Annotated in this window: 40 protein-coding genes and 2 pseudogenes; 28 read left to right on the top strand and 14 right to left on the bottom strand. The window is 46.1% G+C overall.

Translation table 11 applies throughout. The features are described from left to right. Positions 1-248: 248 nt before the first annotated feature. Both BHV83_RS02765 and BHV83_RS02760 read right to left on the bottom strand, forming a co-directional pair. Positions 249-569 carry a heavy metal-binding domain-containing protein gene (locus BHV83_RS02765; RefSeq protein ID WP_005640492.1) on the bottom strand — a complete coding sequence of 107 codons (321 nt, stop codon included), beginning with the start codon at positions 567-569 and terminating at the stop codon, positions 249-251. 94 nt (positions 570-663) lie between these two features. Then, entirely contained in the window at positions 664-2,925 is a 2,262-nt protein-coding gene (locus tag BHV83_RS02760) for a GH92 family glycosyl hydrolase (protein WP_286756109.1), read from the bottom strand. Between the two features lie 378 nt (positions 2,926-3,303). Between BHV83_RS02760 and BHV83_RS02755 the strand changes: the two genes are divergently transcribed. The 3 genes from BHV83_RS02755 to BHV83_RS02745 are packed head-to-tail and all read left to right on the top strand — an operon-like array spanning position 3,304 to position 4,614. Next, positions 3,304-3,699, top strand: coding sequence for a hypothetical protein (locus BHV83_RS02755; RefSeq protein ID WP_046452265.1), 396 nt, complete (start codon positions 3,304-3,306; stop codon positions 3,697-3,699). 13 nt (positions 3,700-3,712) lie between these two features. Beyond that, positions 3,713-3,991 (top strand): LysO family transporter, encoded by a 279-nt coding sequence (locus BHV83_RS02750; protein ID WP_005640500.1) that lies wholly within the window; start codon positions 3,713-3,715, stop codon positions 3,989-3,991. Continuing rightward, positions 3,988-4,614 carry a LysO family transporter gene (locus BHV83_RS02745; protein ID WP_286756104.1) on the top strand — a complete coding sequence of 209 codons (627 nt, stop codon included), beginning with the start codon at positions 3,988-3,990 and terminating at the stop codon, positions 4,612-4,614. Before BHV83_RS02750 ends, BHV83_RS02745 begins: the two co-directional genes overlap by 4 nt. A 535-nt stretch (positions 4,615-5,149) precedes the next feature. Here the strand turns inward: BHV83_RS02745 and BHV83_RS02740 are convergent. Beyond that, positions 5,150-8,401 (bottom strand): S41 family peptidase, encoded by a 3,252-nt coding sequence (locus BHV83_RS02740; protein ID WP_005640507.1) that lies wholly within the window; start codon positions 8,399-8,401, stop codon positions 5,150-5,152. A gap of 129 nt (positions 8,402-8,530) precedes the next feature. Here BHV83_RS02740 and BHV83_RS02735 point away from each other — a divergent pair, with 129 nt between their 5' ends. The 7 genes from BHV83_RS02735 (at position 8,531) to BHV83_RS02705 (ending at position 20,417) form a co-directional block, all read left to right on the top strand. Beyond that, positions 8,531-9,106 (top strand): RNA polymerase sigma factor, encoded by a 576-nt coding sequence (locus BHV83_RS02735; RefSeq protein ID WP_055284764.1) that lies wholly within the window; start codon positions 8,531-8,533, stop codon positions 9,104-9,106. 221 nt (positions 9,107-9,327) lie between these two features. Continuing rightward, positions 9,328-10,314 carry a FecR family protein gene (locus tag BHV83_RS02730; protein ID WP_055284762.1) on the top strand — a complete coding sequence of 329 codons (987 nt, stop codon included), beginning with the start codon at positions 9,328-9,330 and terminating at the stop codon, positions 10,312-10,314. 87 nt (positions 10,315-10,401) lie between these two features. Next, positions 10,402-13,743: a TonB-dependent receptor gene (locus BHV83_RS02725; RefSeq protein WP_122206216.1), complete on the top strand. Its 3,342-nt coding sequence runs from the start codon at positions 10,402-10,404 to the stop codon at positions 13,741-13,743. A gap of 23 nt (positions 13,744-13,766) precedes the next feature. Then, positions 13,767-15,569, top strand: a complete 1,803-nt coding sequence (locus tag BHV83_RS02720) for a RagB/SusD family nutrient uptake outer membrane protein (protein ID WP_005650780.1) — start codon at positions 13,767-13,769, stop codon at positions 15,567-15,569. A gap of 512 nt (positions 15,570-16,081) precedes the next feature. Further along, positions 16,082-16,492, top strand: coding sequence for a hypothetical protein (locus tag BHV83_RS02715; protein WP_005646652.1), 411 nt, complete (start codon positions 16,082-16,084; stop codon positions 16,490-16,492). Between the two features lie 47 nt (positions 16,493-16,539). After that, positions 16,540-19,779 carry a S41 family peptidase gene (locus BHV83_RS02710; protein WP_286756098.1) on the top strand — a complete coding sequence of 1,080 codons (3,240 nt, stop codon included), beginning with the start codon at positions 16,540-16,542 and terminating at the stop codon, positions 19,777-19,779. A gap of 113 nt (positions 19,780-19,892) precedes the next feature. After that, positions 19,893-20,417, top strand: a complete 525-nt coding sequence (locus BHV83_RS02705; protein WP_055284754.1) for a 3'-5' exonuclease — start codon at positions 19,893-19,895, stop codon at positions 20,415-20,417. Positions 20,418-20,438: 21 nt separating this feature from the next. Here BHV83_RS02705 and BHV83_RS02700 read toward each other — a convergent pair whose 3' ends face one another. The 5 genes from BHV83_RS02700 to BHV83_RS02680 all read right to left on the bottom strand — a co-directional run bounded on the left by BHV83_RS02700 (position 20,439) and on the right by BHV83_RS02680 (position 26,701). Then, positions 20,439-21,626 (bottom strand): dicarboxylate/amino acid:cation symporter, encoded by a 1,188-nt coding sequence (locus BHV83_RS02700; protein WP_005640528.1) that lies wholly within the window; start codon positions 21,624-21,626, stop codon positions 20,439-20,441. Beyond that, on the bottom strand, positions 21,595-23,061 hold the full coding sequence (locus BHV83_RS02695) for a Na+/H+ antiporter NhaC family protein (RefSeq protein ID WP_055284753.1): 1,467 nt from the start codon (positions 23,059-23,061) through the stop codon (positions 21,595-21,597). The genes BHV83_RS02700 and BHV83_RS02695 overlap by 32 nt, the downstream gene beginning before the upstream one ends. A 92-nt stretch (positions 23,062-23,153) precedes the next feature. Next, the gene (locus BHV83_RS02690; RefSeq protein WP_055284750.1) at positions 23,154-23,849 is read right to left on the bottom strand and encodes an SIR2 family NAD-dependent protein deacylase; all 696 of its coding nucleotides are present in this window, start codon (positions 23,847-23,849) and stop codon (positions 23,154-23,156) included. A 177-nt stretch (positions 23,850-24,026) separates the two neighbouring features. Further along, a complete protein-coding gene (locus BHV83_RS02685) occupies positions 24,027-25,496 on the bottom strand; it encodes a glycoside hydrolase family 125 protein (RefSeq protein ID WP_055284748.1) in 1,470 nt (489 codons plus the stop codon). 11 nt (positions 25,497-25,507) lie between these two features. Beyond that, positions 25,508-26,701, bottom strand: a complete 1,194-nt coding sequence (locus BHV83_RS02680) for a glycoside hydrolase family 76 protein (RefSeq protein ID WP_055284746.1) — start codon at positions 26,699-26,701, stop codon at positions 25,508-25,510. Between the two features lie 389 nt (positions 26,702-27,090). On the opposite strand from BHV83_RS02680, the gene bamJ (BHV83_RS02675) reads away from it, so the two are divergent. From bamJ (BHV83_RS02675) to folE, 14 genes are all read left to right on the top strand, one after another. Continuing rightward, complete coding sequence (gene bamJ / locus BHV83_RS02675) at positions 27,091-27,678, top strand: BamJ family beta-barrel-assembly machinery protein (protein ID WP_005640536.1); 588 nt, start codon at positions 27,091-27,093, stop codon at positions 27,676-27,678. Between the two features lie 14 nt (positions 27,679-27,692). After that, positions 27,693-28,418 carry a BamJ family beta-barrel-assembly machinery protein gene (gene bamJ, locus BHV83_RS02670; RefSeq protein WP_005640538.1) on the top strand — a complete coding sequence of 242 codons (726 nt, stop codon included), beginning with the start codon at positions 27,693-27,695 and terminating at the stop codon, positions 28,416-28,418. A gap of 170 nt (positions 28,419-28,588) precedes the next feature. Beyond that, on the top strand, positions 28,589-29,056 hold the full coding sequence (locus tag BHV83_RS02665) for an Lrp/AsnC family transcriptional regulator (RefSeq protein WP_005640540.1): 468 nt from the start codon (positions 28,589-28,591) through the stop codon (positions 29,054-29,056). A 96-nt stretch (positions 29,057-29,152) separates the two neighbouring features. Then, entirely contained in the window at positions 29,153-30,523 is a 1,371-nt protein-coding gene (locus tag BHV83_RS02660) for a S8 family peptidase (RefSeq protein ID WP_182387893.1), read from the top strand. Beyond that, positions 30,504-31,841: an exodeoxyribonuclease VII large subunit gene (gene xseA, locus BHV83_RS02655; protein WP_122206213.1), complete on the top strand. Its 1,338-nt coding sequence runs from the start codon at positions 30,504-30,506 to the stop codon at positions 31,839-31,841. The genes BHV83_RS02660 and xseA overlap by 20 nt, the downstream gene beginning before the upstream one ends. 37 nt (positions 31,842-31,878) lie before the next feature. After that, positions 31,879-32,067: an exodeoxyribonuclease VII small subunit gene (xseB, locus tag BHV83_RS02650; protein ID WP_005640546.1), complete on the top strand. Its 189-nt coding sequence runs from the start codon at positions 31,879-31,881 to the stop codon at positions 32,065-32,067. Then, positions 32,067-32,762, top strand: coding sequence for a 2-C-methyl-D-erythritol 4-phosphate cytidylyltransferase (locus BHV83_RS02645; RefSeq protein WP_122206220.1), 696 nt, complete (start codon positions 32,067-32,069; stop codon positions 32,760-32,762). The genes xseB and BHV83_RS02645 overlap by 1 nt, the downstream gene beginning before the upstream one ends. 10 nt (positions 32,763-32,772) lie before the next feature. Continuing rightward, positions 32,773-34,869 carry an ATP-dependent DNA helicase RecG gene (recG, locus tag BHV83_RS02640; RefSeq protein ID WP_005640548.1) on the top strand — a complete coding sequence of 699 codons (2,097 nt, stop codon included), beginning with the start codon at positions 32,773-32,775 and terminating at the stop codon, positions 34,867-34,869. Between the two features lie 211 nt (positions 34,870-35,080). After that, positions 35,081-36,325 (top strand): peptidoglycan DD-metalloendopeptidase family protein, encoded by a 1,245-nt coding sequence (locus BHV83_RS02635; protein ID WP_005650771.1) that lies wholly within the window; start codon positions 35,081-35,083, stop codon positions 36,323-36,325. A gap of 142 nt (positions 36,326-36,467) precedes the next feature. After that, a complete protein-coding gene (locus BHV83_RS02630; protein ID WP_005640556.1) occupies positions 36,468-37,025 on the top strand; it encodes a DUF1599 domain-containing protein in 558 nt (185 codons plus the stop codon). A gap of 3 nt (positions 37,026-37,028) precedes the next feature. Next, positions 37,029-38,309 carry a BT_3928 family protein gene (locus BHV83_RS02625; RefSeq protein ID WP_005640558.1) on the top strand — a complete coding sequence of 427 codons (1,281 nt, stop codon included), beginning with the start codon at positions 37,029-37,031 and terminating at the stop codon, positions 38,307-38,309. A 32-nt stretch (positions 38,310-38,341) separates the two neighbouring features. Next, positions 38,342-39,100 (top strand): triose-phosphate isomerase, encoded by a 759-nt coding sequence (gene tpiA, locus BHV83_RS02620; protein WP_005640560.1) that lies wholly within the window; start codon positions 38,342-38,344, stop codon positions 39,098-39,100. A 103-nt stretch (positions 39,101-39,203) separates the two neighbouring features. Then, positions 39,204-39,695: an SPOR domain-containing protein gene (locus BHV83_RS02615; RefSeq protein ID WP_005646685.1), complete on the top strand. Its 492-nt coding sequence runs from the start codon at positions 39,204-39,206 to the stop codon at positions 39,693-39,695. Position 39,696: 1 nt separating this feature from the next. After that, positions 39,697-40,290 carry a GTP cyclohydrolase I FolE gene (gene folE, locus BHV83_RS02610; RefSeq protein WP_005640563.1) on the top strand — a complete coding sequence of 198 codons (594 nt, stop codon included), beginning with the start codon at positions 39,697-39,699 and terminating at the stop codon, positions 40,288-40,290. A 668-nt stretch (positions 40,291-40,958) separates the two neighbouring features. On the opposite strand, the gene BHV83_RS02605 is transcribed toward folE, so the two are convergent. The 5 genes from BHV83_RS02605 to BHV83_RS02585 form a co-directional block, all read right to left on the bottom strand. After that, positions 40,959-42,167 carry a hypothetical protein gene (locus BHV83_RS02605; RefSeq protein WP_122206211.1) on the bottom strand — a complete coding sequence of 403 codons (1,209 nt, stop codon included), beginning with the start codon at positions 42,165-42,167 and terminating at the stop codon, positions 40,959-40,961. A 131-nt stretch (positions 42,168-42,298) separates the two neighbouring features. Continuing rightward, the gene (locus BHV83_RS02600; RefSeq protein ID WP_122206219.1) at positions 42,299-44,212 is read right to left on the bottom strand and encodes a DUF349 domain-containing protein; all 1,914 of its coding nucleotides are present in this window, start codon (positions 44,210-44,212) and stop codon (positions 42,299-42,301) included. A gap of 174 nt (positions 44,213-44,386) precedes the next feature. Beyond that, positions 44,387-45,622, bottom strand: coding sequence for a sodium ion-translocating decarboxylase subunit beta (locus BHV83_RS02595; RefSeq protein WP_005640579.1), 1,236 nt, complete (start codon positions 45,620-45,622; stop codon positions 44,387-44,389). Continuing rightward, on the bottom strand, positions 45,622-47,532 hold the full coding sequence (locus BHV83_RS02590; protein WP_122206210.1) for a biotin/lipoyl-containing protein: 1,911 nt from the start codon (positions 47,530-47,532) through the stop codon (positions 45,622-45,624). Before BHV83_RS02590 ends, BHV83_RS02595 begins: the two co-directional genes overlap by 1 nt. 22 nt (positions 47,533-47,554) lie before the next feature. Next, positions 47,555-47,836: an OadG family protein gene (locus tag BHV83_RS02585; protein WP_070103922.1), complete on the bottom strand. Its 282-nt coding sequence runs from the start codon at positions 47,834-47,836 to the stop codon at positions 47,555-47,557. A 182-nt stretch (positions 47,837-48,018) separates the two neighbouring features. Here BHV83_RS02585 and BHV83_RS02580 point away from each other — a divergent pair, with 182 nt between their 5' ends. Next, the gene (locus BHV83_RS02580) at positions 48,019-48,984 is read left to right on the top strand and encodes a tetratricopeptide repeat protein (RefSeq protein WP_122206209.1); all 966 of its coding nucleotides are present in this window, start codon (positions 48,019-48,021) and stop codon (positions 48,982-48,984) included. A gap of 799 nt (positions 48,985-49,783) precedes the next feature. Here the strand turns inward: BHV83_RS02580 and BHV83_RS02575 are convergent. Then, positions 49,784-50,824 (bottom strand): hypothetical protein, encoded by a 1,041-nt coding sequence (locus BHV83_RS02575; RefSeq protein WP_259324980.1) that lies wholly within the window; start codon positions 50,822-50,824, stop codon positions 49,784-49,786. A 208-nt stretch (positions 50,825-51,032) separates the two neighbouring features. On the opposite strand from BHV83_RS02575, the gene BHV83_RS02570 reads away from it, so the two are divergent. The 3 genes and pseudogenes from BHV83_RS02570 to BHV83_RS02560 all read left to right on the top strand — a co-directional run. Next, positions 51,033-51,260, top strand: a complete 228-nt coding sequence (locus BHV83_RS02570; protein WP_005650753.1) for an NVEALA domain-containing protein — start codon at positions 51,033-51,035, stop codon at positions 51,258-51,260. 1 nt (position 51,261) lies between these two features. Continuing rightward, positions 51,262-52,327: pseudogene (locus BHV83_RS02565) on the top strand (BF3164 family lipoprotein). Positions 52,328-52,334: 7 nt separating this feature from the next. Continuing rightward, positions 52,335-52,577 (top strand): annotated as a pseudogene (locus tag BHV83_RS02560) (hypothetical protein); the annotation flags it as partial.

Below are 52,577 nucleotides of genomic sequence, written 5' to 3'. Positions count from 1 at the left end.
TTTGAGTCGGCTTTTTTCGTTTCCGACAGCCCATAAGCCATGTGGATGCCAGGGTATTCCTTAAACAGTATTTCTGCCCTTTCCCTTTTGGTTTTCCGTCTTCTTCTGGTATGAAGTCATGTTCCCGTCCGGAATGATCCTTCTTTAGAGATCGTGTTTTGGGATGGCGAGTTTGATTGCAGAAAATATGGTTTAGTTTTTTTATGTGATTCTTTTTTCCAACTACAAAGAATATTTCATTTTCGGGATTATTGATAGCGTACAGCAGTCCCTGCGGCAGTAACCATTAGCATACTTCCACTTCCCCCAACTGTTTCGTAGTCCAGATCTATGGCGATTACAGCGTTTGCACCCAGTTGTGTCGCATGATCGCTCATTTCTTTTAAGGCGGTTTCTTTTGCTTCGCGTAATACGCTTTCGTAAGAACCTGCGCGTCCTCCGACAATATCCCGGATGCCTGCGAAGAAATCTTTGAATACATTTGCTCCGATGATTGTTTCACCGGATACGATTCCGAAGTACTGGGTAATTTCTTTTCCTTCAATCGTGTTAGTTGTTGTGAGTAACATAGCTTTTTAATTTAATTGTTTAGGGACAAATATAAGATAAAGGGCGAACCAGTGTACTGATCCGCCCTTTGTTTTTATGTTTCTTTATATGAATTTATTTAACCGGTTGATCGGTCATGATAAATTCCAGCTTGCCACCTTTTATGATGTCGGTGTGGCTGATGAACAGGGTGTCGAGGATTTTGCCGTTCAGTTTAACCTCTTTGATGTATTTGTTGGCTGCACTGTTGTTTTTTACCAAGATCTCGAAAATACCGCCTTTTACATGAATAAGCGCTTTGTCGATCATCGGACGGCCCAATGTATAGACCGGAATTCCCGGAGCGATCTGATAGAAGCCTAACGCACTCATTACATACCAGGCGGACATCTGTCCGCAGTCCTCATTTCCGATGATACCGTCCGGCGCGTTTGTGTAGAAATTTTGCATGATCTGATCCAGGCGCTCTTGCCCTTTCCAAGGAGAATCCGTCCAGTTATATAAATAAGCCATGTGATGGCTCGGCTCGTTGCCGTGCGCATATTGGCCAATCAGTCCGGTGATATCTCCGGGGGCTTCTTCACCATCAACTTGGGAAGAGGTGGTGAATAATGTGTCCAAGCGTGTCTCCAGCTCTTTTTTACCACCGATCGTGGAGATAAAGTTGTCCATATCATGAGGTGCAAAGAAACTCCATTGAAAGGCATTCCCTTCGGTATAATCGCTCTTCATATGGGAAGAATAACGGGGATTGAACGGTGTACGGAAAGAACCGTCACCCATCACCCCGCGCATCATCTTGGTCTCCGGGTCTAAGTAGCGTTTGTAGTATTCTGCCTTTGCCGCATACTCTTTTGCCAGTTCCGTATTTCCTGCTTTAGCGGCGATTTGGGAAATACACCAGTCATAGTAGGCCATCTCTAATCCCCAGGAAACAGATTCGGGAACCGAGTCGGCCGGGACAAAGCCGTATTTCTCCTTATAATAGGGGTGGCGGGTAATCAAATCCAACTCACGTGTTCCTTTGAACTTCTCTGCCAGATCGTTTCGGTAGACAGATGAACGGGCGCCTGCTTCGGCCCAAACGTTCAGATCACCTTCTGCCAGGTCTTTAGTCACTAAATCTGCCAGTACAGAGACTGCCGGATAACCTACCATGCAACCTGTATAGCTGGAAGCTAACGGCCATTTCGGAAGGATTCCTCCTTCTTTATATCCTTGCACGAGCACTTTTCCCCAATCGGCAGCCCGTTCTGGTTGGATAATCGTCATCAATGGATGCAAAGCGCGGAAAGTATCCCAAAGTGAGAAGACAGAATAGTTCACATAACCTGGTTCCGCCCGGTGCACCTTCTTGTCCATTCCTAAATAGCGCCCGTCCACATCCTGATAGGCATAAGGTGCGATCATCGTGTGGTAGAGAGCTGTGTAGAAGTTCACCATCACTTTCGGATCGGAGCTTTCGATCCGGATATCGTTTAAAGCTTTGTTCCAGATACGTGCAGATTCAGCCCGTGTAGCATCGAAATCCCATCCCGGCAGTTCGGCCAGCATGTTTCTCTCTGCACCGTCCGTATCGACAGGAGAGATCGCCACTTTTACATACAGTGGTTTGTTGCTCTCCGCGAATTTGTAATGGAATTTCAGATCGTCTGGTGTGTTGAGACGCAAGAACAGCGAATCTTTCCGTAAATTTCCGTCGATATACTGGTATAGTGTTTCGATCGGCTCCGAGAATGTGATCCGGTAAGAGACAGAATGGAAATGTGCCCATCCCTGCGTCTTGACAGTCCCCTCCACCGTCGAATCGTTTACAAAAAGATATTCGTTCCCTACTAACTTATGTCCCCAGTTCGGTTGCAGCACATGACCGAGATCGAGAAGGACACGGCGGTCCTTCGGATTATCGTATGTGTATTTATGGAATCCGACACGGTCCGTACTGGTTAACTCCACATTAATTCCGAAATTGTCGAGACGTACTGCATAATAGCCTGGCGTTGCTTTTTCCGTCTCTTTCTTGAAAATCGCAACCGGTTTGATCGAGTCACCACCGGAGAAAGGTAGGATCGCCACATCTCCCAAGTCGCCGATACCCGTACCTGATAAGTGTGTATGGCTGAAAGCATATATTTGGTTGTCATCATAATGGTATCCGCTACTGGCATCCCAGCCCATGATATGTGTGTCGGGGCTGACCTGTACAAGAGCAAACGGACGGGTAGCACCGGGAAAGGTATGCCCGTGAAAGCCTGTTCCGATAAATGGGTTCACATATTGAATTTCATCTCGTAGTTGTTCCTCGTCGGACGGTTGGTTACAGGCTGCCAGAAGTCCGACCACTGCAGCCTGAAGGAATAGGATTGTTTTCTTCATGTTATATTATCTGTGTTTTATCTCCTAAATGAATAAATCGTTATTTTTGACTTTACAAATATAAAGAAAAAGAACAATATACGTGTATGTCCTGCTTTTCTTCGGGAAAAAGTTCGTAAAATTTGTAACTGTCCCCGTCCTCACTCTTCTTTTGTGACAGAGATGAGAACGGATGAATTCATAAAACGTATTTTGACTTTAAAGGATAACCTGTTCCGGGTTGTATTCCAGATCACGGGAGACCACAATTTGTCGGAGGAGATCGTGTAGGACTCTGCTAAAGATGCATTATTCTATTTATTCTTATCCTGACTACTTCATTTATATTCGATAATGCTTATCTTTGAAGCGCTAAGTCTAATTTAATCCTATTTTATTATGAAGACGAATATGGGAAAAGTATTTACTACGCTTCTTTGTATGATGATGTGTTTATCACTTTATGCGCAGGAATTTACTCTCGGCATGGTTGTTGGTTCGTGGAATTTTTCGGCTCCCGATGCTCCTTACGGTTATCAGAAAGGGACTTGCCAGATCAAGAAAACTGGTGAAAACCTTTCCGCTGTTTTCACGATCAGCGATACGGAAATGACCGTGAAGGAAATCAAGAAAGAGAGCGATACCTATAAATGCAATTTCTATGTAGATGGAACCTATGTTTCACTCACTTTCATACAGGAAGGCAAGAATAAACTGACAGGGAAAGCAAATGCAGAAGGTATGGTAATCCCTGTTACATTCACTAAAATAGTTAAAGCTGTCCAAGCGCGATAATCTTTTTTTATCTATGTTTACTGTCATTGGTATTATGTTCGCGGGTATTGCCGCAGGCTATCTTTTGCGCAAAATCGAACTTTTGCAAAAGATCGGCAAACCTATTTCTTATACGATTCTTTTGCTTCTTTTCCTTTTGGGAATATCTGTCGGTGCGAATAAGGATATTGTCGATAATCTTGCCACGTTGGGTGGTCAGGCATTCCTGCTTGCCTTGGCTGGTACGGTAGGGAGTGTATTGGCTGGCTGGGGAGTCTATCGTCTGTTTTTTAAAGAAAGGAGTCGCGGATGAAAGGAAGTCTGATCGTTGTAGGATTTTTTGCGCTTGGTTGCTTGTTGGGATGGAGTGGCTGGCTGCCCGATGTTATCATTGAAAACGACATTACGGTATATGTCTTATACCTGCTAATGTTTCAGGTCGGGCTCAGTATCGGTAGTGATAAGAAGCTAAAGGATATTCTCGGCAGTATTCGTCCGAAACTGCTTTTGGTCCCTTTGGCTACGATTGCCGGGACACTGGTCTTTTCGGCTTTGGTCGGTCTGTTGCTTACGCAGTGGAGTGTATTTGATTGTCTGGCGGTAGGAAGCGGTTTTGCCTATTATTCTCTTTCGTCTATCTTGATTACCCAATTGAAGGAACCTTTTTTGGGTGTCCGACTCGCCACAGAATTAGGAACAATCGCTTTAATGGCAAATATCATGCGCGAGATTATGGCTCTTCTCGGTGCGCCTCTTTTTGTCAAATATTTCGGCCGGTTGTCTCCTATCTGTGCTGGAGGTGCCACGACTATGGATACGACCTTGCCTATCATCACTCGTTATTCGGGAAAAGACCTTGTTTTCATTTCAATTTTTCATGGGATTATCGTAGATTTTACGGTTCCGTTTTTTGTGTCGTTCTTCTGCTCGTTTTAGATATGGTTCCTTTTTTGTTGAAATACGTGACTTATTTTGCTTCAAACAGGCAGAAAAAGTGTTGAAGATTCCCGTTTACAGGTTTTTACACCCGGATGTGAACGGTCTTGACACCCGAGTGTGAATGATATCGAGACCCGGGTGTCAATGGGTTTATCTTATTATGTTATTGAAAATAAGTAATGTGAAGAAAAATGTCGGACAGGCGGTTAATGATAGTATGATAGATGAAATAGGCATCCATCATACCTACTATCATTGCTTGAGTTTATTGATATTCAATAGATAAAAGACAATTAGTGATAGTATGACAGTTAAATGTAACTATGTTTTATCCCTTCTGTTTATGTTCGTAGAGAAATAATGAAGTCATATTATCGGGTGAAGGCAGAACTGGTAATGCTTTCGTTTGGATAAACATTGAATCTTATAAGTACGGCAAAAAGTGAAGGATAAGTACGTGAATTGCGTACAAAAAAGAACGGCTCCCATTCCGTAGCAGTGGATGAGAGCCGCTTTGAGATCGCACATAATATTACTTTTGTACCTCTTTCAACATCTCTTTTACCGCCTCTTCCAGCTGGTGATCTTCGCCTCTTAGCTGTGATTCGGGGGAGTTGTAGACTTCGATGTCAGGTTCGAGTTGTTGGTTTTCGAGATAGCGGCCCTGCATATCTTGCATGCCGACTTGCGGGATACCGAAAACGATTGACGGGTCAATTTGGGTTTCCCACCATACGGCAGTCATCGTTCCCGGTACGGGAGCGCCGATCAGTTTGCCGATTTTCAACGTCTTATATGTCCAGGGAAAACCGTGGGCGTTCGAATAATTGTCTTCGCACATCAGTACGCATGACGGTTTCAGCCATCTGTTAAACGGATCGTTTCCGATGAACTGTCCGCGCGGAGTGAATTTAGCATACAGTTCTCCACTCAACAAAATTGCCAGGTCCTCATGAAGCCAACCGCCACCGTTATGGCGCGTATCGACAATCACGGCTTCCTTCTCGCGGCAACGACCTAACAGCTCGGAATAGGTATCGCGGAAACTTTCGCTGTTCATGCCTTTGACATGTACATATCCGATCTTTCCGTTCGACAGCTTGTCGACCATCTGGCGCTTCTGTTCCACCCAACGTTTGTAAAGCAAATCGGATTGTGTGCCGTAGGTGATCGGTTTGACTTGTTCTTCGAAACGTTCTTTGGTTGCCGGATCGTAAACGGACAGTAGTACCTGCTTGCCGGCTTTGCCGCTTAATAGCGGATAGTAATCTTCTCCACTCTTGATATTCGTGCCGTCTATCTTTTCGATGATGCAGCCTGGCTTGATCTTGGTGTCGGCTTTTGTCAACGGGCCTTTGGCGATGATTTCTTCAATCTTCAAACCGTCGCCTGTGTAATTGTTGTCATAGAAAGCGCCCAAGCTAGCTGTTGCTGGTGCGGAAGATGCAGAGCGGTAGCGTGCACCGGTATGTGAACCGTTTAGTTCGCCCAACATTTCAGAAAGCATTTCTGCGAAATCGTAGTTATTGTTGATATGTGGAAGAAATTTTTCGTATGCCTTTCCATATCCGGCCCAATTGATACCATGTATTTGGGGATCGTAGAACTTGTCTAATACTTGGCGCCAGGTGTGATGGAAGATATATTCGCGTTCTTTCGCCGGGCGATATGAAAATTCGGCTTTGAATGCGATCGGTTTCGTTTTGCTGTCCTTGATTTCGATCTTCTTCAACTGGCCTCCCGAAACGAGGAAAATGTTTTCGCCTTTCTTGTCGGGGAACATCGTTCCGCCACCGACACCTTTGATCAGTAGTTTGGTGGTGTTTTCCTTGAAATTGTGTTCCCATAGGTCGTAACCGTTTTCGAATGCGGCGCAATAATATAGCTTATCGCCTTTCTGCGTCAAGACGGCGTCACCTAAGAATGACGAGTTGACGGTCAAGCGCATGATACGGTCTTTACGATTGGCCAAGTCGAATTTAAGCGGTTCGACCGGCTTATCTGCTTTTTCGTCTTTCTTGTCATCGTCTTTATCCTTGTCTTTCTTGCTGTCCTTGTCTTTTTCGTCCTTATCTTTGTCCTCTTTTTCTTCGTCCAACAAAGCTTGTTCCTCTTTGGTGAGGCGGAACTTGTCGTATGCTTCGCCGTCGAAGAACATGATGTAAATATCATCTTCTGCTCCCCAACTGCCATGACTGCGATAACCGGCCCGGTCAGACGACCAGATCATCGCTTTTCCATCCAGTACCCATTTGGCGTTGTTGTCGGAGTAGCCGCTTTCGGTCAGGTTGGTCATTTCGCCGCTGCCGTCCGCTTTCACCAAAACGATGTCCGTATTGTTCCATCCTCCGATCGCGATATATTTAGCGAGGAACCATTTGCTGTCGGGTGACCATTGATAATATTGATCGCCGTCGGCATACGAATAATTATATTTACCATCCAGGACGGTGCGTACTTGTTTGTTTTTCAAATTAATCACGCGTAGAGTCGTACGGTTTTCCAAGAAAGCGACTTCCTTTCCGTCCGGAGAATACATCGGCTGGAAAGAGGTCTGCGAATTTACCACCAACGGTTCTTCCTTCAATTCCTGTGCGTATGTGAAATATTTGTCGTTCTTGCGTACCAAGCTGCTTTGATAAACGCCCCAGGTTTCGCCCCGTTCGGCCGAGTAAACCAATGAGCGTCCGTCTGGGCTGAAATCGAGATCGCGCTCCTGCTGCGGTGTGTTAGTGATTTGTTTGGTAGTTTCGTAGTCGACCGAGGTTACATATACATCGCCGCGCACGATAAAAGCGACTTCTTTGCCATTAGGGGAAACTGCGATATCGGTGGCTCCGCTTGCCTTGAGTTGATGGATCAGGTCGTTCTCCACCTTATCCGAGATGATCTGTACATCCACTTTCTTAGGCTGTGTACCCTCTTTGACCGTATAGATTTCGCCATCGTATCCGTAACAGAGGTTGCCGTTGTTGTCGGAAGTTAGGAAACGGACGGGATGCATGGTATGATTGGTTATCTGCCGGCTATTTCTGCCGGTCAGGTCGTTTTTGAATATATTGAAACTTCCTTTTTCTTCACTCAGATAGTAGAAGGAAGAACCGTCTGTCGCCCATACCGGATTACGGTCTTCTCCTTTAAAGGAAGTTATTTTTTGGAAGGAGTGTTCCCGATCGAGGGTGCACAACCAGATGTCCCGTGTGATGGAAGACTGGTGGTGTTTACGCCAAGGATCTTCATATCCCTTCTTGTCTTGGTATAAGAGTTTGTCACCCTTCTTGTTCAAAGCTAGGCTTTCCATGGCGAGGGAAGAATAGAGTTCGGGGCGCCCTCCATTGATACCGATCCGGTAGATTTGTGGAAATTGCCCGGAGGGGAATTGGCTGTCTTTCGCATCCTGCTGGATCGCGGCCGAATAGAGAATGTGCTTTGCATCACTGAACGTTTCCGGATATTCATTTGCGGAGTGAGTGGTCAACTGTTTCGGGCTACCTCCTTCCATATCCATGATGAAGATATCGAAGTTTCCGTTCCGGTCAGAAGCAAACGCGATCTTGCTGCCGTCAGGCGACCAGATCGGGCGCGTATCGTGAGCCGGATGGGTTGTTAACTGGGTAGCTTTGCCACCGTTTGCCGGAACGGTGTAGATATCGCCTTTGTAAGTAAAGGCGATCGTTTCACCGTTTGGAGAAATTGCCGGATAGCGCATCCATAGCGGATCATTTTCGGCCAGCACGTTTGCCGTAAACAGTAGTGCTGAAGTCAGGATAAATAATGATTTCATGCTTTGCGTTTTTATGGGTGTAAAGATACGGTATTATTATAAAAAAAGATAGAAATAAACTTAATAGTAGCTGTTTAGTAGTTTATTTCTATCTTTACGAACTCAAAGTGAGGGGTGAAAGAGGTGAATATGCATGAAACAGAGATACATAGAAATACTATAGAAAAACTTAAACGTGGTTCCTATGAGGCGTTCGATACATTATATGATATGTACGCGGATTCTTTGTACGGTTTCGCCTTGCTGCATACGAAATCATCTGTCCAGGCGGAAGATATCGTACAGGAGACGTTCCTCAAGCTGTGGAACATGCGTACCTCCTTGTCTGTTGAAGGCTCTTTCAAATCCATGTTGTTCACGATTGCCAAGAACCATGTGATCGATGTTTTCCGCCAACAGATCAACCGTCCGGATTTTGAAGATTACATACGCTTTTGTGAAGACGAACATCTTTTGGATAACACTTCCGTAGAAAAAATATATTACGATGACTTTATCGACAAGCTGGCGATAGCTAAGCAAAAACTGACCCCCGCGCAGCGGAACATTTTTGAAATGAGCCGTGAAGAGGGAATGAGCAATGCCGAAATAGCCGCTCTTTCGGATATTTCCGAGCAGACGGTAAAGAATCATTTGTCCGCAGCGTTAAAGATTCTGCGTGAGGAACTTCGGAAATATAATTATCTTTTCACCCTTTTCATATAAGAAAACTTGAGAAGCTTACTTCCCTTTCCCCAAGCGGCTCTTGGAGTTCCAGATAGTTTCAGCGCTTGGAACTAAAAGTTCGTACGGTGAAACAGAAAGTTTCGCTAAAGGAAACTTCGAGCGTATTATAGGGGAAGAAACAGGAATATGCTTTAGAACATATAAAAACGCCTGGTACTTTTTCGGTACTCCTTCGTGTAACTATAAACAAGCAACAAATTATGACCGATTTATTTGATAAATTATATTCTCAATTCTTAAGCGGAAAGACCAACCGGAAAGACTTCGAGGGCTTCAAGGAGTCCTTGAATCATCTTTCGGACCAGGAACTGGCCGAAAGGATGGAAGCGTTTTGGAATGAGAATACGGTTTATCCGCCTATGGAAGTCTGTCGTAAGCGGGAAATTCATCGGAGACTTCGTCTGCAGATACATCCTCCTAAAATCTCCATACGCTGGTCCCGTATCGTGGCGGCGGCGGCCGTGATTGCCGTCTTGTCCGTTACGGCGTGGAACTTTTCTCTTTTGCATGAATTGCAAAATGCGAACTCTTCTTTCTTGGCGGAAGTTCCGGCCGGAGATAAGGTGCAGTTGACCTTGCCGGATAAGAGTTCTGTCAAATTGAATTCGGAAAGCTCTTTGTCCTACGCCTATGTCAACGGAAAGCGTGTCGCCCGCTTGAAGGGCGAGGGGTACTTCCAGGTTTCCAAGGACAGGAAACATCCGTTTGTCGTGCAGGTCGGCAATTTGAATATCGAAGTGCTGGGGACTTGCTTCAATGTCTATTCGTATGAGGAGAATGACTTTGTAGAGACTTCCTTGATTGAAGGCTCCGTGCGCCTCTACGATTCCAAGTCGCCTTCTGAAAGTTTTATCCTGAAACCGTCGCAGAAAGCGATCTATTCGAAAAATAATGGAAAAATCAGTTTTCACAATACAGACAATGTAAAAGAAATCGCGTGGACGCAAAATCATCTGGTGTTCGAATCGGAGAAGTTGGGTTCGGTGTTCCAAAAGATCGAAAGATGGTATGGTGTGCATATTGACCTGCTATGTCCGGAGATTGCGAACGATCAGATTTCCGGTTCTTTTAAGGACGAACAACTTCCGTATGTCATGGAAGCTTTGAAATTTCAATATGGATTTAATTATAAGATCATAGGAAATAACGTTACGATTAATAAGCCTAATCAATCAAAAATAAAATAAGCCTATGGGATGAACAGGTGAAATCTAAGAAAAAGTGTTTTTAAAAATCAATTGTTTAATTTTAACTTAAGTCTATTTATCATAGTCATGAAGAAAGTATTTCGGAGTACAGCACTCCTGTTTTTGTGTACAACCATGTACGCACAGGACATTTCGCAAACAATGTCGATGAATTTGCAAAATGTCACATTGAAAGAATTTTTTAAGAATCTGGAGGCACAAACTTCTTTTTCAGTTGTTTACCGGGATATTATCCTGAGTGAAAATCCTGATGTAGTCGTTTCTGCTTCCAATCGCCCGTTAAAGGATATCCTGTCTCAGGTACTGGAAAAACACGGCCTTTCCTACAAAGTGAGCAATAAGACGATCGTTATCGTTAAGGCAGAAGCGCAGGCTCCCGTGAAACAGCGAAAAACCAAGAAAATATCTGGTGTGATTACCGATGAAACAGGTCTTCCGGTGGCTGGAGCGAATATCGTAGTCAAGGGAACGACTAATGGGACCATCTCAGATATGGATGGAAACTTCTCTTTAGAGGCTGCTCCGGGGGAAATGCTGGAAATATCCTATATCGGTTTTTTGCCTATGGAAGTAAAGATCGATAACAAGAATACGTTTGACATCCTGATGAAAGAGGATGCACAAGGTTTGGATGAAGTTGTCGTGGTCGGTTATGGTACGGTAAAGAAAAGAGACTTGACTGGAGCTGTCGCCTCTGTCAATGCTGCCAAGATTTCAGCTGTCCCGACCTCTACGGCATCGGAAGCCTTGCAGGGACGTATTCCGGGGGTTGTCGTTTCAAACGCCAACTGGTCGCCGGGCTCTACTCCGAACGTGATGATCCGTGGTAAACGTTCGATCACGGCAAGCAATGATCCGTTGTATGTGATTGATGGTGTTCCTGTTACTGGCGGTATTGGCGAAATCAGCCCGTCGGATATAGAGTCGATGGAAGTGTTGAAGGATGCGTCGGCAACAGCAATCTATGGTGCTCGTGGTGCGAACGGTGTTATCCTGATTACGACCAAGCAGGGGAAATCAGGCAAGACGCAGATCGATTATAACGGATATGTCGGGGCTCAGACAATTTTGAACCAGCTCGATTTCTGGGATGGTCCGGAATATGCCGAATATACGCGCGAGTCTTATCGCAATACGAGCAATAATTCGATCCGCTACAACTCGGATGTGGCTTCAAGGGAGCAGGATATGGTTTGCCCAGGATTTACACGCGACCCGTCGATCATGGAATCGGTCATGATGGGTTGGGGTGACGATGGTGTCTATTATCCGTCCCGTGTGCGTACGACCCGTTACATGGATCATGTAACCCGTACCGGTATGGTGACCGACCATCAATTGAGTATCCGAGGCGGTGGCGAACGGACGAACTTCCTGGCTTCCGCTACTTACAATAAGAATAACGGTATTTTCAAGGATGAGGATTATGAACGTTATTCGATCCGTTTGAATCTAAACCACGAAATCAACAAATATGTGAAGATCGGGGCACAGACGCAATATTCGCATGCCATTCAGCAACGTGGGGCCGGACTCGCCGGTGGTTGGCGTTTAAGCCCGTTGGCACAGTTATGGGATGAAAATGGCGAGATTATTCCGTTACCAGGGTCTTATAATGTCTACAATACGATGATGGACCTTGTTCCGGGTGCAGTGGACCGTCCTGTGAAAACAACCCGTTACCTGGGTAGCTATTCTCTGGATATCAAACTGCCGGTCGACGGACTGAAGTTCCGCTCGAACCTGGGTCTCGATGCCCGTACCGTACAGGACTACGAATTCTGGTCCGCTAAAACGAGTAATCGTGGCATGGGGACTTCTTATGCGAAGAATGCCGTTGACAAATACACGATGTTTACTTTGGAAAACATGCTTTTCTATGATAAGACGTTCAACGACAAACACACCTTGGGCGTGACTTTATTGCAGTCCATTCAAGAAGACAAAAGGGAAAGTGTGAACGTCGCAATGGAGAATCTGCCGGCCGATAACCTGAAATATTATGATCTGGGGTCGGGCTTGGTGACCAATACGATCGGCAGCTCGATGATCAAGTGGAATATGGCTTCTTTCATGGGACGTATCAATTATAACTATTTAGGACGTTACCTCCTGACGGTTTCTGCCCGTTATGACGGTTCGTCTCGTCTGGCTGACGGACACAAGTGGGTGCTTTTCCCTTCTGCCGCATTGGCATGGCGTATCAATGAAGAATCTTTCATGTCGAGTACATCCGGATGGTTGGATAACCTGAAATTAAGACTTGGTTTTGGTAAGACTGGTAATTCGGCCGTAGATCCTTACCAAACGAAAGGTACGTTGTCGTTGATTCGTTATCCGTTTGACAATGGTGGAACTCCAACGATCGGATATGCCCCGAATGCGATGGCGAACAGTCTGTTGACTTGGGAAACGACGGACCAGTGGAATTTGGGTATCGATTTCGGTGTGTTGAGAGGACGTATCAACGGGACGATTGACTTGTATATGCAGAATACACATGATTTGTTGCTGAAACGCCAGTTACCGGTTGTTTCCGGTTTTCCCGATGTGCTATCGAATGTGGGTAAAACGCGTAATAAGGGTATAGAAGTTTCTATCAACTCTATGAACATCAATTCGAAAGACTTCCAGTGGACAACTGATTTGATGCTGTCTTCCAACAAGGAAGAAATCGTTGAACTGTATAATGGCAAGAACGACGATATTGGTAGCAAATGGTTTATCGGCCAGCCGGTGAATGTTCATTATGACTACCGGAAAGTAGGTATCTGGCAGAACACGGAGTCAGATCTTGCCGAGATGGCAAAATTCGCCGCCAACGGTACAGAGTTTGCTCCGGGCGATATCAAGATACAGGATGTGAATGGCGACTATAAGATTACGGATGCCGATAAGCAGATTCTGGGAAACCCACGTCCGAAGTTGATTGCCAGTATGGTGAATACTTTCAACTATAAAGGTTTCGACCTGTCGGTCTTTTTATATGCGAGTTTCGGCGCTATGTTGTATAACGACATTTATGCACTGGAACATTGCGGACGTAACGGTGGTGTGAAAGTCGACTACTGGACACCGAATAACCCGACGAACGCTTATCCTCGTCCGAGTATCGATGAGGAGCGCCCGATTTACATCACATCCACTTATTATGAAAAAGCGGATTTCTTGCGTGTAAAGACAATGACATTGGGATATACCTTGCCGAAGACCTTGACCAATAAGTTCCTGGTGGAGAAACTGCGTGTTTATTTTACAGCCCAGAATCCGTTTATCTTTACCAATTATACGGGTATTGATCCGGAAGCAGCTAAAGTAAATTCGGCCGGTAATCCTGAAACTAACGGTAGTGGTTTCGGCACTCCGAGTGTCAGTTCCTGGATTTTTGGTATAAACTTGACTTTGTAATTTTAATCTTAATAAATCAAAGAATGAAAATGAAATCTGTATATTGCTATATGCTGGCAGGCCTGATGTTATCTGCTTCAAGTTGCAGTAGTTGGTTAAGCGAAGATGATGCACCGGTGATGTCGTACGATTATTATGAAACGGAAGCCGGTGTAAATGCAGCCATTACGGCAGCTTACGGTTTCCTTCGTTGGGGAGTTGGTGGTGAACGTTTCGATGTATTGACCGAATTAGGAACCGATTTGTTCACGGAAGGAGAAGATGGTAGTAATCGTGAATCGTATAATAAATATGCGACACAGTTGAATCCGGACGACGGTATTCTGTATGAAATGTGGGAAAATCACTACAAAGGGATTAGTGATGCCAATATCGCCATGCAGAAGATTCGGGATTCCCAAGACTTGTTGGAGAGTGTGAAAATACAAAGTTATGCCGAAATGCAATTTATCCGCGCCTATTTATATTTTGATTTGGTGCAGCAGTTTGGGCGTATTCCTTTGGTCACGGAAGGTAGTTTCGAGATTCGGACGGACTTCAAGCGTGCTCCGATCGCTGATGTTTATAATGTTATTATCAGTGATTTACGTAATGCCGCCGAAAATTTACCGGAGAAGGCTTCTGTTTTAGGACGTGCCACACGTTACTCAGCTGCCCATTTGTTGGCGAAGGTTTATCTGACTCGTGGTAGCGCAGTCAAAGATGCGCGTGGTCAGAAAGCGACAGATATGGATAGTACGCTTTATTATGCTGAGCAAGTGATCAACAGTGGAGCTTATGCTTTGCAAGAAAACTTCTCCTCTCTGTGGGATATCAAGAATCAGGGGAACTCCGAAGCTGTGTTTGCCGTGCAGTTCACAACCGAGCCGATGTTTAACGGAGATGGTAACAAGCAGCATCTCTATTGGCTGTCTTGGTATGAAGATCAGCCGGGTATGTTGAGAGATATTGAAAACGGTCGTCCGTACCGTCGTCACGTGGCGACAAAGAAAACGATGGACGATTTATTCGATCGTTTGCATGATTCACGTTTTTATAAGAGTTTCAAATGGGTCTACTATGCAAATAATGTAAGCACGCTGCCTGTTTGGGAGTCGCTTTCTTATGACGGAAACGTCTATTTTACGCCGGATCCTTCTAAAGGGCAAATAGAGGGCGAGTTGAAATTCCAGCATGGCGATACGGCGATTTATTATACGATGCAGGAAACAGGGCTTGCTTCTAATAGTGACGAGATGCGGAAATTGCGTGCTGACTATACTTATTCTTATTTCCCTCGCGAAATGCATTCGATCCGTTATTTTCCGTCACTGGTGAAATACCTTGATCCGAGCCGTCCTTCTGTGTCTGAAGAAAAGGGATCTCGCGAATGGGTGCGTATGCGTTTGGGAGAAACGTATTTGTTGGCAGCGGAAGCTGCCGGTCGTAAAGGTGATTTCGACAAGGCTGCTGAATATATCAATGTGATCCGCAAGCGTGCCGCTTGGGCCGAAGGTGAGCAAAAAGACCAGCAGATCTGGCTTTTCGAAGGTGGAGTGAACGATACGAAGAGTACGTATGATGCACTTAAAGTTTCTCCGGCTGATCTACAAGGTGATTTTATCGAATTTATTCTGAACGAACGCGGACGTGAATTACTGGGAGAAACCAATCGTTGGGAAGATTTGGTTCGTTGTGAACTGCTGTATGATTGGGTGAAGAAATACAATCCGGATGCAATCTACATTAAACCGTATCACAAACTTCGTCCTATCCCGCAGAAACACATCGACCGTCTGAATCCTGTTGGTGAGCTCAGTGAAGAACAGAATGAAGGTTACTATTGATGTCTGTCTTTAGAGATAAAGCGATATAAAAAGTAGGTATTAGTTAAAAGTGGCCGGCTACAATGGAATAGATGATATTCCGCCGTAGCCGGCTTTTTCTGTGTTTTTTCTAAAGAACCTTGAAAAAAGGAAGGAGGAATATCGGATTTTTGAATCTTCTGTTTATCTTTGTCGTGTACAGTAAGCAGGATAAAGCGTTATCGCTGGTACAACTTTGGTGGTGAACACGAAAGTTTATATATTATCTCTTGATTGAAACCTCGAAATTTCTAGATAACTAGTGGATAGTATGTGAATTTTGTTCGCGTTTTTTCTTGTCATGCAAGATGGGTGTTTATGCACTTGCGTATTCAAGATAAAAAACGTGGGTAATTATTGCATACAACTAGTTATAGGTTATTCGAGGTCCTTAATCGAGTGTATGTTACTAATTCCCACGTTTCTTTATAATAACCATCTAATTGGGGAATTGTTGGATATATGGGATTTTTTCAGGTCGAATTTAAGTAAATATGGAATTACCTTTATCTATTTCAAATCTTCAGGAGCAATGGTTGCTATCTTTTTTGAAAAAACTTGATCCTGCCAATATTACTGAGCTTTTTTGGCAATTGCGGCCTTATGTAGTCTTGCATCATGTGGAGTTTAAGGAGTCTTCGTTTTCTTTTTCATCAGTTGGTATTATTAATTTTGTAGATATTGTCGGTTTTGTCCGTAAGAATGATACTTTGGGTATTCTGTTGAGGAACGGCTGTTTCTATTTGTTTTCTGCAGTAAGTATGGACCGGCAGTGCATATTGGTTTGTGATCCTGAATTTTATAAGCAAACGGGAAGAAGGTTAGGAGGCTGGTCTCTTTTTGTCGCGAAACGGCAATTATTGTGGTGGAAAATAAAGGAATATCTGCATCGGAATATATTTTGATGCTTTACTTTTTTTACCTTTGTCGGTTGACTAAACGATAATTAGGTATGAAGAAGAAACTTATCTTTTCTTTATTGGTTTTGGCTGGTGTCCCTTCACTGTCGATGGCGGTGGACGAAGCGCGTCTGTTGCGTTTCCCGGCTACGAACGGTAATGAGATTGTTTTCTCGTATGCGGGCGACCTCTACAAGGTTCCGGCTACGGGTGGCGAAGCCAGGCGCCTGACTTCGCATGTGGGGTACGAAATGTTTCCTCGTTTTTCACCGGACGGCAAAACGATTGCATTCACCGGGCAATACGATGGTAATACAGAAGTGTATACCATGCCGGTGACGGGTGGAGAACCGCTGCGTGTGACTTATACGGCAACAAACAGCCGGGATGATTTGGGTGATCGTATGGGACCGAACAATATCGTGATGACCTGGACGCCTGATGGCAGTCGGATTGTGTATCGCAACCGCATCAGCGACGGCTTTAGCGGAAAGTTGTTCACGGTGGAAAAGGAGGGTGGCTTGTCTGAAGTCATACCTCTTCCTGAAGGCGGATTCTGCAGCTATTCTCCCGATGGCAAACAGTTGGCTTATAACCGTGTCATGCGGGAGTTCCGTACCTGGAAATACTATAAAGGCGGGATGGCGGATGATGTCTGGATCTATAGTTCCGATAAGAAGACAGTCGAAAACATTACGGACAATCCTGCACAGGACATTATCCCGATGTGGATCGGCGATGAAATCTTCTTTCTTTCCGACCGTGACCGAACAATGAACATCTTTGTTTATAATACGAAGACCAAACAGACGGACAAAGTCACTGACTTTACCGAATACGACGTAAAGTTTCCAAGCGCAAATGGCAATACGATCGTTTTCGAAAATGGCGGCTATATTTATAAGATGGATGCTGGGAGTAAGAAGCCCGAAAAAGTGAACATCACCTTGACTTCCGACAATATTTACGCCCGTAGCGAAATTAAGGATGGAGCTGACTATATTACCGAGGCCTGCCTGTCGCCCGACGGTGAACGTTTAGTGGTGACTGCCCGTGGCGAAGTGTTCAACTTGCCGGTTGAGAAGGGTGTGACAAAGAATATCACCCGTTCGCCAGGAGCACACGACCGCAATGCGCAATGGTCGCCCGACGGCAAATTCATCGTCTATATTTCGGATGCGACTGGAGAGACAGAACTCTATATGCAGGATGCCATTGGAGGCGAACACGTCCAGCTGACAAAGGATAATGACACTTATATCTGCGGTTTTGAACTAAGCCCGGATTCCAAAGCGGTTGTTTATACGGATCGTAAGAACCGTATGAATCTCTTGGACGTTGCTACAAAGAAGGTGACGACCTTGTTGCAGGACCCGATGGGCGAGCCGCGGGGAGTGACTTTTTCGCCGGATAGCAAGTGGCTGACTTATACCCGTACAGGGAACACTGAATATAGTATCGTTTATGTTTATAATCTGGCTGAAAAGAAAGAATACCCGGTGACAGACAAGTGGTATGATTCCTCTTCCCCGGTATTCAGTACGGACGGTAAATATCTGGTTTTTGCATCTGCCCGTGATTTTAATCCGACTTATGGATCGCTGGAATGGAACCATGTCTATAATAATATGTACGGGGTTTATTTGACGTTGTTGTCCAAAGATACTCCTTCGCCTTTCATTGAGAAGGATGCGGAAGTCTCTGTTGCCAAAGAGGAATCAAAGAAAAATACATCGGTTAAGAAGGAGGAGACAAGGAAAGACGAGCTTGCCACTTCTGCTGTCAAGATCGATTTCGATGGGATTACGGATCGTGTCGTCAAGTTGCCGGTGAGTCCTTCCTATTATGGGAATTTTTATTCAGACGGAAACAAGGTTTACTACTGGGGACGTGGCGGTACGAGAGTATTCGACTTGAAAGAGCAGAAGGAAGACGTGGTGGCCGATGGCGCTTCTATGGGGGTCGAACCCGGTAGCAAGAAAGTGCTCTTCTTCAAAGGTGATGCTCTTTATGTGACGGATATTCCTTCGGGAAAGGCAGACTTGGGTGATCCGGTGAACTTGTCGAATATGAAGATTGCGGTCGATTATCCGAAGGAATGGGCGCAGATTTTTGATGAGGCATGGCGGGCTTATCGCGATGGTTTCTATCTAGAGAATATGCATGGGGTAGATTGGAATGCGGTCAAAGCAAAATATCAGGTGCTTGTCCCATATGCCAAGACACGTCTGGATTTGAACTACATCATCGGTGAAATGATCGGCGAACTGAACTGTGGTCATGCATATGTGAATCCGGGTGAAGTAGAACGTCCCGACAGGATAAAGACGGGGCTGTTAGGCGCTGAGATTTCCCGTGATAAGAGTGGTTTCTTCCGTTTGGAAAAGATCTTGCCGGGCGCTTCCTGGAGCAAGTCGTTGCGTTCTCCGTTGACGGAGCCGGGCATTGAGGCGAAGGCTGGCGAGTTTATCGTGGCGATCGACGGTGTGCCGACAAACAGTGTGAAAGACATGTATTCGTTGTTGGTCGGCAAGGCTGGTGTCCCGACGGAGATTTTGTTGAACAGTAAACCGCAGCTGGAGGGAGCACGCAAAACCGTGATCAGTCCGTTGGAAGAAGAATATTCTTTGTATCATTATAACTGGGTACAGGATAATATTAAGAAAGTCGATAAAGCATCGAACGGCAAGATCGGCTATATTTATATCCCGGATATGGGACCAGAAGGACTGAATGAATTCTCCCGCTATTTCTATCCACAGCTCGACAAGGAAGGTTTGATTATTGACGACCGTGCCAATGGGGGGGGGAATGTTTCGCCGATGATCCTCGAACGCCTTTCCCGTGAACCGTATCGGTTGACGATGCGTCGTGGTTCAGCCCGTATCGGAACTGTTCCCGATGCCGTGCAAGTAGGTCCGAAAGTATGCTTGATCAATAAATATTCGGCTTCCGACGGCGACCTCTTCCCGTGGGGCTTCCGTGCGCTGGGATTGGGCAAACTGATCGGGACTCGTACGTGGGGTGGAATTGTCGGTATCAGTGGCTCGTTACCTTATATGGACGGGACGGACATCCGTGTACCTTTCTTCACAAGTTTCGATCCGAAAACCGGTAGCTGGATTATTGAGAATCATGGTGTCGATCCTGATATCCTGATCGATAATGATCCCGTCAAAGAATGGAACGGTGAAGACCAGCAACTCGACCGTGCCATTCAGGAGGTCATGAAAGAACTCCAGAACCGCAAACCGCTTCCGGGAGTGCCGACACCGAGAGACTTTAGTAAATAATTGACAATTAACAATGGACAATTGGCAATTAAAGAAAGGACAATGAATGCTTTTCTTGATTGTCAGTTGTCCGTTGGATTAATTGTCAATTGACAATTATCAATTAGAAAAGTATGGAACGCTTTGCCGCAATTGACTTTGAGATCGCTAATGGAAAGCGCAGTAGTATTTGCAGTATCGGGGTTGCTATTATTGAGGACAATAAGGTAATCGATTCTGTTTACATGCTGGTCCGTCCCTATCCGAACTTCTACACTCGGTTTACTACTGCCATTCATGGCATAACCATGCAGGATACAATCGACTCTCCCGACTTTGAGGAAGCCTGGGCCAGGATAGCCGGCAGATTGCAAGATATCCCACTGGTTGCCCATAACAGTTCTTTTGACGAAGGTTGCCTGCGGGCAGCTCACGAAGCCTATGACCTTGCCTATCCCAAATATCAGTTTTATTGCACCTGCCGTTTGTCGAGGCGCATGTATCCTTTCCTGGCTAACCACCAACTACAGACTGTTGCCGCTCATTGCGGATACGATCTGACCTATCATCACCATGCAATGGCTGATGCTTATGCCTGTGCTCATATCGCGGCAACCATGATGCGGGAAAAGGGAGTCGAAAGGCTGTGTGATTTATGACGAGGCAGATGTGTGAGAAGCCTACGGCTGACTTGTCCCAGTCTTTTGCTTGCCGGCGATCTTGTCTACCACAACTGCAATCGCCCCGTCGCCTGTCACGTTGCAAGCAGTCCCGAAACTGTCCATCGCGATGTAAAGGGCGATCATCAGCGCCTGTAATGTCTCGTTAAACCCTAACATGCTTTGCAGTAATCCGAGTGCTGCCATGATAGCGCCACCCGGTACACCGGGAGCTGCTATCATTGTGACCCCTAACATCATGATGAATCCGGCAAGAGAAGTGAAGGTGACGGGTTCGCCTGACATATACATGATTGCCATCGCGCAGGCGGTAATCTTCATCGTGCTACCTGCCAGATGGATAGTGGCACAAAGGGGAATGACAAAGATTGCGATGTTCTCCCGCACCCCGTTCTTGACCGCCTGAGCCAATGTTACAGGGATGGTGGCGGCTGAGGATTGTGTCCCCAGTGCGGTCGCGTAAGCCGGAAGCATATTTTTCAGTAGTCGCAACGGATTTTTTCCACTCATGCTGCCGGCAATCGTAAACTGGATAAGTAATAGCAACACATGCAGGACAAATATCACGATTATCACTTTCAAGAACATGGTAATCACGCCCATGACTTGCCCGCTCACCGTCATGTTCAGGAAAATGCCGAAGATGTGAAGTGGCAATAAAGGGATGATAACCGCCTCGATCAGTTTCGTAATGATTTTCTGGAAATCGGAAAAGGATTCGCGCAATGTTTCCCCATTAATATAAGACAAGCCAAGCCCGATGGTGAAGGATAGAAGCAAAGCTGTCATGACATCCATCAAAGGTGGCATGGCGACTATAAAATAGGGTTGCAACATGAAGTCTTCGGGATTTTCCATTGCTGTTAACTCCGTGTTGACCGGTAGGATATGTGGGAAGATTGCCGAACTGCTGAAATAGGTGAAGAAACCAGAGAAGATAGTTGAGCCATATGCGATCAGTGCGGTCAAGGCCAGCAATCTGCCGGCCCCTTTGCCTAATTCCCCGATGGCTGGTGTCACCAACCCTAGAATAATGAGTGGGATCGAAAACGACAGGAAGTTGCCGAACAAAGAATTAAATGTAACAAAGATGCGGGCGATCCCGCCAGGCAGGAACTGCCCGAATACAACGCCGGCTGCGATGGCAATGACAACCTTAGCCAGCAACGACACTTTTAGCTTTTTCATTTTTCCTTTTTATTTTGAACCCGATCGCAGCAATCGTGATGCTCATCAACGGGCTGATTAGATTAAAGAAACAATAAGGAAGGTAGATGAATGTCGCAACTCCGAGGATCGTTGCCTGTGTCATACCGCAAGTATTCCACGGGATTAGTACGGAAGTGACGGTGACCGAGTCTTCTACCGTACGGCTCAGCAGACGGCTTTCGTATCCTTTCTTTTCATAAATATCCTTGAACATATTTCCAGTCAAGATGATGGAAATATATTGGTCGGCCGTACAGATGTTGAGGAACAGTCCCGATGCGACAGTCGACGTTACCAGCCCGACTGTCCGTTTCATAAAGCGCAGAAATACGGAAGTGATGCTGCCCAACATTCCGCTTGCCGCCATCGCCCCGCCGAAGCACATGGCACAAAGGATCAGCCAAATCGTATTCATCATGCCTGACATGCCTCGCGTGGCAACCAGGCTATTCAGTTCCGGATTTCCGGTTTTTATGCTTGTACTGCCGTAAAATGTCATTAATAGGCCCTTAAAATTGGATTGGATGTTTCCTACTGGTAAACCGGAAATTTCCAGCAACAGGTGTGGCTGGAAAATCAGCGCGAACATGCCTGCCAATGCCGCCGAAATGAACAGCGTGATGATCGATGGAACTCTTTTCGCAATCAGGATGCCAGTGACGACCGGTACGATCAGCAGCCACGGTGTGATATGGAACGTATTGTTCAGGGCGATCGAGTACTGTTCGATCTGGTCTGTTGCCGTCGCTTCGTGTGAAAGACCGGCTACCGTGAAGATAACGAGCGTGATCAACATAGAGGGAACTGTTGTGATCATCATGTAGCGGATATGTTTGAAAAGAGGTGTGTCCGTTACCGATGAGGCAAGGATGGTCGTATCGGAAAGTGGAGATATCTTGTCCCCGAAATAGGCCCCCGAAATGATCGCCCCGGCAATCCATCCGTCGGAGAAGCCTTGTGCCTGTCCGATACCTAAGAGGGCGATCCCGATGGTGGCAATGGTAGTCCATGAACTTCCCGTCATGACTGAGACGACTGCACAAATGATACAGGTCGATGCCAGGAAGAAACTAGGATGAATGATCTGCATCCCGTAATAAATCAAAGTGGGGACGACACCACTTATCATCCAGCTGCCCGACAACGCTCCAATGATCAGTAAGATGATCAGAGCTGTCGCAACGCCAGTGATATTGTTGATCATCGCTAGCTCCAGCACCTTCCAGCGTACTTTGCTGTAGGTCATGGCGATCAGGCAGCAGATGGCGGTAGCGGTAAGTAACACGATCTGGCTGCCGCCACTAAGGGCATCGCTACCGAATATGCGTATTGTCACAAATAAAAGGGTTACCAATACAAGTATGGGAACCAAGGAAAGTAAGGGCGAAGGAATCTTCGTCGGATTATGCTCCATTCTCAATAATACTTAATTCTATGTGTTTACTTTGCAAATTTAATAGAAAAGCTCTGAAGTGTTTCTATTATGTAAGTGATTTTAAGAACGTATTAATGATTTTGCAGTAATAACTCCTTCAATTCTTTCACCCCTTCCGATGCTCCTTTCCGTATGAAGCGGATATCGTTACGATAGGCTTTTACCTCTTTCGGGTCGATGAGGTAGATTGGCTGGCCGTGGCGTACGTAGTTCAGTAGTCCAGCCGCCGGGTATACGTTGAGCGAAGTCCCGATCACCACAAAGATGTCACAATCTTCCACTAGTCGGATTGCAGGGTCGATCATTGGAACCGCCTCGCCGAACCAGACGATGAAGGGGCGGAGTTGTACTCCATGAGGATCCTTGTCCCCGATATGCAGGTCTGGATTTTCGGGCGAAATATCGTATGTCGTATTCAGGTCGCGAACGGAGCAAGCTTTCAGCAGTTCGCCGTGCAGATGGATCACATGGCTGCTTCCCGCCCGTTCGTGCAGGTTGTCGATGTTTTGTGTAATGATATGGACGTCGAATTCTTGTTCCAAGTCGGCAAGTCCGATATGTCCGGCATTAGGTTTCGTGTTCAGTAATTCCCGACGTCGTTGGTTATAAAAGTTGAGTACCAGTTCCGGATCGGCAGCAAAACTTTCTGGGGTTGCCACATCTTCCACCCGATATTTTTCCCATAGTCCGTCCGAGTCACGGAAAGTCGAAATACCACTTTCGGCGCTCATCCCGGCACCGGTCAGTACGACTAATTTCTTTTTCATAAGGCTGTTGTTTTATATTTTTTACAAATATAGAAAAGAAAAATTATTCCGGTTTCCCAACATTCTCTGATTTTAAGTAGCGGAGTGGTGTATTAGGATGTTTTTATATATAGTTCGGGCATGAATTTTATGTAATCCATGCCCGGATCAGTTCTGTTCGTAAGCGATATTTATCTGTTATCCTAAATTGTTCAGAATATCGACTTTGCCTTCATTCACCAAACGGTAGATCATTTCACCGAACAACGTGTTGACCCAGGCGAACCAGGAACGGGTAAACTTGCTCGGATCATCCTTATAGAACGATTCGTGCATAAATCCTGTATCTGCATCCGTGTCGCGCAGCATCTTGACGCATTTGCGGATTTCCTCGTTGTCATGTGTTGTATTGCAGCGCATGATGATACTCATCGGCCAGATATATCCGAAACCGATATGCGGGCCGCCGATACCTTCGCCTGCCTTGCCTTGGAAAAAATAAGGATTTGCATTGCTGAGTACCAGCTTGCGGGTGTTCAGGTAGACTGGATCGTCCATGTCCACACAGCCTAGATACGGTAGCGCGAGCAAGCTCGGAACATTGGCATCATCCATAAATACATGGTTGTAGAAACCATCTACCTCGAATGCATATACTTTGCCATATTCAGGATGGTTGACAATACCGTATTTCTCGACAGCAGCCGCTACCTCATCCGCCAATGAATCGCAACGACGGGCAAAATCGTTATCATTTTTGATCTCGCGCATCATCTCGGCTAACTGGCGGAGTGACGTGATGGCGAACAAGTTTGACGGGATCAGGAATCCGAACAGAGTCGCATCATCTGACGGGCGGAACGATGAAACGATCAGGCCGACTGGATTGACCGGACTGCCCCAACCGTCGTTTAGTAAGGTATCGCCTTGGCGGTCTGTCTTGCGTCTGAATTGATACGGACCGAGGTTGTCCTTACGCTGTTGTTCGATAAAAGTTTTGTAAATGCTCTTCATCGCTTTGTCCCAATCGGCATCGAAAGGGGAAGTTTCACCTGTTTTCTTCCAAAAATGGTAGGCGAGGCGGATCGGATAGCAAAGTGAGTCGATTTCCCATTTGCGCTCATGCAATTCCTTTTTCATATCAGTAAAGTCGCTTTCCCATTCACTGCCGGTCGGTCCTTCGTTGAAGCCGTTAGCATACGGGTCGATGTTGATACACCAGGTCTGGCGGTTGATGACGCCGGCAAGCATGGTTTTCACTTTCGGGTCGTCGTTGGCGAACTGGATATGCGGGAATACCTGTGCCGATGAGTCACGGAGCCACATGGCGTGGATATCACCGGTCAGGACGAAGGTGTCGGGCTTACCATTCACCATCTTGTGTTCGCAAGTCGTATCCAATGTATTTGGAAAACAGTTTTCGAACATCCAGGCGAGCTTCGGGTCTTTCAGCTTGGCCTTTGTGGTGGCGATCGCTTTCTCTACGGCTTCGGATGTGAATTGCCGTTTGCTCGGTACCGGACGTTTACAGACATATTGGGTGGTGGAAGCAGCCCCGGCTAATTTGTCGTCGGCTTTTTCAGCCATATGGGCAAATGAGTGCTGGCCAACCATAAGGCTTGCCAACGAAAGGCCGCCTGTTTTCAGAAAGTTTCTGCGTGTTGTCATCTGTTTGTTATTTATTTGATGTTATTGATTTCGGAAAAAAGTTCGACCATGCAGGCGTTATCTAACAGCCATTTATGCTCTTTGGTCTTGATACCGGTCCAATCGTTGTCGAGGAATCCGTTTACGTCGCGGGTATGATCCCATGCATAACGTGCGTTGTCCGCCATCGTCCGGATATATTCGGGATTATGGTCTACCTCATAGAGGGCAGTCAAGCCACGCAGCAGGATCACGTTGAACCAAGGGCTGGCGGTGTAGAAGCGGGTTTCCGTACCATCTACGGCTTTGCGCACTTCGGTAAAACGTTGGTAGGCGCCTCGGGCGGTTTCCTGTGCGTCTTTCAGATAGGCTTTGTCGCCTGATTGCTGGTAGAGCAGGACGCCGGCTTGTATCATCTGTCCGCTGTTGTAGGTATATTTTGCCTTGTCCACGCTTCCGTCCAAGCGGACATTATCCCAATAAACGAAATCTTCCGGATCGCGGAGGCTATTCTTGGTCCAGTCGTATGTCTTCTTGGCCTGTTCGAGATAGGTATTATCTTTCGTCAGGTTATATAGTTTCATGCAGAGGACGGCTGCGGGTGCATTGGAGCATGTGTTCTTGGACGTTTTCTTTTGCTCGCACCAGTAAATGCCGCCGCCCAGTACATCGTCCCATCCGCTGTATATATAATTGTATAGTGTCTGTGCCTTTTCCAGATATTTCTTATTTTTCGTCAGTGCGTACAAGTCGCAGAAATCGATCGCCAGCCAGTCGTTGTCATCATAAAAACGGTCGCTTTCCCCGTTAAACATCGGATAGCTCTGATAACAGAACGGTTCGCGTATATTATCCCAATATTGTTCCAGCCCCGGCAGAATCCTTTCTTCCAGCACTTTCAGATATTTCTTGTCTCCTGTTGTCTTATAAAGTGCAATCCCTCCTGACAGCATCCCGGAGTAGGGCCAGAGGAACGATACCTCCTGATTGCGTTTCTGCTCGGCCCCTTCCGCCAGATATGTGACCTGATTGTCGGGATTGGCCGGATACGTTTCTTGCAACAATCCGTATTTTTCGACGTTATATTTGTCCAGGATGTGGGTGAACATGGAATCGGCGATAGCGAGGTCGCGACCGGTAGAAACAGTCTCTGTTGTGTATTGGCAGGAGGTCGCTCCCAATAGGCATCCGCAAAGGGATAAAATCGAAAATAATTTTTTAATCATGGTCTAATAGAATAAGTTATTTTTTTTGCAAAGATACTATTCTTTTGAAAAAACGAAACTCTGATGGTATGCAAATACCGCTGAGGTTTGTTTTTGTGTACAGCTTTCGTCTTTATGATCAAAATTACACTACCATTCCTTCTTTCTTTTCTGAGTTAATAGGGTATCTTTCGAAAATTATTTGCTATGGTGATATTTTTTAATATTTTAATTGATAGTAAATCTCTCTTTTGGACTGTTGAAATGACTGAATGTGGGTTCGGATAGTCCCGATGTGAGACTATCATGTCTAAGATGAGTTATCGTTACATAAAAAAGTCTTCTTGTTTGGTGTTTATGTGGTTAAAAGCATTACATTTGTGGTTCATAATTAGTTGAAAAGAAAAAGAATGGATAAGATTAGTTACGCACTTGGCTTAAGTATCGGGAATAATTTCCAGAACTCGGGCATTAATAATCTTCAGGTTGAGGATTTTGTAAAAGGGTTGAAGGATGTGCTGAATGAAGCACAACCGGAAATCAGTTACGATGAAGCAAAGCAGGTTATCAACGACTACTTCATGAATCTTCAGAAAGAAAGACTGGAGCTTAATAAGAAGGCCGGAGAGGAATTCTTGAATATCAATAAGGGAAAAGCCGGAGTCGTTACGTTACCCAGTGGTTTGCAGTATCAAGTGTTGAAGCAAGGTGAAGGAGCCAAGCCGACTGCTTCCGACAAAGTAAAATGCCATTATCATGGAACATTGATCAACGGAACGGTATTTGACAGTTCTGTACAGCGTGGCGAGCCCGCTGTGTTCGGAGTGTCGCAAGTGATTCCGGGATGGGTGGAGGCGCTGCAGTTGATGCCGGTAGGTTCTAAATGGCGTCTTTTTATTCCTTCCAATCTGGCCTACGGCGAGCATGGTGCGGGCGATGCGATTGAACCGAACAGCGCATTGGTTTTTGACGTTGAATTGTTGGACATAGTAAAATAACATAATAGAGAAAAATGAAAAAGATTAGTGTATTGGTTGCTACAGTGATTGTAGCTATGGGTATTACATCATGTGGTGATTCACACAAAAGCGCATCTCTGAAGACTGCCGCAGATAGCGTGAGCTATGCCATCGGTATCAGCACAGGTGCAGGTTACAAAGAAAATTTGAAGACTTTGCCGGGCGATCCTGCTAACGTTGATGATCTGATTGCCGGCTTTATCCAGGCTATCAAGGGCGATTCTTCCGCTATGAAGATGACTCCGCAGGCTGCTCAGGCTTATGTTCAGACTTACTTCATGGAAGCCTCTGCAAGAGATGCCAAGAAGACGAAAGAAGAAGGCGAAAAGTTCTTGGCTGAAAACAAAACGAAGAAAGACGTTATCACGACTGAAAGTGGTTTGCAGTATCAGGTAGTTACGGAAGGTAAAGGTGCAAAGCCGACTGCCGACGATAAGGTGAAAGTTCACTACACTGGTACTTTATTGGACGGAACTAAATTCGACAGCACGATGGATCGTGGCGGTGAACCGGCAGAGTTCCCGGTTGGCGGCGTAATCAAGGGCTGGACGGAAGTGCTGCAGTTGATGCCGGTAGGTTCCAAATATATCGTTTGGGTTCCTTCTGAGTTGGCTTATGGCGAACGTGGCGCAGGACAGGATATCAAACCGAACAGTACACTGAAATTCGAAATCGAGCTGCTGGATATCGTAAAAGACAGCACTGCTGACAAAAAATAATAAACTGTCGTTTTATACCGTAATTGGCGGGCGAAATATGTTAAATAGCATTTTTCGCCCGCTTTTATTATTTATTTCATACTTTTTTCTTTCACAATGATATAGTATTGAAATTAATTATATACTTTTGATACATTAAATCTAAAAAAGGAAAGTAAAGTAAGCAAGCAATGGAGAAGATAGACAAACTGGACCGGCAGATATTGAACATTATTTCAAAGAATGCCAGGATTCCTTTTAAGGATGTGGCCGAAGAATGCGGTGTTTCGCGTGCTGCCATTCATCAACGGGTACAACGCATGATTGATATGAATGTGATCGTTGGGTCAGGCTATCATATTAATCCGAAGATTTTGGGTTATAACACATGTACTTATATCGGTGTAAAACTGGAACGAGGTTCGATGTACAAAGACGTGGTTCCCGAATTCGAGAAGATACCGGAAGTGGTTGAATGTCATTTTACGACCGGACCGTATACGATGCTGATCAAGTTATATGCACGCGACAATGAACATTTGATGGAGTTGCTGAACGCGCAGATACAGGAAATACCAGGTGTGACCGCTACGGAAACGCTTATCTCGTTGCGCCAGAGTGTAAAGCGTGAAATCCCTATTTGTGATATTTCCGAATAAGAGAAGATAGAATATATGAGCCCGGCCTCGAATGAGTTGCCGGGCTTTTTTATATGCCATACAATTTATATTTTTGCAGAAAAAGATAAAGCAACAATGTCAAAATATTTGTCCATACTGTTTCTTTGTTGTCTTCCAATCTGGTTATGGGCGGGGGAGAATTATCGTTTTCGTGTCTATTTGAAAGACAAAGGGGATGACGGCTTCCGGGTGGAGGAGCCCGAAGCCTATCTTTCCAGGCAAGCGATCGAGCGGAGGGCAAAAAATGATATCGCTGTGACGGATGCTGATTTTCCCATATCCCGGTCATATATTGCAATGCTGTCTGAGACAGGTGCGACCCCTGTTGTGCAAAGCAAATGGTTTGCGACTGTCGTGGTGGAAAGTCCCGATAGTACGGTGGCTGAACAGTTGCAACAGCTGGCAATTGTTGATTCCGTCAAGTGGATTTGGAAAGGGAACCTGCGGGTTCCGGCCGAGGAAAAGCGGGAAGATCGTTTTGTGTCGGAGGATGAACCGCTACATAATGAATATGGCTATTCCTATAAACAGATCAAGATGCTGAATGGTACTAAATTGCATGAAGCAGGTTTTCGGGGTGAAGGAATGCGGGTGGCCGTAATCGATGCCGGTTTTATGAATGCGGATCGGGTGTCGGCTTTCGATTCGCTCAGGTTATTAGGAACGCACAATGTCGTATTTCCTGGTAAAAGTGTGTTTGTCGGGGACGATCACGGGACAAAGGTCCTTTCCTGTCTCGCCGCCGATATTCCGGGTGTGATGGTCGGGACTGCCCCGAAAGCCTCTTACCTGTTGCTTAAGAGTGAGGACAGCGATTCCGAATATCCCGTCGAGGAAGACTATTGGACTGCCGCTGTTGAATATGCGGATAGTGCCGGTGTGGACGTGATCTCTTCGTCGCTTGGGTATTTTGCTTTTGATACGGATGAACTGTCGTACGACCAGGATGCCTTGGATGGCAGGACCGCTATGATCAGCCGGGCGGCTAACTTGGCTGCCGATAAAGGGATACTCGTCTTTTGCAGTGCCGGTAATGAAGGAAGCGGCGATTGGGAAAAGATCACGTTCCCATCAGACGCAGGCGGGATCTTTACGGTCGGTGCGATAGATGAAGATAAAAAGAAAAGCGGTTTCAGTTCCGTTGGCTTTACTGCCGACGGGCGTGTGAAACCGGATGCCGTAGCATTAGGTACGAGTAGCTGCGTAATTGGGCCGGACGGCAATGTCAGGTATGCGAATGGGACCTCTTTTGCCACGCCTATCCTTGCCGGGATGGGAGTTTGCCTTTGGCAATCATTGCCCTGGTTGAATAACAGGGAGATGATCGAACTGCTGCATCGCTCGTCCAGTCAATATAAACATCCGGATACGGAGTTAGGATACGGTATTCCCGATTTCTATAAAGCATATAAGAAGGAAAGGAAAAATGGGGTACGGTCAAAATAATCAGAATCAGGAGCGGCAGGCGTTTTCTTTGCTGGAGCTGAATAACCGGGTGAAAGGGGTTGTCCTGAATGCATTCCCGGAGACGTGCTGGGTGCGTGCCGAGATGAGTGACGTGCGTACGAATGCAGCATCTGGGCATTGTTATCTGGAGTTTATCGAAAAGAACGCGATAACCGGCCAGCTGGTAGCAAAGGCACGCGGTTCCATCTGGGCGAAAACATTCCGGATGCTGAAACCTTATTTTGAGATGGAAACCGGGCAGATATTTGCCTCCGGGTTGAAAGTATTGGTGAAAGTGTCGATCGAGTTTCACGAACTTTACGGGTATAGCCTGACCGTGCTGGATATCGATCCGGCCTATACGTTGGGAGACATGATCCGGAAACGGATGGAAATCATCCGGCAATTGAAGGAAGAGGGCGTTTTCACACTGAATAAGGAATTGCCGTTGCCAACGTTGCCGAAGCGGATCGCTGTCATCACTTCGCTAACGGCTGCCGGATACGAAGACTTCTTGAACCAGTTGGCAAACAACAAGGCCGGCTATCCTTTCTATCCGAAACTGTTTCCGGCTCTTATGCAGGGCGAACGGACGGAAGAGTCCGTGATTGCGGCATTGGACCGGGTGTACCGCCATGCCGACTGTTTCGATGTGGTCGTGATTATCCGGGGCGGTGGTGCTACTTCGGACCTGAATAGTTTTGATTCCTATCTCTTGGCGGCAAATTGTGCACAATTCCCGCTTCCTATTATAACCGGTATCGGGCATGAACGCGATGACACGATCTTGGATATGGTAGCTCATACACGGATGAAGACACCGACGGCCGTAGCCGAGTTCCTGATCGGGCAGATGGACAAAGCTGCCGGGGAGGTGGAAGAGTTACAACAGGACGTTTGTTCGTTGGCAACTGAGATCCTGTCCAGGCAAAAGAACTTCCTGCAATCATTAGGAAGTCGTCTGCCTGTCCTGGCAATAAACCGGATCGAGCGGAATCGTTCGCTTCTCCAACGGATAGGCATGCAATTGCCAACGGATGCCCATGCATTTCTAAACCAGTGGGCATCGAAGCTGGAAGCGATGCAGGTGCGTTTGGCAAACCGTGCGGAGAGTAGTTTGGCAGAGCGGAGCCGTTTTGTCCAGTTGACCGAACAATTTATCAAGATGGCTTCTCCCGACTATGTATTGAAGCGGGGTTACAGTTTGACGCTGAAGGACGGCAAGATCATCAAACAGGCTGACGGACTGGTTGTCGGCGACGAATTGATAACCCGTTTTGCAGACGGTGAAGTACGTTCGAAAGTACTGAAGAAATAAATCAAAATCATAAATCATAAATCAAAAATCCCCCATCATGGCAGAAACATATAATGAAGCAGTAGAGAAACTCCGTAAGATCGTTGCCGATATAGAGAATGGCGATCTGGACGTTGATATTCTTTCTGAAAAGGTAAAGGAAGCGACCCGATTGATCAAATTGTGTAAGGAGAAACTTTACAAGGCAGACGAGGAGGTCAAGAAAGTTTTGGAGGAACTGGAATGATGAAGAGATATGTCTTGATAGTCGCCGGAGGTCGCGGGCTGCGTATGGGAAGCGACTTGCCGAAGCAGTTTATCCCGATGGAAGGAAAGCCAGTCCTGATGCATACGTTGGAGGCTTTTCACCGCTGGGATGCGTCTGCCGGTCTGATCCTGGTACTTCCAGAAGATCACCAACCTTATTGGAAGATGCTTTGCCGGGAGATCGGTTGTAAAGTCCCGCACCGGATTGCAAACGGAGGCGAAACGCGTTTCCATTCTGTTCGCAATGGATTGAATTTCCTTTCGGATGAGATTGGAAATGCAGCCGGAAGGGATGAAAAGATACTGGTGGCTGTGCATGACGGGGTACGACCTTTTGCCGCACCTGAAGTTGTCGAGCAATGTTTTGCCGAGGCCGAAGTGTCGGGAGCTGCTATCCCGGTCGTGCCTGTGGTCGATTCTCTCCGCGAGTTTTCCGGTGAGTCGAGCCGTCCGGTCGACCGTTCGTGTTATCAGGCGGTGCAAACCCCGCAGGTTTTCGATTATGATTTGCTTTTGAAAGCGTATGAACAGCCCTACTCTGAATTGTTTACCGACGATGCTTCGGTTGTGGAGGCTTTCGGACATACGGTCAAGACTGTTCCGGGAAACCGGGAGAATATAAAGATTACGACTCCGTTCGATCTGTTGGTGGCAAAGGCGCTGCTTGCAAAATAAATATTTGTATATGCTCGATCTCGACAAACGTTCCATCATGTATCTGCCGGGCGTCGGCCCGAAAAAGGCGGAGATATTGCAGAAGGAAGCCGGTATTTCTTCGTATGAAGATATGCTGTTCTACTTTCCGTACAAATACATTGACCGTAGTCGTTTCTACAAGGTGGCAGAAGTGACTGGAGATATGCCTTATATACAGATGAAAGGGCGTATCTTGTTTTTCGACACGGTAGGTGAAGGGCGTACAAGGCGGTTGATCGGGAAATTCACGGATGGGACGGGCACAATCGACTTGGTCTGGTTTAAAGGGATTAACTATGTTTTGGACAAGATCAAGACTGGCGTTGATTATATCGTATTTGGCAAACCGACCGAGTTCGGGCATATCTATAATATTCCCCATCCGGATATAGACCCTCTGGATCAAGCGGATAAGGTTGCCAACGGGCTGACACCATTCTATAATACGTCCGAGAAGATGAAAAAGTCGTTCCTTAATTCGCGGGCGATTCAGAATTTGCAGTACACTTTGTTGAGCGGTTTGAACTGGACGTTGCCTGAAACTCTTCCTCCGGATGTCTTGAACCGTATCCGGATGATGTCGTTTCCGGAAGCGATACGGAATGTGCATTTTCCCGAATCGGTCGATAAATTGCGGAAAGCGCAATTGCGCCTTAAGTTTGACGAACTGTTTTTCATCCAGTTGAATATTCTCCGCACTTCCAACCTGCGCAAACTGAAGTTGAGAGGGATTGTCTTTCCTTCCGTTGGAGATTATTTCAATACGTTCTATAAAGAATATCTACCTTTCGAACTGACGAATGCGCAGAAACGTGTTGTCCGTGAGATTCGTGCCGATATGGGAAGCGGGCGTCAGATGAACCGCCTTTTGCAGGGAGATGTGGGAAGCGGGAAGACTTTGGTCGCTTTGCTCTCCATGCTGTTGGCGGTCGATAACCATTGCCAGGCTTGTATGATGGCGCCGACGGAGATTTTGGCAACCCAGCATTATGCGACAGTCATGGGGTTTCTGAAAGATATGGATATAAAAGTAGCCCTGCTGACCGGCTCGACGAAAAAGAAGGAGCGGAATAAGATATTGCCGGCTATCGCGAGCGGTGAGATCCAACTCGTGATCGGGACACATGCTTTGATTGAAGAAACAGTTGTCTTTTCCTCTCTCGGTCTGGCGATTATAGACGAACAGCACCGCTTCGGAGTGGAACAGCGTTCTCGGTTGTGGACGAAAAATGCGGTTGTCCCTCATGTCCTGGTGATGACTGCGACACCTATTCCCCGTACGCTTGCCATGACTTTATACGGTGATCTGGATGTCTCGGTGATCGATGAGTTGCCACCTGGACGCAAACCGATCCAGACCGTGCACCGCTATGATAACAAGAAAGCGCAACTTTACGACTTTCTCCGTAAGGAAATCGGACAGGGCCGGCAGGTCTATGTCGTTTATCCTTTGATCGAAGGCAGTGAGAAGTTGGATTATAAGAACTTGGAAGAGGGGTTCGAGACATTCAAAGAAGTTTTCCCTGAATATAAGGTATGTATGGTTCACGGAAAGATGAAAGCGGCCGACAAAGAGGCGGAAATGCAGAAGTTTATTTCCGGCGAGGCGCAGATATTGATGGCGACGACCGTGATAGAGGTTGGCGTGAACGTGCCGAACGCTTCCGTGATGGTCATCGAAAGTGCCGAACGTTTCGGTCTTTCCCAGTTGCATCAGCTTCGTGGACGGGTGGGACGTGGAGCGGAGCAGTCATATTGTGTGCTTGTCTCTTCCTATAAACTGAGCAACGAGACACGCAAGCGCTTGGAAATAATGGTGAGCAGCAATAACGGATTTGAGATTGCCGAGGCCGATTTGCGTCTGCGGGGCCATGGTGATCTGGAAGGGACGCGTCAGAGCGGAGAAGGGATAGACCTTAAGATCGCGAACTTGGCAGCCGATGGACAAATCCTTCAGTATGCGCGTGATATAGCTCAGGATGTTTTGAACGAAGACCCCGATTTGTTATCCGAACCTAACCGGATATTGAACGAACGCCTGAAAACTCTCTTCGCAAAGAAGGTAAACTGGGGAATGATTAGCTAATATGTTGTGAAACATATTTTGTTTTAATTGTGTGTAAATCAAAGGGTAAAAAGTTCGCTTTTGCTTTTCTTTGGTTTCATTGCGGAAATTTTTCGTTATTGAATTTTGCCGGCTTATCCAAAATTACGAACTTTGACGAGATAACGGTGGAATAAACCATTCTATATCATGATTTTTCATCGTGAAATTACTGTCGAAAGTGATAAGAATAATGAAGATACGAGCATTACTGTTTATTTGTTGTACCACTATTCTGGTATCAGCTGTTGAAGCTAAGATAAAAGAAGATGAAGGAGCTCCGAAGCAAATCGTTCATATTGAAAAGATGGATAAGCGTGTTTCCGAATTGATGGCAGACCGTGTTAATATCCGGAAGAATATGGAACTGAAGGAACTTGCGACCCTCAGCGAGATCGAAATGGAAGAAAAGGAGAACTTGATGTTTCCCGCTGATGAATTGTACGGGTCCAATTGGGAGAACCGTTGGGTTGATCCGTTTCGGGGAGCTGCGAAGGTCAATTTTCCGGATTCGTTTGCGATAGACTGTTCCTCCTTTGTCTATCCTATCGCCATTGATTCTATGGCAAGGATCACCTCTAAATATGGTCCCCGTCGTCGTCGTATGCATAAAGGAATAGATTTGAAGGTGTTGAAGGGCGATACGATCCGTGCCGCTTTTAACGGTAAGGTTCGTATCAAGGCTTTCGAACGTCGCGGATATGGCTATTACGTGGTGCTTCGTCATCCGAATGGATTGGAAACGATCTATGGACATTTGTCTAAGATTTTGGTTGAAGAAAACCAGATCGTACGTGCAGGCGAGACGATCGGATTAGGCGGTAACACGGGACGATCTACCGGTTCTCATCTCCACTTTGAAACCCGCTTTTTAGGACAAGCCATTAATCCGGCTGAAATCATTGACTTCGAAAATGGCGTCCCTCATCAGGATACTTATGTTTTCCATAACGTAAAAATCAACGGGCGCAGAAGCAATATCTATACTTCTTCTTCCGATCGGCTGGTTTATCATCGTGTGAAATCGGGTGATACGTTGGGCAAGATTGCCCGAATATATGGAACCAGCGTGAATGAATTGTGTCGTCTGAACGGTCTGAAAAGCACGTCTGTCTTGCGGATCGGACAGTCTATTCGTTGCAGTGCCGGCGCGGTCACCTCTGCTAAAGCCGGAACGTCGAAACCGGCTGCTTCTGCTAGCGTAAAGCAAACCGTGAAGACTACGGTCGCGGCAGATGCTGCAGCTGTCGCTTCTATCAACCAGACTTCTGATGCCGGGCGGCAAGAGGCTACTCCGGTTTACCATCGTGTGAAATCAGGCGATACGTTGGGGGCTATTGCCGCTAAATATGGTACGACAGTCTCTAAGCTTTGTGAATTGAATGGCATTACGAAAACGACGATTCTGAAATTGGGCCGTTCGCTTCGCTGTTCTTGATTAAGAGTTGGCTGATATGATATAAAGGGCTATTCGTTATGTGCATACGGATGGCTCTTTTTATTTCCGGCTAAAGTAGCCTCTCTTTTGGTCAGATATGGATTTATCCGTATCTTTGTACGGATGTAAATGCTAAGAAAGTATGGCTGATACGAAGGAACAATTCGAAAAAGTAATATCCCAATGCCGGGAACTGTTTGAAAAGAAGTTGAAAGATTACGGTCCCTCGTGGCGAATCATGCGTCCGCAGTCGCTGACCGACCAGATATTTATTAAGGCAAACCGGATTCGCAGCCTTGAGATAAAAGGAGTGAGCATGGTGGATGAAGGTATCCGTCCTGAGTTTGTCGCAATCGTGAACTATGGGGTTATCGGCTTGATACAATTGGCAAAAGGATTTGCCGATACGACGGATATAAGCAATGAAGAAGCGCTGGCCTTGTATGATAAATACATCACGGCAACCAAAGAGCTGATGTATGCCAAGAACCATGATTACGGTGAGGCATGGCGCGGCATGCGTATCAGTTCCTATACGGATCTGATCCTGATGAAACTTTATCGTACGAAGCAGATCGAGAGCCACGGAGGCAAGACGATCGTGTCCGAAGGCATCGATGCCAACTATATGGACATGATCAACTATGCGTTATTCGGCCTAATCAAGCTGGAGTACGGAGAAGAAACAGTTGAAAATTGAAAGTTGGAAGTGAAGAATAAGAATGCCGTTTTAAAGATATTGGCAGAATTGTGCCGCTTGCTGATCGGAGTTGTATTTATCTTCTCCGGTTTTGTCAAGGCGGTCGATCCGATGGGAGGGGCGATCAAGATCGGTGAATACCTGGCTTCCTTCGGACTGGATATGTTGCAGCCTTTTACGGTATTGTTGTCTTTCAACCTTTCGGCAATCGAGTTTGCGCTCGGTGTCTGTATGCTGCTGGGAGTGTACCGGCGGTATGTCTCTTTTCTTATCTTGATATTTATGGCGTTTATGACGCCGTTGACTTTGTATCTGGCCCTTTTCGATCCCGTATCGGATTGCGGTTGTTTTGGGGATGCGCTGGTGATCTCCAATTGGGAAACGTTCTTTAAGAATATCGTACTCTCTCTTGCCGCTATTGTTACGTTTATTTATAACCAGCGCTTGTTCCAGTGCTTTACTTTCCGGGCATATTGGTTTGTCGCTTTGTATGCTTACCTGTTCGGTGTCGGTTTCGCTTATTATAATTACAATCATCTGCCTGTAATCGATTTCCGTCCGTATAAGATCGGTGCGAATATACCGAAGTTGATGGAAATGCCCGAAGAGGCTCCGCAGGATGAATACAAGTACACGTTTGTGTATGAAAAAGACGGCGTGAAGAAAGAGTTTTCGCTTGAAGACTATCCGGCAAACGACAGTAGCTGGACATTTGTGGATTCGAAGACGGAATTGGTCAAGAAGGGCTATCAGCCTCCTGTTGCCGCTTTCAATATTTACAATGGAAAGGGAGATGATGTGACGGAAGAGATCATCGGAAACCCCGGTCCAGTTTTGCTGCTTGTCGCTCCGAAGCTGGAAGAAGCGGACGACGAGCAGATGGATGAGATCAACGGCGTGTATGACTATGCGCTCGAACATGATATCCCGTTCTATTGCGTGACAGGTTCTTCGCCGGAAGCGATCGATACCTGGAGCGACAATACAGGGGCCGAATATCCTTTCCGGATGGCGGACGAGGTGCTGCTTAAGACGATTATCCGTTCCAACCCCGGTCTGGTGCTGCTGAAAGGCGGTACGATACTGGGCAAATGGCACTACAACGATATTCCGGCTGAGGAAGAGGTCAAGGCGGTTATGGATCGCTGCTTGGACGAGAGCAATATAAAAAGTAAAGAAGATGGGACCCTTGCAACCAACCTATTGACTTTTACCGTACCTTTGCTGCTTGTTTGGATGTATGACCTGCTGCGTTTCAGACGCAAACGGAAAGAAAAGAAATAACTATTTGTATTACATATTTAATTAATTAAGTCATGAGAAAGAATATTGTTGCAGGAAACTGGAAGATGAACACTACCCTTCCTGAAGGTCTTGCTTTGGCAAAAGGCTTGGATGAAGCTCTTAAAGGTAAAACTCCTAACTGTGATGTGATCATCGGTACTCCGTTCACTCACTTGGCAAGCGTTGCTGCTGCTATCGACACGAACAAGATCGGTGTTGCTGCTGAAAACTGCGCAGACAAGGAGAAAGGCGCTTACACTGGCGAAGTTTCTGCTGCTATGGTTGCTTCTACAGGTGCAAAATATGTGATCCTGGGCCACTCCGAAAGACGTGCTTACTATCACGAAACTCCGGAAATCCTGAAAACAAAGGTTGAATTGGCTTTGGCTAACGGTCTGACTCCGATCTTCTGTATCGGTGAAGTGCTGGAAGAAAGAGAAGCCGGCAAGCATTTCGAAGTGGTAGATGCTCAGATCAAGGGCTCTTTGTTCGACCTGTCTGCTGAAGACTTCGCTAAGATCGTTCTGGCTTATGAACCGGTTTGGGCTATCGGTACAGGTAAAACCGCTACATCCGACCAGGCAGAAGAAATTCACGCTCATATCCGTGCTACTCTGGCTGCTAAATATGGTCAGGAAATCGCCGATAACTGCACGATCCTTTACGGTGGCAGCTGTAACGCAAGCAACGCTAAGGAACTGTTTGCTAAACCGAACGTAGACGGTGGCCTGATCGGTGGCGCTTCTTTGGCTGTCGATAAGTTCATGCCTATCATCGAAGCGTTTAATTAATTGATAATTGGCAATTGGCAATTGACAATTATTCCGGGGAATTCACCGGGGAGTATATTGTCAATTGTAATTGTCAATTGTCAATTGTCAACTGTCAATTGATATGAAATATATCTTGTCTTTATGTATATTGCTTGGTGCATCTGCTTTGTCCGCTCAGACGGATGGCGGTGGACAGGTGGAAGACATCATTGACGCCTTGCAGGAAAGAGTTCCCGGAAAGGGGACTGTTACGGTGCGCGGGTCGGATGCCCTCCGTAACATGCTCGGCAAACGTCTGCATGGCGAGGGGGTCGAAAAGACTGATAGCACGGCCTTTCTGAAAATACAAGGCTATCGTACACAAGTGTTCTCCGGTAATAACCAGCGTAAATCCAAAGATGAGGCTTTCCGGAAAGAAAAAGAAATTAAGGAACTTTTCCCTGATGTCCCGACTTATGTGACGTACAATGCTCCGTTCTGGCGTCTGCGTATCGGTGATTTCCGTTCGCATGAAGAGGCTTATCACATGCAACGTCTTCTGATGGATGCATTCCCGGCCTATAGGAAAGAGATGTATATCGTTAGGGAAGAAGTCAAAATCCCATTGAATTGAAATGAGTGAAGAAGTAAACGAGAAGACTTTGCTGGCCCGCGAAGAGCTGGCCGGCCATTATAAAAGTATTATCAATCTGCTTGGTGAAGATGTAGACCGCGAAGGTCTGTTGAAAACGCCCGAACGTGTAGCCAAAGCCATGCAGTTCCTGACCAAAGGATATCATGAAGATCCGGCAGCCGTGCTTCGTGGCGCCATGTTCAAGGAAGAGGACTACAAGCAGATGGTGATTGTAAAGGATATCGATTTCTTTTCTCTTTGTGAGCATCACATGTTGCCCTTCTTCGGGAAGGCCCATGTCGCTTATATCCCTAAAAAATATATTACGGGGTTGAGCAAGATTCCCCGTGTTGTGGATATCTTCGCCCGCCGTCTTCAGATTCAGGAGCGATTGACCATGCAGATCAAAGACTGTATTCAGGAAACGCTCGATCCGTTAGGCGTGATGGTCGTGATCGAGGCACAACATATGTGCATGCAGATGCGTGGTGTCGAGAAGCAAAACTCCCTGACTACAACCTCCGACTTCACCGGATTCTTTCAACAGGCCAAAACGCGTGAAGAATTTATGAATCTGATCAAACATAACCGGTAACGACGTCGAAGATCAGAGGATAGGTCGGCATGAGTGTCGGTGTTCTTCTGCATTTCTTTATTTTGTCATGTTTGGGGGGTAAACAGACTTTTCGCCATGATTCGCGAATTGCCTTCACCTGTATGCGCAATGGTCTGATTGTTATTATATCGGTGGGTGAAGCCGAGTAGCAAAAGTGCCTTCACTGCTTATGTTTGCTTTCATCGGAGAGCAAGCCGGATTTGGTGCATCCCATTTAAGTGACAGTAGCCGTGTTTCTGTTGCAAAACAGCCTAATCATTTACCTTTTGCCCTTGGTCGAATATGTTTTCGCCCTTGGTCAAAAGCCTTTTCGACACTTGTCAAAAGCCTTTTCGACTAAGGGCAAAAAGCAAAGGAATGGTAGCTTTTGATGTAATTGATTGTTTGTTTGCTTATTAGTTAGGGTTGTTCTACTTTTATCTTTCACTTAAATATTGTGGATGTAGTGCAGGGAGACATGACTAACTTGAACCAAGACGAGACACTGGGTGAAGCCGAATCTTGTTTTCTCCATAAACTTATTTTTATCCTCCGATTACCCTGTGAAGAACGAACGCTATAAACAAAACAAGCCCCTGAGGACGGTAATTGCCTTCGGGGGCTTCGTCGTATATTAAATACAGGATTGAGGAGGGGGGATGTTAGAATCAGAAAACCAGTATGTAGGCCCTGTATTTGGTTTCTTTTGTGACCGGGCAGAGAGAAATATATCCTTCTTTTATTTTCCCGTCTTTCATTTCAAGCGGATAAGCCTTCTTCATAAAGCAATGTTGCTCGTAGGCTTCTCCCGGTTTGCTTGTGTAAGTGATGCGCATGTCACCCCGGGCGTTGGGAACCAGGTATTTTTGGCTGATGCGCAAAGCTACCATCCCCATTGTGTAGCGCATGTTCACTTCTATGCAGGGATGTATGGCGAATTCGCCGTTTGCTTTTTTGCGGTAGACCAACATGTCCACGCCCAAGTAACCGGTATAGATGTTTCCGTATATCTGCCGGATCGCCTCTCCGACAGTTTCTTTCAGTTGCTGGAATTTGTCTCCGAAGTTTTCAACAAAGAAGCTTTCCAGATATGTCTGTTCGCCCAATACATTTCCGGAATAAGCTCCTTTCTTTTCAGCTCCGAATACGGAAAGCCCTTCATAGCGTATGTTCCCGTTTCCGTCTGAATAAAACTCCATCGCGAAATCCTGGTATTTGTCCAGTGCACATTCTATGCTGACACATCCCTGTTTGTTCAGTGCCCCTTCGATCCAGGTACGGTCTTTTGTAGTCAGTTTGCGTTCCGGTAGCCAAAGCAGTCCCCTGCCGGAAGATGAATAGGGAGTCTTCAGTATGAAGGGAGCATTCTGGAGGATCAGGTATTTTTCCACTTCTCTTACTTTTTTGCAGAATTTAGGCGATACCGGTATATCCATATCAGGTAGGAGTTCTCGTATTTTGTCCAGACATTCGGCAGCAGTCTGGCGGCTTGTCAATCGGGTATATTCTTCTTTCCATCCCGGGATCGTAAGGTTAAGGTTACCGCTTTTCCGCAGTTTTTCAAAAAGAGAATGGCTATGTGGAGAAAGTCCCCAGGGGGTTGCTTGCATTTCGGGCAGGCTGTCCTTCTGTTTTTCGATCTCCTTACGTGAGATTAGCTTGGCAAACGGCCTGAACTCCTTCGGTTGTAAGGAGAAGAAACGAGGTGAAACGATCTCTTCGGTAAAAACAAAATCCTCCGCGTCTGCATACCAGACGGGAAGATAAGATAACTCCCTGGTCATTCTCTGCACGTTTGCAGGTGGAGTGTAATTTTCAGAGCCTTGTAGTATGGCGGTTTCGTGTCCTGGGTTAAAAAAATGTATTTTGGATTTCATACTATATGTATATAAATAGGGATATAAATGAGGCACGGATTACACAGACTGCACGGATTAATTATTTTTCTTTCCGTGTGAATCCGTGTAATCCGTGCCTAATTTATATCAGTTTACGGGATTTTTCCGTTTTATTCGAGGTTCTCGTCGATGGCATCTATCTTTTTAATGATGAGTGCCATTTCGTCTTTTAGCTTGTCGATCTTGCGTTCCATTTCTTTGAGCAAGCCGCCGCCGCCTTTGGAAGAGATGCTTAGGAACCCGATGTTGTTTTCGTAAGTTTGAAGTTCGTTCTTCATCCGTTCGTACATGCGCATCAGTTTTTCCCGTTCTCCGTAAAGTTTCCCTTTTCCCCGTTCGCCGTTGCTCATATCGCTGAGACTATTGCGGAAAGTCTGCATCTTGCGGTCGTTCTGGTCGACTTTAAGACGGTCGAACTGTTTGTCGACAGCTTCGTGATATTCCTTGTAAATCTTGTCTTTTTCTTTAAAAGGGACATGGCCGATAGCGTTCCATTCTGTCATATATCCTTTCAAGGTAGCAAGTGCTTCGTCATGGTCGGCTTCGTCGATTGTGTTGATCTTTTCGATCAAAGCCTTTTTAGCAGCTAAATTCGTTTGCTCCACGCTCTTTTGGGAAGATACATTCTTGTTCTTCTGTTCGAAGAAATAGTCGCAAGCCGTGATGAAGCGCTTCCAGACGGTATCGGAATGTTTGCGGGCTACCGATCCGATCGTCTTCCATTCTTTTTGCAAGGCGATCATCTTTTCGGTTGTGCTCTTCCAGTCCGTACTGTCTTTCAATGCTTCGGCTTTTTCACACAAGGCTTTTTTCAGTGCGAGATTCTTTTCCATCTCGTCCTTTATATTCTTGTAGAATTCGCTTTTGCGGTTGAAATAAACGTCGCAGGCTGCGCGGAAACGTTCGAATATCTTCACGTTCGATTTCTTCGGGGCGAAGCCGATCGTTTTCCATTTGTCCTGCAAGGCAATTACTTCCTTATTTTTTTCTTCCCAATCTTTGAATGATTTCAAAGCCGGGAAATCGATGTTTTCTATCTGTTCGCAAATGGCTGTTTTGGCTTCCAGGTTTTCCTGTTCCTTCGCTTTCAATCCTTCGAAATGCTCCTGATGGCGTTTGTTGATGATTGTGGAAGCGGCTTTGAAGCGGGACCAGAGATCTTCGCGCAGTTCTTTCGCTACCGGACCGATTTCGCGCCATTGCTGGTGTAGTTTCTGAAGCTGATGGAAAGCGGATATGACATCCGGTTCCGTTTGCAGTTTCTCGACGGTTTCGCAAAGAGCCGTTTTCATTTCCAGATTCTTCTTGAAATCGTAGTCGCGGAACTGGTTGTTTATTTTGATGATATCATAGAACATCTCGCTGTATGTTTGGTAGTTCTTCCACAGTTCGCTGACGTGTTCCTGCGGAACGGCTTTCACTTCTTTCCATCTTTGCTGGATGTCCTTGAAATCATTATATAATTTGTTGAAATCTTCCTGGCTTTCGGTCAATGCTTTCAGCTGGTCGATCAGTTGGAGTTTCAAGGCATAATTGGCCGCTTTAACCCGTTCTTCCTCGGCAAGGATGGCAGCCCGTTTTTCTTTGTAGACGTTGAGCAGTTCTTTGATCTTGCTTTCGGTTTCGTCTTCGGGAGCGACAAAATCCTTTTCTTCACCACCGGCTGTGAGGAATGCTTTCTTCAATTCGTCCACTTCGCTCCGGTGGATTTTGTAATAAGCCTGTTTGAGTGCTTCCACCTCGTTGCGTGTCGCGTCTGCCGCCGCTCCTACCAAACCGGTCAGTTTCTCCAGAATTTCTTCTTTCGACAATTTTCCCGTAGTCGCAACGGTTTCTTCACCTGCCGCAACTTCGTCTGTTTTGACTTCTGCTTCAGATGTTTCTTCTGCTGCAACTTCAGCGTCCGTTGTTTCGTTTGTTACAACTTCCTCCGCCGTGTTTTCCGGTGTTGTTTCCGGAGCCTTAGTTTCTTCCAATTTGCCGTTTTCTTCAGTTGGCAAATTAGCTTCGTGAGTGTCCTTCATATTCAATCGCATTTAGGAAAAGGATAAATGTATCCTATATCAAGTCACAAATTAAAGTAAATATTTTGGGATTACAGCATTTGGAAGCAAATAATTTGCAGGTAGATGTTAAATTAGGCACGGATTGGAGCAAATTCCATGAAATCCGTGCCTAAATATAATCCATGTTTGAAATTATCCTAAGAACGAGATCAATACGCCTGCGGCTACGGCAGAACCGATAACGCCGGAGATGTTGCTGGCCATGCAATATTGAAGCACATGGTTCTTGGGGTCGTATTTCAATGCTATCTCATTTGCCACGCGGGATGCCATCGGTACGGCGCTCAGTCCGGTTGCTCCGATCAGCGGGTTGATTTTCTTCTTTGTGAAGAGGTTGAACAGTTTGACGAAGAAGATGCCGCCCGCTATGGAAAGGGCGAATGCAAGGAAGCCTCCGATTACGATACCGATTGTCGTGAAGTTCAGGAACGCCTCGGCTGTCATGGTCGCGCCGACCGATAATCCTAAAAAGATGGTCGCTGCATTCATGATGCTGTTCGATGCTGCATCGAACAGGCGGAATGTATTGGTTCCGATCTCTTTGACCAGGTTACCGAACATCAGCATACCGATTAATGGCACTGCACTCGGCACGAACAGGGCCACTACCGTCGTCACTACGATTGGGAAGATGATCTTCAAGACACGCAAATTTTTGATTTCCGTAGTGGACGGGTATTTCTTTTCCTGTTCCTTCATATTGATGGATAGCTCTTTCTTTGAACAAAGTAGCTTGACTACCAGTGGGATGATAACCGGAACCAGCGCCATATAGGAATAAGCGGCAATCGCTATCGGTCCTAACAGATGGGGGGCCAGTTTGATGGTCGTGAAGATGGCAGTCGGTCCGTCCGCTCCTCCGATAATTCCTAAAGAAGCTGCTTCTTTAGGCGTGAATCCCATCAGGATGGCTACCAGCAGCACGGTGAAAATACCCAGCTGTGCCGCCGCCCCGAATATGGACAGACGCAGGTTGCGCAGCATCGGTCCGAAATCCGTCAACGCTCCTACACCCATAAAGATGATAGGAGGAAGGAACCCAGTCTTGATCAGCATGTAGTAAATGAAGTTCATCAGCCCCAACTCATGCGCGATGTCATGGAGCGGCATCTCCCAAATGTTCTTCATCACTCCGTGCACGTTGATCATGCCGTTTTCGTCGGCCTGTATCACCCCCATATCGCCTCCGGGGAAGTTGGCAAGCAACACGCCGAACGCGATCGGTACGAGCAGCAGCGGTTCATACTGTTTTTTGATACCCAAATAAAGCAGTATGAACGCAATGGCATACATGATCAGAAACTGCGGTTCAGCAATGATGTTGCTGAACGCAGTCATCTCATATAGATTTTGAAATATTTCATTCATTATTGTATCGTCATTAGTACGTCATCTTCAGAAACCGCATCGCCGGAAGCTAGGCAGATCGCAGTGACTGTTCCACCAAATTCCGCACGTACGGCATTATATGTCTTCATGGCTTCCACATAGCAAAGCACATCGCCTTCCTTTACGACATCTCCTACTTTTACAGGTGTGTCGGAAGCACTTTTCACGAGGAAGAATTTGCCTTCCAGCGGCGAGAGCACTTCTTTGCCGGTACCGGCAGGAGCAGCAGCGGGGGCGGGTGTCGCGGCAGGAGCAGCCTGTGTTTCTGCCGGGACGGCATTCGCTGTGTCTCCGAATGCTACGGTTACCTTGTAGGATTGGCCGTTCACATCGACGGTCATTACTTGCGGAGTTGTCGGCATAGCCATTGCCATACTGGCCGGGGCAGCTTGTGAAGGAACGGTGGCAGGCTGGGCGGCTGTTTGCTTCTCGGCTTTTCTCTTGGCTACGTCGGCTTTGAATTCCACTTTGGCTTTTCCTGAACGGTAGGCTTCATACTGTGCCGGATGCATCGCATATTCGAAGAGTTCTTCGTCGTCTTCGCCCGTTTCCCATTGTTTTTCGTTCATCAGCTTGCGATACTTGTCGAGCGCGTCAGGATAGTTGTCCTGTGGGTTGCCTTCGAAGAATTTGCGTCCTTCGGCTTTCGCCTTCTCGATGATTTCCGGAGCCAACGGACCCGGCAGGCGTCCTGCCTTGCCTAAAATCATGTCCCAGATATCGTCGGCGATCATGCTCCAGCGGGCCTTCCCTTTCTCCATCTGCATCACATTCATGAGCGCCAGGTTCTTCACATACTGGCTGAACGGAGTCACTAATGGAGGGTAGCCGACACGCGGCCATACATAGGCAACTTCATCGAACAGCTTGATTAACAGCTGGTCTTGGCTCATGAGCGGCTTGTTGTTCTTGATATTGTTCTTGTTGATTGTCTCCAGGTTCTTTTCGAGGTCTGACATCAGGCTTCCCATCATGCCGCCTGGCAGGCCCGGACCGATCAGCAACGAGTTCATCAGGCGGTTCTTCGGGCTGATATACAAGCCGAGGAAGTCATCCATGAATTCCTGGATCAGGCTGCGGACTTTCATATAAGCCTCCATGTTGATTTCCGGCACTTTGTAGCCGGCGTCTTTCAACATCGCCTGTACGGTCAGCAGGTCCGCATGGCCTGTACCCCATGAAAGCGGTTCCATGCCAACGTCGATGTAATCGCAACCGGCGTTACATACTTCTAAGATCGAAGCCACGTTGAATCCGGGACCGGCATGGCTGTGATACTGAACCGGAATTTCCGGATGTTTTGCCTTGATGTTTGCTACGATCTGCCCCAAGGAATGCGGACGGCCGATACCGGCCATATCCTTTATACAGATTTCATCCGCTCCGAGTTCGATCAGTTCCATCGCCATCTTGGTGTAATATTCGACCGTATGGATGGGAGAGTGGGTGATGCACAACGAGCATTGCGAGATCATCCCTGCTGCTTTCGCATATCGGATGGAAGGAGCAATGTTGCGTACATCGTTCAATCCGCAGAATGTGCGGGCGATATCTGTCCCCTGTGCTTTTTTTACCTGGTAGAACAACTGGCGAACGTCGTCAGGTACGGGACTCATACGCAGGCCGTTCAGCGCTCGGTCCAGCATGTGGGTTTGTATGCCGGCCTCATGGAACGGCTTCGTCCATTCGCGTACGGCTCTGTTTGGGTTTTCACCGAATAATAAGTTTACTTGTTCGAATCCTCCGCCATTGGTCTCTACGCGGGCGAAGCAGCCCATCTCGATAATGGCTGGCGCTACCCGTGTTAGTTGGTCTACGGTGGGAACATATTTTCCGGCAGATTGCCACATGTCACGGAAGACCAAACTAAATTTGATTTCTCTTTTCATGATATTTTATGTATAAATGCTATTATAATTTCTCGATCTTAACGACTTTGCCTTTTCCACCGGTCATAACACTTACAGCCGATACGATTGCGGCAGTAGTCTGGTTCGTGATGCCGGCAGCCGGTGTGGATGTAGCCGTCTGTCTTTGTGGTGTCACTTGTTTTTTAACAATAATCTCTTCGGGCGCATATTTGTTTACCAGTACGATCAGGCCCTTCCCAAGATTGATAACGATCAGTAGGATAGCAAAAACAGTTGTCATTCCTACAATCATTAGCAAAAGTCCAGTTTCTATGTTTTCCATACTCATTAATTGACGGGAAAGCGTGCGGTTGGTGTGGCTGGCACAATCCTTCCCAAGTTAAAAATTCTGCTACAAAATTAGAAAAATGTCTGAAACTCACTTATGGATTCTTCATAAAAAATATGAAAAGGGTTCGGACTTTTCGTATCTTTGCCTCCTTGAAAACAATTTGTAATTAAATCATGGGAAACTTCTTTAAATCACTATTCTCTTCTTCTAAGGCTGCAACACCTGAAGAGGAAAAAAGCAAGAACGATCAGAAAAATTTCGATATTCTGAAATACGACGGTGTCCGCGCCCAGAAAATAGGACAGGTAGCGTATGCCATCAAATGTTTTACTGAAGCGTTGAAGTTGCAGGAGGATTTCGAGACGATGACTTATCTGGTTGCTGCCTATACGACGGCGAATAAGGCGGAAGAAGCTCTTGAGGTGCTGAACCGCATGGTGGAACTTGAACCGGATCATATCAATACGCTTCTGACACGTGTGAACGTGCTTTTCATGCTGGACAAGGATGCGGACGTGATTGTCGATTGCCGGCATATTCTCGAACTGGAAGAGACGAACCATTTGGCCTGGTTCCTGATGGGGAAGGCGAAGCGGACGACTTCCGACCCCTTAGGGGCTATTGCCGACCTGACGAAAGCGATCGCCTTGAAAGAAGATTTCACGGATGCCTATCTGATGCGTGCCCGGATATTGTTGTCGATGCAGCAGGCAACCGAAGCGCTTCCCGATGTGGAAAAGGCCATCACGCTGGCTCCGGAAGAAGAAACATCCTACTTGCTACGCGGCCGTATCCATGAAGCGATGGGCAATATCGACGCTGCTGCGGCCGATTACCAGAATGTGTTGGAGTTGAATCCGTTCAATGACGAGGCGACGTTGCTCGTCGGCCAGCTCCTGATCACGCAGGAACGTCTGGATGAAGCCATTACTTTCTTCAACGAAGCGATTGATCTGAAACCCGATTTCGCCAAAGCATACGCCGAACGGGGCCGTGCCAAGAACCTGAAAGGAGATAAGGAGGGCGCCTTCGAAGATCTGAAAAAGTCCATCGAACTGAACCCCGAAGGCGACGAAGCCCGGAAGCTGGAAGGGCAGCATACGAATTTTAACGATATGTACAAGGGCGGGATCTTCTGAGAAGGATGATTCAGATTTTACAATAACCCCCTGTTTTTTCTATTTCAACCCGAAAACCGAACCTTTTCGGGTTGTCTTTTTGTAAGCGGACCGGAACATTTTGTGACGTGCAGACAGCACGTCTGCGCGGTTCGTTTCCGGTACATGTGTTTTTGTCAATCCGAATCTTGTTTTCCTTGACAATCCGGAAAACCTTAACTTCCGGAGAGTCGAATATCCGGATCCTGCTTGGGGATGGTGCAGGAATATGGAACGTATAAAGAGCCCGGTCTCAGGGAGGCCGGCAGCCCTTTCCCGTGACGACCGTCTTCATCGCGCTGGCGACCGTCTTCGTTGTCATGACGACCGTCTTCATGCAGGGTGAACTGCGCACTTCAGAGCCATGAAGACGGTCGTCATGGGAATTTTCTGCGCATCTCGCGGAAAATACCTCCGGAAATGTTTGTTGCCGCTGCTGGAGAAACCTTTTGGAAAGGTGGTTTTGACAGCTTTTTTCTTGTTTCTATGGGCATTTTTTACAATATTCCCAGGTTGCCCCGATATTTTTACCGGTTCAGCGTCAGGTCGGTTTCTCTAAAAATAAAACTTATTGTCATCCCTGGCTTATTGTACGGTTTTTCAAAATACCCGTTAGTCTGAATCGAAACTGTAGTGCATGAAATTAGGTTTTCTACCCTATATTTTTTAAGAAACTCGTGTTTCTGCAAGATGTTGAATAACAGAAAAATACAAATATATGCCTTTTGAAGGGGGGTATTGTGCGTTTTAACGTCTTTCGAAGTCTGGTGTTCTGTGTTTCTTAGATCTCTTCAGGATTACTTATTATAAGCTGATAGCCGGTTCCCCGACAAGATTTGATTTGGATAAATGGCATGGGGGCCAAGCTTTCCCGCAAGCGCACAATAGCAGCAGAGACCGCATCGCGTTCCGCTTTACCGATCTTTTCCTTTTTTAAGGCATTTCCGAGGATTTGTGAATAGATAATTTGAGGCGCTATCACTGATTGTTGAGAATTAATCAGATGAGTAAATAGCTTCAGGCCTTGCCCGCTTAAAGTCACATGTAGGTTTTTGTATTTCAAGATGCCGCTTTTCTTGTCGAACCGTAATCCGAAAGGTAAGGTCCCTTCTTTGGAAAAAGAACGGACAAAAGCGACAACCGGCTTCTCTACAATTTTTGTTTCTACAACTTTCCTTTCAAGCAATACCGCGTTTAGTTTTTTTATTCCCCATTTATAACTGCCGTATAAAATTCCGACAAATAAACCATAAAAGAGTAAAAAGAGAAGGATGGAATCTGCCCGTTTTAAAACAAAGGAAAGCGGAATTTGCACAAATGCTTGTAATTCTATATTGTCTTCTATATTTTTATTCTTCCGATATATAACTGGCTTCAAAGCGGTAGCTTTTTTCATAAAAAGGCTATCGGTGTAACTTATCGTTGTTTTTTCTTTACGCTTACAACGCACCGCTGTTTGTGTTTCCATACCTAAATCTGCAAGTCTGGCGCGAAAAAGGCTATCCAGGAAAATCCGGTTCGGATCATTCAGAGACAGATAGTCCTGGTCACACCATCTTTCTTTTTCTTCATAGGAAATAGAGTCCGATAATAATAATGTCCCTCTATTGGTTTTTATCGGTATGGAACCCAATCGGGTGTTTATTTCTTTACTGATAGCATCTTGAAAAGTAGCAGAGGCTTCAGTGAAAATCTTTTTACGGCATGAAAGGAATCCATGCCAGACCATTATCAAACAAAACAAAGTCATACACATATATAATAATATGCATAGTCTTTTAAAAAAAAGGATTTTGTCTGTATGTCTATTCTCTTCTTGCATGTTGCAAAAATATAAAAAATGGACATCTATATAGGCTTTTCTCTTCAGATATATGTAATTCAAGTCCGAAGAAAACCTACAGAAAACCTATAAGAAGTCAGGAGATGGCATTCTATTTATCTGGGTAGTAGCGAATTGTAAAATATGTAGCACAAACCTATTGACATCCGAATTATATATCCCTACATTTACCTCAAAAACAAAAGTTATGAAAAAAAGAGTTTCAGCAGTAGTAATTGTTTTGGTTTGTTTGGGTGGAGTTGCTTGTATCAAGACATTGTCGACATCATCTGTCGGCTTGCCTCAATTGGCATTTGATAATATTGAGGCTTTGGCGTCCGGTGAGAGTAGTGCTTATAGGTGTTACGGGATAGGCGATGTCGACTGTCATGGTGATAAAGTTGATAAGATGTATAGTGGCTATAGTTTAAAATGACATGAGAATCTTCCTATACATATTATTAATAGGAATAAGTACATTAATCTCCTGCAGTGGTTCACCCGATCCTCTTTACCCTCGATATACAACTTTTCCTGATGAGAAAATAGTAGCCACGCAGGAGATTTCTATTGATTCTGCCTTTTTCCGTTATCCCTACCGGGTAGCGGTAAAAGACAGTATCGCTGTCATCATGGATTTACATAATGACAGCCATTACTTTTACGCTTTTACTTATCCGGAGTGGAAGCCGATCGCACCGTTCGGAAAGCGTGGAGAGGCCCCCGGAGAAATGCTTTCGGCAGAGATGTTCCAGTTTTCTGCATTAGATTCAGTCTGGACATTGGATGCTAACCGGATGCTGATCACGCGCTGGTCTGTCTCTCCGACGGGCAAGACCGTTTTGCGCAAAGAGGAAATAAGATTAGATAAAACATTAGTTCGCTCTTTAGATTTTTATCGTACAGATTCAGCCTTTCTGATCACAGACTACTTAGGTGATTTTCGTTATCACAAAGTCAGTCATAGTGGTAAACCGATCAAAAACATAGGTAAAATTCCCACCGAAATCAGCTATGAGCAAGATATTCATCCCGCCTTAGCACAAGCTTGGCGTAGCTTTACCGATTACAACCCGAAAAACGGGATATACGCGATGGCGACCCAATTGGGAGAAGCCCTTGAAATATACAATCTAAAAACTCAAACTCATAACGTTATATACGGTCCTGCCGGAGAACTTCAATTCATTGCAAAAGGAGGCGAAGGATTCCCGACCGGCATCAAAGGGTTTGTGGACATACAAGTCACAGACGATTATATTTATACCGTTTTCGATGGGATGTCCTGGAAAGAGCGGGACAAATTTTACGAACGCGGCATGTCTGCTCCCAAAGGAGGCCATTTCCTGCCATTTCCTTTACGTGTTCGATTTGGCAGGAAACCCGGTTCGAAAATATACGCTCGACAAAAATATCTTGGGCATCCATATCAATGAAAAAACAAACACCGGAATTGCGACTTGCGCGGAAAGCGATAATCCGATCGTGACATTCAAACTATAACAAGAAAATGAAACGACTGCTCTACATATTATTCCTATTATTTTTGTTAGCCGCTTGCCGGGAAAACAAGAAAGAGCAATTCGCCCGCCTGGTTCAGGAATGGCAAGGGAAAGAGATCGTGTTTCCGCAGGATATGGTTTTCACCCGTTTTGTCACTGAGCAGGTGGAATACCGGATACCCGATGCAGAATATAAAGTGCTGATTTATGTCGATTCAACAGGTTGCACCAGTTGCAAATTGCAACTGCCG

Source organism: Parabacteroides sp. merdae-related_45_40 (assembly GCF_001915675.1).
This window is presented reverse-complemented; position numbering and strand designations above follow the sequence as displayed.

Bases quoted from the DNA above. Each gene is read 5' to 3' on its own strand.
- BHV83_RS02765 (WP_005640492.1), bottom strand. From the start codon at position 569: ATGTTACTCACAACAACTAACACGATTGAAGGAAAAGAAATTACCCAG.
- BHV83_RS02760 (WP_286756109.1), bottom strand. From the start codon at position 2,925: ATGAAGAAAACAATCCTATTCCTTCAGGCTGCAGTGGTCGGACTTCTG.
- BHV83_RS02755 (WP_046452265.1), top strand. From the start codon at position 3,304: ATGAAGACGAATATGGGAAAAGTATTTACTACGCTTCTTTGTATGATG.
- BHV83_RS02750 (WP_005640500.1), top strand. From the start codon at position 3,713: ATGTTTACTGTCATTGGTATTATGTTCGCGGGTATTGCCGCAGGCTAT.
- BHV83_RS02745 (WP_286756104.1), top strand. From the start codon at position 3,988: ATGAAAGGAAGTCTGATCGTTGTAGGATTTTTTGCGCTTGGTTGCTTG.
- BHV83_RS02740 (WP_005640507.1), bottom strand. From the start codon at position 8,401: ATGAAATCATTATTTATCCTGACTTCAGCACTACTGTTTACGGCAAAC.
- BHV83_RS02735 (WP_055284764.1), top strand. From the start codon at position 8,531: ATGCATGAAACAGAGATACATAGAAATACTATAGAAAAACTTAAACGT.
- BHV83_RS02730 (WP_055284762.1), top strand. From the start codon at position 9,328: ATGACCGATTTATTTGATAAATTATATTCTCAATTCTTAAGCGGAAAG.
- BHV83_RS02725 (WP_122206216.1), top strand. From the start codon at position 10,402: ATGAAGAAAGTATTTCGGAGTACAGCACTCCTGTTTTTGTGTACAACC.
- BHV83_RS02720 (WP_005650780.1), top strand. From the start codon at position 13,767: ATGAAAATGAAATCTGTATATTGCTATATGCTGGCAGGCCTGATGTTA.
- BHV83_RS02715 (WP_005646652.1), top strand. From the start codon at position 16,082: ATGGAATTACCTTTATCTATTTCAAATCTTCAGGAGCAATGGTTGCTA.
- BHV83_RS02710 (WP_286756098.1), top strand. From the start codon at position 16,540: ATGAAGAAGAAACTTATCTTTTCTTTATTGGTTTTGGCTGGTGTCCCT.
- BHV83_RS02705 (WP_055284754.1), top strand. From the start codon at position 19,893: ATGGAACGCTTTGCCGCAATTGACTTTGAGATCGCTAATGGAAAGCGC.
- BHV83_RS02700 (WP_005640528.1), bottom strand. From the start codon at position 21,626: ATGAAAAAGCTAAAAGTGTCGTTGCTGGCTAAGGTTGTCATTGCCATC.
- BHV83_RS02695 (WP_055284753.1), bottom strand. From the start codon at position 23,061: ATGGAGCATAATCCGACGAAGATTCCTTCGCCCTTACTTTCCTTGGTT.
- BHV83_RS02690 (WP_055284750.1), bottom strand. From the start codon at position 23,849: ATGAAAAAGAAATTAGTCGTACTGACCGGTGCCGGGATGAGCGCCGAA.
- BHV83_RS02685 (WP_055284748.1), bottom strand. From the start codon at position 25,496: ATGACAACACGCAGAAACTTTCTGAAAACAGGCGGCCTTTCGTTGGCA.
- BHV83_RS02680 (WP_055284746.1), bottom strand. From the start codon at position 26,701: ATGATTAAAAAATTATTTTCGATTTTATCCCTTTGCGGATGCCTATTG.
- bamJ (WP_005640536.1), top strand. From the start codon at position 27,091: ATGGATAAGATTAGTTACGCACTTGGCTTAAGTATCGGGAATAATTTC.
- bamJ (WP_005640538.1), top strand. From the start codon at position 27,693: ATGAAAAAGATTAGTGTATTGGTTGCTACAGTGATTGTAGCTATGGGT.
- BHV83_RS02665 (WP_005640540.1), top strand. From the start codon at position 28,589: ATGGAGAAGATAGACAAACTGGACCGGCAGATATTGAACATTATTTCA.
- BHV83_RS02660 (WP_182387893.1), top strand. From the start codon at position 29,153: ATGTCAAAATATTTGTCCATACTGTTTCTTTGTTGTCTTCCAATCTGG.
- xseA (WP_122206213.1), top strand. From the start codon at position 30,504: ATGGGGTACGGTCAAAATAATCAGAATCAGGAGCGGCAGGCGTTTTCT.
- xseB (WP_005640546.1), top strand. From the start codon at position 31,879: ATGGCAGAAACATATAATGAAGCAGTAGAGAAACTCCGTAAGATCGTT.
- BHV83_RS02645 (WP_122206220.1), top strand. From the start codon at position 32,067: ATGAAGAGATATGTCTTGATAGTCGCCGGAGGTCGCGGGCTGCGTATG.
- recG (WP_005640548.1), top strand. From the start codon at position 32,773: ATGCTCGATCTCGACAAACGTTCCATCATGTATCTGCCGGGCGTCGGC.
- BHV83_RS02635 (WP_005650771.1), top strand. From the start codon at position 35,081: ATGAAGATACGAGCATTACTGTTTATTTGTTGTACCACTATTCTGGTA.
- BHV83_RS02630 (WP_005640556.1), top strand. From the start codon at position 36,468: ATGGCTGATACGAAGGAACAATTCGAAAAAGTAATATCCCAATGCCGG.
- tpiA (WP_005640560.1), top strand. From the start codon at position 38,342: ATGAGAAAGAATATTGTTGCAGGAAACTGGAAGATGAACACTACCCTT.
- BHV83_RS02615 (WP_005646685.1), top strand. From the start codon at position 39,204: ATGAAATATATCTTGTCTTTATGTATATTGCTTGGTGCATCTGCTTTG.
- folE (WP_005640563.1), top strand. From the start codon at position 39,697: ATGAGTGAAGAAGTAAACGAGAAGACTTTGCTGGCCCGCGAAGAGCTG.
- BHV83_RS02605 (WP_122206211.1), bottom strand. From the start codon at position 42,167: ATGAAATCCAAAATACATTTTTTTAACCCAGGACACGAAACCGCCATA.
- BHV83_RS02600 (WP_122206219.1), bottom strand. From the start codon at position 44,212: ATGAAGGACACTCACGAAGCTAATTTGCCAACTGAAGAAAACGGCAAA.
- BHV83_RS02595 (WP_005640579.1), bottom strand. From the start codon at position 45,622: ATGAATGAAATATTTCAAAATCTATATGAGATGACTGCGTTCAGCAAC.
- BHV83_RS02590 (WP_122206210.1), bottom strand. From the start codon at position 47,532: ATGAAAAGAGAAATCAAATTTAGTTTGGTCTTCCGTGACATGTGGCAA.
- BHV83_RS02585 (WP_070103922.1), bottom strand. From the start codon at position 47,836: ATGGAAAACATAGAAACTGGACTTTTGCTAATGATTGTAGGAATGACA.
- BHV83_RS02580 (WP_122206209.1), top strand. From the start codon at position 48,019: ATGGGAAACTTCTTTAAATCACTATTCTCTTCTTCTAAGGCTGCAACA.
- BHV83_RS02575 (WP_259324980.1), bottom strand. From the start codon at position 50,824: ATGCAAGAAGAGAATAGACATACAGACAAAATCCTTTTTTTTAAAAGA.
- BHV83_RS02570 (WP_005650753.1), top strand. From the start codon at position 51,033: ATGAAAAAAAGAGTTTCAGCAGTAGTAATTGTTTTGGTTTGTTTGGGT.